We start from the raw sequence: 56,604 nt of genomic DNA, 5'->3' as shown, positions 1-56,604 counted from the left end.
GCACAGATCATCCACGGTGAGCCCGAAGTAGTCGGCGGTGGCCGCCATGATGGCCGTCGCCGTGATCTCCGGAGCCGCGTCCTCGCCGCCCGGGATCAGGTCCTTGAGGACGATCTCTGTGAGCCCCAGGTCCACGGGCTGCCGGTTGAGCGAGGCGAACGCCGTGACCCGGATCAACGCCCCTTCCAGCTCACGGATGTTGCGCGAGATGCGGGACGCGATGAACTCGAGCACCTCCGGAGGCGCGTTGAGCTGCTCCTGCACCGCCTTCTTACGAAGGATCGCGATACGGGTCTCCAGCTCGGGCGGCTGGACGTCCGTGATCAGGCCCCACTCGAACCGGTTGCGCAGCCGGTCCTCCAGGGTCACCAGCTGCTTGGGCGGCCGGTCGCTGGAGAGCACGATCTGCTTGTTCGCGTTGTGGAGCGTGTTGAAGGTGTGGAAGAACTCCTCCTGCGTCGACTCCTTGTCCGCGAGGAACTGGATGTCGTCGACAAGAAGGATGTCCATCTCGCGGTACCGCTTGCGGAAGCTGTCGCCCTTGCCGTCGCGGATGGAGTTGATGAACTCGTTGGTGAACTCCTCGGAGCTCACGTACCGCACCCGCGTGCCGGGATAGAGGCTGCGGGCGTAGTGCCCGATCGCATGCAGCAGATGCGTTTTGCCGAGTCCCGACTCCCCGTAGATGAACAGGGGGTTGTACGCCTTCGCGGGCGCCTCGGCGACGGCCACGGCGGCCGCGTGCGCGAACCGGTTCGACGCACCGATGACGAAAGTGTCGAAGAGGTACTTGGGGTTGAGGCGCGCGGTGGGCTCACCCGGGCCGGTCGCGGGAGCGGGCTGCGCGGCCAGCGGGCCGGGGGCGCCGCCCCTGGGGTCGACGTGACCGCCCGGACCGTTGGCGGACTGGGACAGCTCGTGCCGCTCACGGCGGTCGGTGTGCTCCCGCGGAGGCTGCCGCCCTTGCGGCTCCTGCCGCGGAGCTTGGCGCTGCTGGTCGTACGGGGAGCGCTCCTGGTCGTACGAGGGACGCTCTTGGTCGTACGAAGGGCGGTCGCGCTCGTAGGGCGAGTGGTCCTGCTGCGGCGCGGTCCGGTAGTCGCGCTGCGGCGGCTGCGCGGGTGTGGCGTACGGGTCGCGCTCAGGGAAGCCGAGCCGCTGCTGCTGCCAGCCGTAGTCGTCCTGGGGCTCCTGCTGGGGCCAGGCACCGGGCGCGGGCCGCTGGTAGTCCGGGTAGGCGGGACGGGCGGTCGGCAGCGAGTCGTTCCGCGCACCGCCGCTCTGCTCGTCCGCCGGGCGGTGGCCGTAGCTCTCGTACGGCTCGTGGTTCTCGTACGCGTCCCGGCGCTGGCCGGAGGCGGGGGGCAGCTCTGGCTCCTCGTAGCGCTGCGGGGGCTGCGGCGCGGGCTGCTGCTGTACGGGGGGCGCCGGAGGGGCCGGCTCGCCGACCGAGTCGTCGACGGTGATGGCGATGCGGATCGGCCGGCCACACTCACGGCTCAGGGTCTCGCTGACCACCGGGGCGAGGCGTCCTTCGAGGACACCCTTGGCGAATTCGTTCGGCACGGCGAGCAGGGCGGTGTCCGCGACAAGCGCCAGCGGCTGGCACCTTTTGATCCAGTGCTCGTCCTTCGCCTCGACACCCTGTCCGCGTCCCTCGCCGAGCAGCTGTTCCAGAACTCGTGGCCACACTGCGGCAAGATCGGCAGGTACGTCAGCCACAGGGCACGCTCTCTCACGGGGTCCCACGAAGGTGTGGTTCCTGGGACGGAAATCGGGATGGGCAGGGGGAAGGGAACGAATCGGAGTTCAGCCACGGTAGTCAGGGCAACGGGTGCGGTTCAAGTTGTTGTCCACAGGCTGTGCACAGTGTCTCGCCCTGACGGCCGGTTTGACCGGATGGCGTAGCCCCGCGTACCGTAACCAGGTCGAGTTGTCGATGGCTGCTGCCGCCTGCCTCCGATGGGCAAGATCACTTTCCGTGATCGTTTAGCGGTGCACTCGGGCGTATTGCGAGCTACTCGTGGGCGCACGGTGACAGCCAGGCGATGTCCCGCCATCTACGAATCATTTCTGGAGCCCCCGAGTGAGCAAGCGCACCTTCCAGCCGAACAACCGTCGTCGCGCCAAGACCCACGGCTTCCGGCTGCGCATGCGTACCCGTGCCGGCCGCGCGATTCTCGCGTCCCGCCGTGGCAAGGGTCGCGCCCGCCTGTCCGCCTGATCGCAGTCAGGTCATGCCGTCGTGCTGCCTACCGAGCATCGGCTGAGGCGGCGCGAGGACTTCGCGACCGCGGTTCGCCGAGGACGCCGGGCCGGACGCCCGCTCCTCGTCGTCCACCTAAGCAGCGGTGCAACGGACCCGCACGTATCGGGGGAGAGCGTTCCCCCGACGCGTGCGGGTTTCGTCGTGAGCAAGGCTGTGGGCGGGGCGGTCGTACGCAACACCGTGAAGCGCAGGCTTCGACACCTGATGCGTGACCGATTGGCCTTGGTGCCCCCCGGTAGCCTGGTAGTCGTACGCGCGTTGCCCGGTGCGGGCGACGCCGACCACGCACAGCTGGCCCGAGACCTGGACGCCGCCTTGTCGCGGCTACTGGGAGGGGGCGCGCGATGAAGTACCCGCTGCTGGCGCTGATCAAGCTGTACCAGTGGACGATCAGTCCACTTCTCGGCCCGGTGTGCAAGTACTACCCGTCGTGTTCCCGCTACGGCTACCTGGCCATCGACCGGCACGGTGCGATCAAGGGAACAGCGCTCACTGCCTGGCGGATCCTCCGGTGCAATCCGTGGTCCCTGGGCGGTGTCGACCATGTTCCGCCGCGCAAGCGCCCGCGGTGGCACGAGATGCTGCGTGCCGCCTGGCGCGAACGCAAGGGCGGGACCTCCGCCGCTGGCGTGCCGTCCGGGAACCTTCCCTCGGCTCCCCCGAGCCCGGCCGCCGAGACCGAGACCCCGTCCCATGCTCAAGGAGCCTGATTAGTGGACACGATTGCCAGTCTCTTCAGCTTCATCACGAAGCCCGTCTCATGGATCATCGTCCAGTTCCACTCGCTGTACGGGAAGGTCTTCGGTCCTGACACGGGCTGGGCCTGGGGCCTGTCCATCGTGTCCCTGGTGATCTTGATCCGGATCTGTCTGATCCCGCTCTTCGTGAAGCAGATCAAGGCGACTCGGGCGATGCAGACGCTGCAGCCCGAGATGAAGAAGATCCAGGAGCGCTACAAGAGCGACAAGCAGCGCCAGTCCGAAGAGATGATGAAGCTGTACAAGGAGTCGGGCACCAACCCGCTCTCCTCGTGCCTTCCCATCCTGGCGCAGTCCCCGTTCTTCTTCGCCCTGTACCACGTGCTCAATGGCATCGCCACGGGCAAGGAGATCGGCTTCATCGACGGCCCGCTCCTGGAGAGCGCGCGGAAGGCGCACATCTTCGGCGCCCCGCTGGCCGCGAAGTTCATGGACAGCCCGTCCAAGGTCGAGGCGCTCGGTGCTTCCCTGACGGACGTTCGCGTGGTCACCGCGATCATGATCGTCCTGATGTCGTTCTCGCAGTTCTACACGCAGCGCCAGCTGATGACGAAGAACGTGGACACGACGGTCAAGACGCCGTTCATGCAGCAGCAGAAGATGCTGATGTACGTCTTCCCGGTCATGTTCGCCGTCTTCGGCATCAACTTCCCGGTCGGTGTCCTCGTCTACTGGCTGACCACCAACGTGTGGACCATGGGCCAGCAGATGTACGTCATCCACCAGAACCCGACCCCGGGCTCCAAGGCCCAGGCCGCGTTCCTGGAGCGTCTGCAGAAGCACGTCACGCACTCCAAGAAGACGCGTAACCGCCGCGAGACCAACGTCGTCAAGGCGATCGTCGCGAAGGGCCGCGACCGCAACGAGTTCGAGCGGAAGTTCATCAACGGCCTGAGCAAGGCGGGTCTTGTCGCCCAGGCCGACGGCACCGTGATCGTCAGCGACTCCACGGTCGCCACCGAGAACGAGGACGGCACGCCGACCACGGGCGGCGGAGCTCCGAAGCGGCAGCAGCCGAAGCGACAGAGCAAGTCGCAGCGGCAGTCCGCCACGACGCAGGGGGCGGCCAAGAGCGACGCCGCTGCCAAGCCGGCCGACGACTCCGGCTCGGACACGTCCACCAAGGCATCCCTGGAGAAGGAGCCTCAGGACGCAGCAGCCAAGGACGCCCCCGCCAAGGCCCAGCCGAAGGGCGGCTCCAAGCCCGGCTCCGGCACCCGCAGCAAAGCCAAGTCCGGACAGCGCAAGGGCCAGCAGCGGCCCAAGCACCCGTCCTCCAAGAAGTAGAAGGAGTCCATCCCGTGACGGAAGGCACCACCACCTCCGCCGCAGCTGAGGCTGGCGACACCCTCACCCGCCTCGAGCAGGAGGGCGAGATCGCGGCGGACTACCTCGAGGGTCTGCTGGACATCGCCGATCTCGACGGCGACATCGACATGGACGTCGAGGCGGACCGGGCCGCAGTCTCGATCATCAGCGACTCGGGCAGCCGTGATCTGCAGAAGCTGGTCGGTCGTGACGGCGAGGTCCTGGAGGCGCTCCAGGAGCTGACGCGGCTCGCGGTGCACCGTGAGACCGGTGACCGCAGCCGCCTGATGCTCGACATCGCGGGCTACCGCGCCAAGAAGCGCCAGGAGCTCTCCGAGCTGGGTGCCAAGGCCGCGGCTGAGGTGAAGAGCTCTGGCGAGCCGGTGAAGCTCAAGCCGATGACGCCCTTCGAGCGCAAGGTCGTGCACGACGCGGTCAAGACCGCCGGGCTGCGCAGCGAGTCCGAGGGCGAAGAGCCGCAGCGCTTCGTCGTCGTACTGCCCGCCTGATTCGGTACGTAGTTCTTCCGGCCCCGTCTGTTCGCAGACGGGGCCGGTCTTTGTCAGCCTGATAGTCAGCGACCCTGTGCGGTAGCGCGGTACGGAAGGACGACCCCTGTGTCGGAGGCAGCGGAGCTCCCCCCAGCGCCTGAAGAGGCCAGGACAGTATTCGGCGAGCGCTTCCCGGACGCCGTCCGGTACGCGGAGCTGCTGGCCGACGCGGGAGTGCAGCGTGGGCTGATCGGCCCCCGCGAGGTGCCTCGGCTCTGGGAGCGGCACCTCCTGAACTGTGCCGTGCTGTCCGAGGTCGTGCCGCAGGGCGTCACGGTGTGCGATGTCGGCTCGGGCGCCGGCCTTCCGGGTATCCCCCTGGCGCTCGTCCGCCCGGACCTGAAGATCACGCTGCTGGAACCACTGCTGCGGCGCACGAACTTCCTCACCGAGGTGGTCGAGCTCCTCGGTCTCGACCATGTGACGGTCGTGCGTGGCCGCGCTGAAGAGGTCCTGGGCAAGCTACCGCCCGTCCATGTGGTCACCGCACGTGCTGTAGCCCCGCTCGACCGTCTCGCGGCGTGGGGCGTTCCTCTCCTCCGTCCGTACGGAGAGATGCTGGCGCTCAAGGGCGACACGGCCGAGGAAGAGGTCAAGGCCGCCAGCGCTGCCCTGAGCAAGCTCGGTTCCGTGAACACTTCGGTGCTGCACGTCGGCGAGGGCATCGTGGACCCGTTGTCCACGGTGGTCCGGGTCGAGGTCGGGGAGAGCCCGGGCGGTGTGCGGTTCGCGGCCAAGCGGGCCAAGGCAGCCAGGACGGGCCGGACTCGACGTCGCCGCTGATCGTCCGACGTCAGGAATCCATACTCCACACAAGCAGGCAAACGTACGCATACCGGAGTGTCGCCGGGGTGCGGCGCGAACGACTATGCATCGTGTTTCACGTGAAACGTCGCTCACTGCTGCATGGCATCATCAGTCGCGGCCGCGCTGCTGAACCTCGCGACCGCAGACCACTCGGTTCCCTCGACAAGGGAACGGAGTTGTCCACAGAGGTGGATTCGTCCACAGAAGACCGGGCCTCGCTGGTTCACGACCCCGAAAGCATGGGAGGCTCTGTTCATTGCGAGCCTGAAGTCGAGGAGAGTGAATCCTTGCGGTCCGACGCCAACATCGCGGGACCGATGACCGATCCGGTCCCCGGTCCCCGTACCGAGTCGGCGGGGGAGGATGTTTCACGTGAAACACCGACCCCGATGGACGACACCCCCATCGGTCGAGCCGCCCAACTGGCGGTGGAAGCTCTCGGCCGCGCGGGCGAGGGCCTGCCGCGACCCGAGCAGACCCGAGTCATGGTGGTGGCCAACCAGAAGGGTGGAGTGGGCAAGACGACGACGACCGTCAACCTTGCCGCATCCCTCGCCCTGCACGGTGCGCGTGTCCTGGTGATTGACCTCGACCCACAGGGCAATGCCTCCACGGCACTGGGGATCGACCACCACGCCGAAGTCCCCTCCATCTACGACGTGTTGGTGGAGAGCAAGCCACTCGCCGAAGTTGTCCAGCCGGTTCCGGATGTCGAAGGTCTCTTCTGCGCCCCCGCCACGATCGATCTCGCCGGTGCGGAGATCGAGCTCGTGTCGCTTGTGGCGCGTGAGAGCCGACTGCAGCGGGCGATCCAGGCGTATGAGCAGCCGCTGGATTACATCCTCATCGACTGCCCGCCGTCCCTCGGCCTGCTGACGGTCAACGCGTTGGTCGCCGGAGCCGAGGTCCTGATCCCCATTCAGTGCGAGTACTACGCACTCGAGGGACTGGGTCAGCTTCTTCGTAATGTCGACCTGGTGCGGGGGCACTTGAACCCCAGCCTGCATGTGTCGACGATCCTGCTCACCATGTACGACGGCCGGACCCGGCTCGCTTCCCAGGTCGCCGACGAGGTGCGCAACCACTTCGGCGAGGAGGTGCTGCGGACGAGCATCCCGCGCTCGGTCCGTATCTCCGAGGCTCCGAGCTATGGACAGACAGTCCTGACTTACGATCCCGGTTCGAGCGGTGCCCTCTCGTACTTTGAGGCCGCCCGCGAGATTGCGCTGCGCGGGGTGGGCATCCGTTATGACGTGCAGCACGCCCACACGGGCGCTCAGAACGACCAGCAGAGCATGACGGAGGGGATGCAGTGAGCGAGCGACGGAGAGGGCTGGGGCGTGGCCTCGGCGCCTTGATCCCTGCGGCCCCGACGGGTGAGAAGTCGGCCGCTCCCGCAGCTGGCGGAGCCTCGACCTCGCCGACCGCGGTGCCGGTACTCACCGCGGAGCGTGGCGTCGCGGCGGCCAAGGTGGCATCCCTGCCGCAGAGTCCCGTTCCCCCGGAGACGGAGGAGCCGACGAGCGCGCCGGTGGAGGAGCTGGAGCGTCCGGCCGGGGCTCATTTCGCGGAGCTTCCGCTCGACTTCATCAAGCCCAACCCGAGGCAGCCGCGTGAGGTCTTCGACGAGGACGCCCTCGCCGAACTGGTCACGTCCATCAAGGAAGTCGGGCTTCTCCAGCCGGTCGTCGTACGGCAGCTGGGTCCCTCGCGCTACGAGCTCATCATGGGCGAGCGGCGCTGGCGTGCCTGCCGCGAGGCCGGGCTTGAGCGCATCCCCGCGATCGTCCGGGCCACGGATGACGAGAAGCTTCTCCTGGACGCGCTCCTGGAGAACCTGCACCGGGCGCAGCTGAACCCGTTGGAAGAGGCGGCCGCCTACGACCAGCTGCTCAAGGACTTCAACTGCACGCACGATCAGCTGGCGGACCGGATCGGGCGTTCCCGCCCGCAGGTGTCCAACACGCTGCGGCTGCTGAAGCTCTCTCCGGCCGTGCAGCGGAGGGTTGCTGCCGGGGTGCTGTCCGCGGGACACGCGCGAGCGCTCCTTGCCGTGGAGGACTCGGAGGAGCAGGACCGCCTGGCCCACCGGATCGTGGCCGAAGGGCTCTCGGTGCGGGCTGTCGAAGAGATCGTGACCCTCATGGGTTCGCGTCCCCAGAGCACCCCGAAGGCGAAGGGGCCGCGCGCCGGTACCAGGGTCTCGCCGGCGCTCACCAGTCTGGCGACACGGCTCTCCGACCGCTTCGAGACCCGGGTGAAAGTAGACCTGGGGCAGAAGAAGGGCAAGATCGTCGTCGACTTTGCGTCGCTGGAGGACCTGGAGCGCATCCTCGCCACGCTGGCCCCGGGTGAGGGTCCGGTCCTGAGGAGCGGGCTCGACGAGGACGCCCCCGACGAGTCGGCCGAGGACTGAGGGATCGGGGCGCTCTGAGGGGCGTCCGGCCGTCCTGTGAGAGCGAGCCGTGTCCGGTGTGTACCGGAACACGGCTCGCTCTTTGCTTTCTTACGGTATCGATGCAATCGCATCGTGGATACGATGCGTTCGGGTATGGCGCATCCACCCGACGGCACCTCATGGGGAGGCAGGGGCCATGCGATCGGTGAGCCGCACCGGACTGATGACCGCGGGCCTTGGGCTGGGCGCGGTCGGAGGCTTCGTCGGCAGCTTGCTCAAAGAACGGAGCGCTCTGACAGCCGCTCGCGACGCGGCCGGCGAAGGAAGTGAGGATCCGCCTTCATGGGGCGTCGGCTCGTACCGCTCACGCTGGACAACCTTCCGGACCTTCCCAAGCGCTGCCGTGCGTGCGTCTTCTGGGAGTTGGACCCGGTCAGTGGCCAGGCTGCGGTAAAGGCGGGTACCCCAGAGCTGGAGAAGGAGGCGTGGATCTCCGCTGTCCTGCTCGAGTGGGGGTCCTGCGGCAGGGTCGTGTACGTCGACGATGTGCCGGTGGGTTTCGTGCTCTACGCGCCGCCGGCGTATGTCCCGCGTTCCACTGCCTTCCCCACGAGTCCTGTGTCCCCCGACGCCGTTCAGCTCATGACTGCATGGATCATGCCGGGGTACCAGGGGCAAGGGCTCGGCCGGGTCATGGTTCAGACGGTGGCGAAGGATCTTCTGCGGCGAGGCTTCAAGGCGATCGAGGCATTCGGGGACGCTAGGTGGGAGAAGCCAGCCTGTGTGCTTCCCGCCGACCATCTGCTGGCCGTGGGATTCAAGACGGTAAGGCCGCATCCCGCGTATCCGAGACTGCGGCTGGAGTTGCGTACGACGCTCTCCTGGAAGGAAGACGTCGAGTTGGCGATCGACCGGCTGCTGGGTGCCGTTCAGAAGGAACCGGCACTGCGACCGCTGTGAACGACGAATGGGCCAACCCACGGGGGGTTGGCCCATTCGTGTTTCACGTGAAACAGCGCCGCGGATCAGTCAGCGATGAAGTCCGCCAGGTCCTTCTCGATCGCGGCCTTCGGCTTGGCCCCGACGATCGTCTTGGCGACTTCGCCACCCTGGTACACGTTCAGTGTCGGGATGGACATGACGCCGTACTTGGCAGCCGTGCCGGGGTTCTCGTCAATGTTGAGCTTGACGACCTCGATCTTGTCGCCGTGCTCCTTGGCGATGGCCTCGAGGGACGGAGCGATCTGGCGGCACGGGCCGCACCAGGCGGCCCAGAAGTCCACCAGTACGGGCTTGTCGCTCTTGAGGACGTCCGCCTCGAAGGAAGCGTCGGTCACGTTCTTCAGGTCGGCCACGACGGGCTCCTAACTGGGTTGTGCGGTGGGGAGGATGATCGGTTGTCAGACAGTGGCTGCCGTGGTCTCGCTGTCCGCGAGGGCGGCGAGGAAGCGCTCGGCGTCGAGGGCAGCGGCACAACCGGTACCGGCCGCCGTGATGGCCTGGCGGTAGGTGTGGTCGACCACGTCACCGGCGCCGAAGACGCCCGTCAGGTTCGTACGGGTCGAGGGGACCTCAACCTTCAGGTAGCCCTCGTCATCCAGATCGAGCTGGCCCTTGAAGAGCTCCGTGCGCGGGTCGTGGCCGATCGCGATGAAGAGGCCCGTCACCGGCAGCTCCGAGGTTTCACCCGTCTTGAGGTTCCGCAGCGTCAGCCCGGAGAGCTTCTGGTCGCCCTTGATCTCGGCGACCTCGCTGTCCCAGATGAACTTGATCTTGGGGTCGGCGAAGGCGCGCTCCTGCATCGCCTTGGAGGCGCGGAGGCTGTCGCGACGGTGGACGATCGTGACGGACTTGGCGAAGCGCGAGAGGAAGGTGGCCTCCTCCATCGCGGTGTCGCCACCACCGATCACGGCGATGTCCTGGTCCTTGAAGAAGAAGCCGTCGCACGTCGCACACCAGGAGACGCCGCGTCCGGAGAGCGCGTCCTCGTTCGGCAGGCCGAGCTTGCGGTGCTGCGAGCCGGTGGTGACGATCACGGCCTTGGCACGGTGCACGGTGCCCGCGGTGTCCGTGACGGTCTTGACCTCGCCGCTGAGGTCGACGGCGATGACGTCGTCCGGCACCAGCTCGGCGCCGAAGCGCTCGGCCTGGGCACGCATGTTGTCCATGAGCTCGGGGCCCATGATCCCGTCCTGGAAGCCCGGGAAGTTCTCCACATCGGTGGTGTTCATCAGCGCACCACCGGCGGTGACGGCGCCCTCGAACACCAGCGGCTTGAGCGACGCGCGCGCGGTGTAGAGCGCCGCCGTGTAGCCGGCGGGCCCGGAGCCGATGATGATCACGTTACGGACGTCGGTCACGGCTTGATTCCTCGTCTCTGGCGACTGCTGCGTACTGCTGGCGGGTGCCCTTCTCAGGACTCTCACCCCACCCAACGGATCCTACGGGGCGTGCATTCCCGACGGGTCCGAGCGTACGGAAGCGTGTCAGTCAGCCAGAAACTCCAAGCCTTCGCAGGGTCAGCTACGGGAGTAGGAGCGCGTCAGCAGAACCGTGCCCTGTGAGGTGCCCGACGAGGACTTGTCAGCGCAAGCGCCATCGATGACATAGGCCGAGACCTTGCTGCTGTCCGTGGCGTGGTCGACCACGACCAGGTAGGCGGTCTTCCCCTCGTATGTTCCCCGCTCGGCGGCGAGTGGTGTCTTGCCATCGAGACTGCGGTTGATGCAGTCGGGGATGGTGACGGTGGGCTCCCGCTCCGGCGGGTTCGAGTCCGGTGTGCGCGGGCTGGAGCGGACGTCGAAGGACTTCTTCGGGGCGCCGCCCTTGGTCAGTAGATCGTGGACCTGGCCCTGCAGCCTGCCCGTGGAGTACGCGTGCGGATCTGCTGCCTGCGTCTCGGTCTGTGAATCCTTCGAGCCGTCCTCACCCATGTTCTGCATCAACAGAGTGCCGAGCCCGATGGCGGCCGCTGCCACGACAGCGCCCAGCACGGTGATGCGGCGACGCCCGGCACGGCCGCTCCGGCGCTCCCGACGCCGTCCCGGTCCTGTGGCGGCACGAGGATGCCCAGCGGGTCGGTCGGCGGCGGACCCGCCAGCAGTGGCTGCGGGAATCGCTGTTTCACGTGAAACATGCGCGACGGGTGCGGGCGCGGATGCAGGGACGTCGGGTGCTTCCTCCGGCTCCGCCGACGGCCCGCGCTTTCCTGACGTGGCCTCTGCCAGGTCAGAAGCATTGACTGTGGAAGCATCGAGCAGCGCTTCGGCGGCGAGGGCCGCGTCGATGCGTTCAGTGACATCAGTGGGCATGCGCGACGGCCCGGGCAGGGTGCCGAGCATCCCGCGAATCTCTTCCAGGGAGTCGTAGACATCCGTGCACAGCGCGCAGTCGTCCAGGTGCCGACGGATGTCGATGCTGCGGGACGGTGGGAGCAGGCCCTCGGTGAGTTCGGAGATCTCGGCGACGTCCGGGTGCCCGGCCGAGTCAGTCGTCGTCACGCTCGCCCACCTCCGCCCTTCACTGAAGCCGCATCACTTGGTCCTGAACCCCGGGGGTTCGCTGCCGGTGGGACGGATGTCCCCTGGGTCCGGTTCCTTCCTGGGCCGGGATTTCTTCCCCCTTCCGTGTCCCCGCTGTCGTCTCCGCGTGCCGGAGGTTCCGTACGCAGATGCGTGAGCAGGGGGAGGAGTCTGGCTCTGCCCCGGGCGCAGCGGCTCTTCACCGTTCCCGTCGGGACATCGAGTACGCGGGCTGCCTCGGCCACGGGGTAGCCCTGCATGTCCACCAGGACGAGAGCGGCTCGCTGGTCGGGGGGCAGGGTGCCGAGCGCTTCGAGGAGCTCGCGGTGGAGGTCGTTGCGTTCGGCGGGAGCGGCAGCCGACTCATGGGGTTCCAGGAGCTGTTCGAGCCGCTCGGTGTCGTCGACGGGTGAGGTCTTCCGGGAGGCCGCCTTGCGGGCCCGGTCGAGACAGGCGTTCACCGTGATGCGGTGCAGCCACGTTGTGACGGCCGACTGGCCGCGGAAGGTGTGTGCGGCGCGGTAGGCGGAGACCAGGGCGTCCTGGACCGCGTCAGCGGCCTCCTCGCGGTCTCCCAGGGTGCGCAGGGCGACGGCCCACAGTCGGTCGCGGTGGCGTCGGACGATCTCGCTGAAGGCGTCCTTGTCGCCGCCGACATGGCGGGCCAGGAGGTCCTGGTCGCTCATGTCGCCGTGCGTGGTGTTCTCCACCGTGGAACCCCCCTCCCCCATGAGTCCCGCCCTGTGTCTCAGCTCGTGAACTTCACATCGGTGATGGCCTGCTTGTAGCCAGCACCCCAGTACCCATCAGTTCCGGACTTAGGTACGTCTGTCATCCACAAGAGCACGTACCGCGTCTTCACCGGGGAGCCCGCCTTGACCTTCGAGGTCTTGGTCGAGGTGTTGCCGGTGCCGATCTTCTTCATGGACTCGATGGACTGGGACGGCGACAGGGAGTCGACGGCGTACAGCGAGACCGAGGTGTGGTTGCCGCCGTAGCGCAGCCCTATCGACGCGGCCGAGACTTCCTTTTCCGAGCCGAGGTCGTAGACGATACCGACGCCCGGCTTGTACGGGGCCAGCCTTGGTCCGTCGTTGAAGGTCTTGGTTCGCCAGTACGTCGAGCTGTCACCGTCGTACGTCTTCTGGACGCTGTCCGCGTCCTGTGCGCCACCCTTGACCACGAACTCTTGGGCGTTCTCGATGGTGAGCGGCTTGCTGGGCTTCGGCAGGTTCTTGTCGCCGTCGGAGTTCTGGGTCGTGCCGGAGTCACCGGAATTCCCCCGGTCCATGAGGGCGTCAGCCAGCTGCCAGCTGCCCAGCCCGAGCGCAGCGATGAGCAGCGCCGACACGGCCCACTTGAGCGCCTTGCCGGTACGGCTCTGCAGCGGCGGCGGGGGAGCCTGCACGGGCTGGGTCGCGCCCGGTCCGGCCGCGGGGCGGCCGTAGGTGCCCTGCTGGTATGTGGTGCGCTGGTACTCGGGCGGCGCCGTGAACGCGGGCTCCGGCGGGCGGATGCGCGGCATCTCACCGATCGCCTTCACCAGCTCCTCGGGCGTGGTGCACGGAGGCTCCTGGCGGGAGGCGGTCGCACCATCGTTGGCGAGTGCCCGCATGGCGAGCTCCGAGAGACCGCGGTGGACGCCAGCGCGTACCTGGTCGGGGGCGATGAGGCCCACGCCCTTGGGCAGCCCGGACATGCCGTATGCGTCGTCCTCGTACGGCCAGCGCTGGGTCAGCGCCGCGTACAGGAGCGCGCCGATCGCCTCCGTGTCGGTGCGCTGCGGGGTGTCGGAGCTGATGCCGCGCAGCGCGGCATTCACAGCGAGGCCGCGGATGCGGTACTGCCCGGACGAGGTGCGCAGCACGGCGCTCGGCGTCAGTCGCAGATGGGCCAGGCCCTCACGGTGCGCGGCCGCCATGGCCTGGGCTACCTGGCTCGTCAGCTGGTAGGCGTCGTGGGCTTCGAGGGGGCCGGCGGCAAGGAGCGCCGTGAGCTCGGTGGCGTCCGGCAGCCACTCGTGGACCACATAGACGAGATCGTTCTCCTCGACCGCGTCCAGGACCTGCACGAAGCGCGGGTCGCCGAGAAGCGCCGAGGAACGGGCCGCCGCCAGGACGGAGCGGGCCCGTGGATGGTCGGCGGGCAGCAGGTGCACGCCGACGGCCCGGCGGAGCTTCTCGTCCACCGCACGCCAACTGCTGAAACCGTCCAGACGGGTGACGCACTCCTCGAGCCGATAGCGTCTGGCGAGTTTGTGGCCGCTGTGCAGCTCGGGAGGCTTGGCCGCCTTGGGACTCGTCGGCTCGTCCGTCTCTGCTGCTTCTTCGTCTACTGCCGTGTCCCGCTCCCGGGTCTGGGCCACCCCGTCGGCCGTGGCCTGCTCCGCCTTTGCGGTCAGCGGCTCGTCGCCGCTGTTGTCTGCCACGTCGACGGCAGCCGTGCTCCGTTCCGCCACCGTCGTTCCTGCCTCCCCATCCGTTGCGCTTCGTCAGACGCCAAAGCCAATTGTGCCCACAGTCCGGCGCTATGCACGACACGCGGTGGCCGACGATGGTTGTGCGAACCCCGTGAAGTCAGCGGCCGAGGCGCCCGCGGACCATGCCGACCATGGAGTTGAGCTCCGCGATGCGCATCTTCCGGGCGGCGACGAAGAAGACTCCGCCGAGGACCACTCCGCCGACGACCAGCGCCGCGAGCGAGCTGATGGCCCCGCTGCCCAGAGCCCTGAGGATCGCGAAGCCGACGGCGCCGCCGGCGAGGGCCGCCGGGACCGAGGCGCCGATCAGCCGGGTGTACGTACGAGCCACCTGCGCGCCGTCCAGGTCGCCGCCCAGCCGCTTGCGCAGCCGCTGCCAGGCCACACCGACCCCGACCGCGTAGGCGAGGCCGTAGGAGGCGCCCATGCCGACGACAGCCCAGCGGGCGGGCAGGACGAGGAAGCAGAGCGCCGACGCCGCCGCGTTGACGAGCGCGACGATGACCGTGTTGTAGAAGGGCGTCCGCGTGTCCTCGTAGGCGTAGAAGCCCCTCAGGACGACGTACTGCACGGAGTACGGAATCAGGCCGAGGCCGAAGGCCATCAGCGTGTAGCCGATGTTCTGCGCGCCCGAACCGGATCCGGAGTACAGCAGGGTCGCCATCGGCACGCCGAGGGCAAGGAAGGCGAAGGCGCAGGGCACGATCGCCACGGCCGAGGTGCGCAGGCCGTGGGAGAGGTCGTCGCGGACTGCGGCGGGGTCACCGTCGTTGGCGGAGCGGGAGATGCGGGGCAGGATCGCGGTCATCACCGAGACCGTGATGATGGCCTGGGGCATCTGCCAGAGCAGCAGCGCGTAGTTGTACGCGGTGATGCCGGTGCCCGCGTGGCCCTCGTGGGCCGCCGTTGTACCGGCGCTGGTGGCGAGCTGGGTGACGACGACCATGCCGAGCTGGTTGGCGAGGACGAAGAAGAAGGTCCACTTTGCGAGCCGGGCCGCCTTGCCGAGGCCGTGGCCGCGCCAGTCGAACCGGAGCCGCAGCTTGAATCCCGCCTCGCGCAGGTACGGCAGCATCGCCAGGGCTTGCACGATCAGGCCGAGCAGCGTGCCGAGGCCCAGCAGGCGTACGCCGTCCGGCGTGATGTTGGACGGCGTGACGCCGGAGTCGGTGAAGCCGCCGAAGGCCCAGATGAAGGCGCCGAAGGTGGCGATGACCACGACGTTGTTGAGGACCGGGGTCCACATCATCGCGCCGAAGTGGCCGCGGGCGTTGAGGATCTGTCCGAGTACGACGTGAACGCCCATGAAGAACATGGTCGGGATGCAGAAGCGCGTGAAGGTGACCGTGACGTCCATGCGGATGGGGTCGTCCGCGATCGTCGGCGACATCATGCGGACGAAGAGCGGCGCCGCGACCACACAGATGACGGTCACGCCCGCCATCAGGACCATCACCAGGGTGAGCAGTCGGTTGGCGTAGCCCTCGCCGCCGTCGTCGTCGTTCTTCATGGAGCGCACGAGCTGCGGGATGAAGACGGCGTTCAAGGCACCGCCGCCGACGAGGACGTAGATCATCGTCGGCAGCGTGTTGGCCACCTGGTACGAGTCGTTGAGCAGGCCGACGCCGATCGCGGCGGCCATGACCAGCGTCCGCAAGAAGCCGGTGAGGCGGGAGACGATGGTGCCGGCCGCCATCACGGCGCTCGACTTCAGCAGGCTCGAGGCGCGGCCGCCTGACTTCTTGGGCGCGGCCGCGGGGGCGGGAGCCGGAGGAGTCGGGGCACCGGGGGGCTCGGCCGGCGAGTAGCCCTCTTGGGGCTGCTGGTAGCCGTTGTTCTGCGGGTAGCCCTCGCCCTGGGGATAGCCGCCCTGTTGGGCCGGGTAGCCGACGCCCTGCTGAGCCGGGTAGCCCTGGGCCGGGTAGCCGGTCGGCTGGCTCCGGTAGCCGCCGGGCTGCTGGTCCCGGAAGAGGTGCGCGAAGGCGTCCGGCTCCTGACGGTCCTCCCCGGCCTGTGTCACGAGGTCGTCCACGCCGACGAACTGCGTCGTGCGGGCGTCGTCGCCGTACGGGAGGTGCCGGGTCGGCCCCTCCGGCTCGGGCGGCGGGGTCTGCGCCCACACCCGGGGGTCGGGGGCGTGCTGCGGCGAGGGCGGCTGGGAGTAGAGAGGCTGTTGCTGCTGATACGTCCCCGGGGGCGGCGGGGGGTGCGCGGCGCGGTCGTAGAGCGCCTCGGTCACCGGGTCCTGCGCGGAGAGGTCCTGCGCCCGGTAGGGATCCTGGGCGTAGGCGTCCTGGAGGTAGGCGTCCGGTGCGGGCTGCTGTGGAACCTGGCCGTTCTCATGGGGGCCGGGAGGCGGGCCCCCGGCCGAGGCAGAGCCGCCCGCGCCCTGGCCGCGGTCACCGTCGTACGGCGCGTTCATGGTTACCCCACCTCATCGTCCCCGGGCCCACGGGCCACGACTTCGCTCAACGGTCCACTCTCTCACCCGTGTCGGACGGGTCGGTGCTTTCCGGAGCGGTGTCCGGCGTCGGGTCACTCGGCTGCTCGGGGTCGTCTTCCCCGGAGGCGGTCCCCGATTCCCCGTCGGGGCCCTCGTCGGCGCCCTGTTCGGCGCGTTCCCGGGCTGCGCGCTTGCGCTGGGTGTACATGCGGAATCCGGCGAGGACGAGCAGCAGGATGCCGCCGGCGATGACCAGCATCACCGTCAGGGTGATCTCGGTGACGTTGACGTCGAACCGGACCGGGTCACCGTACGGCTGCCCGTCTTCCGTGTAGAGCTGGGCGAACACGGGGACCGGACCGTTGGCGTTGGCGGTCGTGGTGAACTTCACCGACTGGCTGTGCCCGCCGGAGATCTTGACCTGCTGCTCCTGGTACGGGCCGTCACCGATCTTGAGGCGGGTCGGGTTCGTCGACGTCAGGCGCAGGACCAGGTGGTCGACGTTCTGCACCAGGTTGTTCTGGACCGTGACCGGGATGGTCGCGCTGCGCCCGGAGAGCTGGGCGTCGGACTTCTTGATCAGCGACACCTGCTCGGTGAGCTTGCCGAGGTAGCTCTCGACGCTCGTGCCGTAGTCCTCCGCCGCGCCGGGGTGCCCCCGCCAGGACGTGGCCATCTCACGGTCTATGGCCCGCCCGAAGGGGGTCACGACGCGGTCGGGCTCGCTGAGGATCACCTTGAAGCGATCGAGCTTGTCCTGGGTGTTCTGGATGGTCTCGAACGCCTTGCGCGGCAGCTCCTGCTTGCGCAGCGACTGCGGGTAGGCCGCCGTCGAGGGCACCTGCGTGGTGGCGCCGGGGTCCGGCTTCGCCTTGGCCGCCGCGGTCAGGTCCTGGGGCTCCGACCAGCCGCCGTCGTCGAGCGCGGCGACGGCCTTCGCCATGGCCTGGGCCTGGCTCGCGGTGGGCATCCGCTGCGGGGCGACGACGATGCTGCGCTGCTTCTCCGGGTCCTGAAGCGTGATCATCTGGCTCTGGGCCACGAACTCCTGGACGGCGAGAGTGGAGTCCTCCGCGTCCGTCATATCGCCCTGGAAGGCCGTGGAGAGCCTCGCATCGGCGACCACCGCCGTCGTCCCGCCACCGATGGGACGGGCCGCGGTGGGCGTGTACAGCAGGCCGCCGGTCTCCCGCAGGCTGTCACTGCGGGAGATCACGGTGTGGGCGCCGGCCGAGGTGGCCACGTCGACGATCGAGGGGTCGATCGCGCCGTCCGCGGGCCAGGCGAAGTCGGAGCTCGGCTTGACGTGGAGGATCGTCTCCACCGCGTCGGCCCCGACGTCGGTGGCTCCCTTCAGGTGGCCGAGGGACCCGGTGACCGCCTTGCCGTTGTGTGCGAGGGAGGCGATGTCGGGGTCCGCGTAGGGCAGCGCGACGACCTTCTTGTCCTGGACGGTCTGCTCCAGCTCATTGAGCCAGCGATTCGCGTCCGCCTGGTGCTTTCCCGCGGTGAGGGTCTTCCCGTCCTCGCTCTGCACGCGGTAGCTGTCCGTCATGGCGTCGACGGCGGCCAGCAGGTCCGGATCGATGACCCACGTGACGTCGAGGTCGCGGCCCAGGGAGAGCATCTGCTCGAGGCGTCCGCCGGGGGCGAGTTCCTTGCCGAGGTCGTCGTCCTTGAAGACCGGCGTCTGCTCCTCGTCCGAGCCGGTCTCCGCCGTGAGGTGGATCCGGGAGATCAGCGGCCACAGATACGTCGTCTTGGTCTTCGTCTCGGAGGGCTCGGACTGCCACGGCAGGAAGGTCCGCTCGATTCCGAGCACCTGCGAGTACGGCTGGGCGGCCGTCTGGCCCGTGAGTGCGACGCCGAGCTGGTAGACGCCGTCGGTGCCGAGATCGAGGTCCTTGACCGGGACGGAGATCTTGAAGTCATGGGGCACGCCGGGCGCCAGCTTGGCGAACTTCTGGACGTACTTGCCGCCGATCTCCGTGCCGTCGGCGCCCGGAAGATAGCCCGTGCGCTTGGCGGCGCTGTCGATCTGGCTACGGCTGTTCAGAGTCGGTCCCACGCGCAGGCCGACCTGGGCCTCTGTGACCGTTTGCTTGCCGTCGTTGGTGACGGTGCCGGAGACGGTGACGGAGTCGCCGTCCACGGGGGCGGAGGGCGTGAGCTTGTTCAGGGAGACGTCGACCGTCTTGGAGCCGGTGGCGTCGGCCTTCGCGGTGGGCACCTCGGCGTGCGCGGGGGAAGTGGCCGGGAGCTGGAGCAGTCCGGCCAGCAGGGGGGCGCCTGCCAGCAGTGCCGCCGTGCGCCGCAGCCAGCGGCGGGCAGGTGCGGGACTCGTCCCCGGGTTGTCTGCCGCCTCGGCCACGCGTTCGCCCGTCCCTCATCGTCGTCAGTGGTCGTCGGTTGTGCGTCCACGCATGGTAACGATGCGCGCTGTGGCGAAGTGCCGCGGACTGCTCCACATGATCGGACGACCTGGTCGGGGCGGGACGGCGGCCTCGGGGAGCGCCCAGGGAATCCGGTCGGCCGTGGGGGTTCGGGGCACGTACCCTTTTCTGTTGTGCCGAACGCCAATGACGTCCCTGAGGACAACCCCACTGAACTGAGCCAGGTGCAACGCCGTGCGGTCAGCGAACTGCTGCGCGTTTCCCCCGCCGCGGACGACCTGGCCCGCCGCTTCCAGGAGGCCGGGTTCTCCCTTGCTCTGGTCGGCGGCTCGGTCCGGGACGCGCTCCTTGGCCGGCTCGGCAACGACCTGGACTTCACGACGGACGCGCGTCCCGACGACGTGCTGAAGATCGTGCGGCCGTGGGCGGATGCGGTGTGGGAGGTCGGGATCGCCTTCGGCACGGTCGGCTGCCAGAAGGACGCCCGCGTCGGAGATACCCAGCAGCGCTTCGACATCGAGGTCACGACGTACCGCTCCGAGGCGTACGACCGTTCCTCGCGCAAGCCGGAGGTGTCCTATGGCAACTCCATCGAGGAAGACCTCGTCCGCCGTGACTTCACCGTGAACGCGATGGCGGTGGCGCTCCCGGAGAAGGAGTTCATCGACCCGCACGGGGGACTCGAAGACCTGGCACAGCGCATCCTGCGCACCCCCGGTACTCCCGAGGAGTCCTTCTCCGACGACCCGCTGCGGATGATGCGTGCGGCACGCTTCGCCGCTCAGCTGGACTTCGAGGTCGCCCCGGAGGTCGTCGCCGCGATGAAGGCGATGGCCGAGCGCATCAAGATCGTCTCGGCGGAACGGGTGCGGGACGAGCTGAACAAGCTGATCCTCTCCGCTCACCCGCGTAAGGGCCTGGCCCTGCTGGTCGACACCGGGCTCGCGGAGTACGTCCTGCCCGAGCTCCCTGCTCTGCGCCTGGAGCGTGACGAGCACCACCGGCACAAGGACGTCTACGACCACACGCTGATCGTCCTGGAGCAGGCGATGGCCCTGGAGACGGACGGCCCCGACCTGACCCTGCGTCTTGCCGCCCTGCTTCACGACATCGGCAAGCCCAGGACGCGTCGCTTCGAGCAGGACGGTCGGGTCTCGTTCCACCACCACGAGGTGGTGGGCGCGAAGATGACGAAGAAGCGCATGACGGCGCTCAAGTACTCCAACGAGCTGGTGAAGGACGTCTCGCGCCTCGTCGAGCTCCACCTGCGCTTCCACGGCTACGGCACAGGTGAGTGGACGGACTCGGCCGTACGCCGCTACGTCCGCGATGCGGGCCCGCTGCTGTCCCGCCTCCACAAGCTCACACGCTCCGACTGCACGACCCGCAACAAGCGCAAGGCCAATGCGCTGTCGCGGGCCTACGACGGCCTGGAGGAGCGCATCGCCCGGCTCCAGGAGCAAGAGGAGCTCGACTCGATCCGGCCGGACCTCGACGGCAACGAGATCATGCAGGTCCTGGACGTGGGGCCGGGCCCTGTGATCGGCAAGGCGTACAAGTTCCTGCTGGAACTGCGGCTGGAGAACGGGCCGATGGAGCGGGATGCGGCGGTGGCTGCGCTCAAGGGGTGGTGGGCGGAGCAGTCGGAGGGCTGACGCTGGCGGGGGGGGGGGGGGGTGGGGGTGGTGAAAAACACCGCCCACCCACTCGGGCGGGGGGGGGGGGTGGGGTTGTTGTTGGGGGTGGGGGGTTTTTTTAACAGTTAAACAACGCCCCCTCCGCGATTGGAACGCCTACTGCTTGTAGTCCTTGAGGCAGAGCACGAAGTCCGTTCCCTTACCCGACTGCGTGTAGGCGTACTGGAAGTCCTTGGCCTCAGCCTTGCACTTACTGTCGGCCAGGAGGCCCGTGTAGGTGCCTTCGATCTTGGCGAGCACCTTGTACTGCGCCTTGGAGTCGTCGCAACCGACAACCTCGAGGTCGGGGTGGCTGTCGTCAGAGCTGCCCCGGTGCATGCAGTCGCCGACCGCCGCTGTCTCCGCATCGTCCCGGCTGGCCAGCCAGCCGACTCCGAGCGCTATGAGGCCGAGCACGACGGCTCCGGCGCGGAGGTAGGTCTTGAAGGGGCGGCGGGGCCGCGCCGGAGCCGGCGGCGGTACCGGACCCCCCTGGTTGAACTGCTGATACGGCTGCTGCGGCATGCCCGGCTGGCCCTGCTGCGGGGGGTACGGAGCGGTGGGAGCCTGCTGGCCGTACGGGGCGCCGCCCTGCGGCTGACCGTATGGGGCGCCCTGCGGCTGGCCGTAGGGGTTCTGGCCCTGGGGCGGGTACGGGTTCTGGCCGTGGGGCGGCGGAGTGGTCACTTTGGGGGTCCCCCTAGAACGAGAGCGCGATGGCGCGGATACGACGCCCCGTAAGCTATCTGGCCCCTATGGCAACTCTGAACCCAGAGGGTTCTCTGTGGCACTGATGTAACACTTACTGTGCGCTGAATCGGGTCATAAGCGCAGCAACTGCCGCGTAGATCAAGGCAACTGAGATCGCGAGCGGAACCGATCGGCCGTCAGGCGGCAGCATCAGCGCGGCCACCGCGGCCGCGGCGACGAATGCGACGTTGAAGAGCACGTCGTAGAGGGAGAAGATCCGGCCGCGGAAGCCGTCGTCCACCGAGGACTGCATCACCGTGTCCGTGGCGATCTTCGCGCCTTGCGTCGTCAGGCCGAGCACGAAGGCGGCGATGAGTATGGGGATGGGGGCGAAGGACAGGCTGAGGGCGGGTTCGAGGACCGCTGCCGTGCCCGCGCATCCGGCAATCCAGCCCGCGGGACCGAGCCGGTCCACCGCCGCGGGCGTCACCACCGCCGCGACGAAGAACCCCGCCGCCGAGACCACCGCGGCGAGCCCGAGGAGCGCGAGACCATCGGTCTCCGTCGAACTCCACGCGTACCGGCAGAGCATCAGCACCATGACCAGAAGCGCGCCGTAGCAGAAGCGCATGAGCGTCATCGCGGTGAGAGAGCGGGCTGCCGCGGGGCGTTCCCAGAGGTGCCGGACACCCTCGCGCAGACCCTGTGCCGTGCTGGCCAGAGCCGTTCCGAGGCGTGACTGCACCAACTCCGGGTCGGGACCGAGCAGTTCCCGCGTCAGGGTCAGTGACGAGAGGGCCGAGCAGAGGTAGAGGACGGCCCCGAGGAGGACCACCGCCGCGTCCGAGTCCGCCACCAGCAGGCGCACGGCGAAGGCGAGTACACCGCCCATGGTGGCCGCGAGCGTCCCGGCCGTCGGAGAGAGGGAGTTGGCGATGACGAGGCGCTCGGTGTCGACCACGCGGGGCAGCGCGGCCGAAAGCCCCGCCAGGACAAAGCGGTTGACGGCCGTGACGCACAGCGCGGAGGCGTAGAAGAGCCAGTCCGGTGCCGAGCTCAGCATCAGCAAGGCGGTCAGCGAGGCCAGCGCGGCCCGCAGCAGATTCCCGTACAGGAAAACCTGTCGCCGCTGCCAGCGGTCCAGCAGCACGCCCGCGAAGGGACCGACGAGGGAGTACGGCAGGAGGAGCACGGCCATCGCGGAGGCGATGGCCGTGGCGGAGGTCTGCTTCTCCGGTGAGAAGACGACGTAGGTGGCGAGCGCGACCTGATAGACGCCGTCCGCGCCCTGGGACAGCAGGCGTATGGCGAGCAGGCGTCGAAACGCCTGGAAGCGCAGGAGTACGCGCAGGTCACGTACGACAGCCATGGGCACAGCCTCACATACGAGGAGGGCCCCGGCGCGTACGACGTGTACGCTCCGGGGCCCTCGACAGACCGGGAGAAGGAGCTGTGCTGCCCCTCTGGGTCTGGTTAGCGCTCGACCTCGCCCTTGATGAACTTCTCGACGTTCTCGAACGCCTCGTCGTCGAAGTACTGCACCGGCGGGGACTTCATGAAGTACGAGGACGCGGAGAGGATCGGGCCGCCGATGCCGCGGTCCTTGGCGATCTTCGCGGCGCGCAGGGCGTCGATGATGACACCGGCCGAGTTCGGGGAGTCCCAGACCTCGAGCTTGTACTCCAGGTTCAGCGGGACCTCACCGAAGGCACGGCCCTCGAGGCGGACGTAGGCCCACTTGCGGTCGTCGAGCCACGCGACGTAGTCGGACGGGCCGATGTGGACGTTCTTCTCGCCCAGGTCGCGGTCCGGGATCTGCGAGGTGACGGCCTGCGTCTTCGAGATCTTCTTGGACTCGAGGCGGTCGCGCTCGAGCATGTTCTTGAAGTCCATGTTGCCGCCGACGTTGAGCTGCATGGTGCGCTCAAGACGGACACCGCGGTCCTCGAACAGCTTGGCCATCACACGGTGCGTGATGGTGGCGCCGACCTGCGACTTGATGTCGTCACCGACGATCGGCACGCCGGCCTCGGTGAACTTGTCGGCCCACTCCTTGGTGCCGGCGATGAACACCGGGAGGGCGTTCACGAAGGCGACCTTGGCGTCGATGGCGCACTGCGCGTAGTACTTCGCGGCGTCCTCGGAACCGACGGGCAGGTAGCAGACGAGGACGTCGACCTGCTTGTCCTTGAGGATCTGGACGACGTCGACCGGGGCCTCGGCGGACTCCTCGATGGTCTCGCGGTAGTACTTGCCCAGGCCGTCGAGGGTGTGGCCACGCTGGACCTGGACGCCGCTGTTGGGCACGTCGCAGATCTTGATGGTGTTGTTCTCGCTGGCACCGATGGCGTCCGCGAGGTCGAGGCCGACCTTCTTCGCGTCGACGTCGAACGCGGCGACGAACTCGACGTCACCGACGTGGTAGTCGCCGAACTGGACGTGCATGAGGCCCGGGACCTTGGTGTCCGGGTCGGCATCCTTGTAGAACTCGACGCCCTGGACCAGCGAGGCGGCGCAGTTGCCCACGCCGACGATGGCTACGCGAACCGAACCCATTCCGGTTGCTCCCTGTGTGATCTCGGTATTCCGGATGTGACCCCGCGGATCGCGGAGGTCACGTGGCGGTGTCATCGGACGGATCCGGCGGCGAGGTGCTGCCTCGCCGCCGGGGCAGGCCGCCCGACTCCCCAGATGTGCTGTCCTGCTGAGCGGAGCCGTCCGGCGTCGACCGTTGCTGGTCGCGTCCGGCGCGCTCGCTCTCGATGAGCTCGTTCAGCCAGCGCACTTCGCGCTCCACGGACTCCATGCCGTGCCGCTGCAGCTCAAGCGTGTAATCGTCGAGGCGCTCCCGGGTGCGGGCCAGTGAGGCCCGCATCTTCTCCAGGCGCTCCTCCAGACGGCTGCGCCGCCCTTCGAGCACGCGCATGCGTACGTCTCGCGAAGTTTGGCCGAAAAAGGCGAAGCGGGCGGCGAAGTGCTCGTCCTCGTACGCATCGGGGCCGGTCTGCGAGAGCAGGTCCTCGAAGTGTTCCTTACCTTCTGCTGTCAATCGGTAGACGATCTTGGCGCGACGCCCTGAGAGTGGTGCGGCCAGGGCCTCGTCGGATCCCGTGCCCGGCTCCTCGATCAACCAGCCGTTGGCGACCAGCGTCTTGAGGCAGGGGTACAGGGTCCCGTAACTGAAGGCACGGAAGACTCCGAGCGATGTATTGAGTCGTTTACGCAGCTCATAGCCGTGCATCGGGGACTCGCGCAGCAGACCGAGTACGGCGAACTCGAGGATGCCGGAGCGCCTGCTCATCGCCGCCCCCTTTCTGTCGCGAACCGTTGGCGCGGACTTTATGCCGAGCTGATGTATCGACTCGATACATCGTGACGATAGAACGGCCATCCGGCTGGGGCAAGAGGGGGGACGGTGAACGGCGTCACATCACCGATTCGTAGGAAGTAACTTGCCTGATTTGGGGTGAACTTCGGGGCTACGAGGGTTTTGACGGTGCGTAGTCTGTGCGCCATGCAAACCGCCGGGAACCAAGTGACGTATGGGAGCGTCGTCGTCCCCGGTGTGGTGCGGGTGGGTGCCGGAATGGGCGCATCCGCACGTCGGGGGGACCGGAAACCAGCCGCCGTTTCCAGGCGCGGATGCCCGCGCCTGCCCGAGGAGTAATCGTTCGATGAGCGAGCACCGTCGCAAACCGCCGCAGCCGCAGGGCGGCGGACGTGCCGCGGCCCGACGCGGCGCTTCCGGCGCACCGTCCGGCCGTCGCGCAGCACCGCGGGGCGCCACAGGATCGCCCTCTTCCTCGTATGGTTCCGGTCCTTCCGAGGGCGGGGAACGACCGTACGGTGGCCGGGCCGAGGCGCGGCGCGCAGCGCAGCGCAGTGGTTCGGCCGCCGGCAGCGGGCACCGCAGAGCCCCCGACGGGGGCGGGCGCGGTGGCGGCGGAGGGCGACGCGGCGGTGGACCCGGTGGCCCCGGAGGTCCGGGGCGCGGCCGGGGACGTGGCTTCGAGCCGCCCCGCAAGAAGCGCTTCATCGACTACCCGCGGGCGGGCAGGCACGGGGTGCGGCGCTGGATCCCTTCGTGGCGCCTGATCTCCGGCCTCTTCATCGCGTTCGTCGGCAGTCTGATGGCCGTCGCGGGCATCGCGTACGCGCTGGTGGAGGTCCCGAAGGTCGACGACGCCGCCCTGGCCCAGAACAACGTCTACTACTGGGCCGACGGCAAGGTGATGGTCGCGACCGGCGGCGAGACCAACCGTCAGATCATCCCGTACGAGGACATCCCCAAGGAGATGCGGTACGCCGTCATGTCCGCGGAGAACAAGTCCTTCGAGAAGGACAAGGGCATCGACCCGATGGGCATCACCCGTGCCCTGGTCAATATGGCCAAGGGCGGGGAGACCCAAGGTGGTTCGACCATCACTCAGCAGTACGTGAAGAACGCGCGGCTCGGTGACCAGTCGCAGACGTTCAGCCGGAAGTTCAAGGAACTCTTCATCTCCATAAAGGTGGGCCGCCAGGAGAAGAAGGAAACGATCATGGCGGGGTACCTCAACACCGCCTACTACGGCCGGGGCGCTTACGGCATCCAGGCCGCCGCGCGCACGTACTTCAACAAGAACGCCAAGGACCTGGACCCGAGCCAGTGCGCTCTCCTGGCGACGGTGCTCAAGGGCGCCACTTACTACGACCCCGCGGGCTCCCCCGAGGTCGACCCCGCCGCCTCGCAGGATGCCAACCGGGCTCGGGCTGAGAAGCGGTGGAAGTGGATCCTCGACGAGGAGGTCAAGGACGGTCGCATGACCGCCGGGACGCGGGCCAAGTACACCAAGTTCCCCAAGACGCAGAACCCGCGCTCGAACGCTCAGCTGGGCGGTCAGACCGGCTATCTGGTTGGCCTGGCCAAGGCGTACGTGCTCAACAACACCAACATCACTGAGAACCAGCTGCAGCTGGGCGGCTACGAGATCCACACGACCTTCGACAGAAACAAGGTCAAGGAGCTCGAGGACGCGGTGAAGAAGGTACGCAAGGCCAAGATCAACAAGGACAAGCGTCCGGACAAGGACTCCCACGTCCAGTTCGGCGGTGCGTCGGTGAACCCGAAGAGCGGCGCGATCGAGGCGATCTACGGCGGTGAGGACGCGACCAAGCACTTCACCAACAACGCCGACCAGACCGGTGCCCAGGTCGGTTCGACCTTCAAGCCGTTCGTCCTGGCGGCTGCCTTCAAGGATGGTGTTCGCGATCCGGACGGGCCGGAGGTTCAGGGCCCAGGTGAGCGCAAGATCGTCAATCCGAAGAGCTTGTACAGCGGCAAGAACAAACTCAAGATCCAGCAGTACAACGGCCAGGTCTGGCAGGACAAGGAAGGCAAGGAGTGGCTGCAGAAGAATGACGGCGGCGCCTCCTACAACCGGCCGACCTACCAGATCGACCTTCGTGAGGCCATGCGCGAGTCGGTGAACTCCGCCTATGTCCAGCTCGGTATGGACGTCGGGCTCGACAAGGTGAAGCAGGCCGCCATGGACGCGGGGCTCCGCGACGACAACTCGATGGCCAGCGCCAACTACCCCTCCTTCTCGCTCGGTACGTCGTCACCGAGTGCGATCCGCATGGCGGGTGCGTACTCCACGTTCGCGGCGAAGGGGAAGCAGAACGACCCGTTCTCGGTGAAGAGCATCGATCACGAGAGCGAGACGGTCTACCGGCATGACGTGAAGCCCAAGCAGGCATTCGACGAGGACGTCGCCAGCAACGTGACCGACGTGCTGAAGACCGTCGTCGAGAAGGGCACCGGCACCAAGGCCCAGCTTGCCGGGCGTGACGTGGCGGGCAAGACCGGTACGACCGACGGCAACAAGTCCGCCTGGTTCGTCGGCTACACCCCGCAGCTGTCGACCGCGATCAGCATGTACCGGCTCGACGACAACGAGGGCAACAAGAAGCGCCAGTTCCTCGAGATGTACGGCACGGGCGGCGAAGAGAAGATCCACGGTGCCTCGTTCCCCTCGGAGATCTGGCACGACTACATGGAGAAGGCGATGAAGGGCCAGCGCGCCGAGCGCTTCCCGACGCCGGAACCGATCGGTCAGGTCGTCGGCGAGACCCCGCCGCCGACGCCGACCCCGACACCGACCGAGGAACCGTCGGAGACCCCCTCGGCGACCCCCTCGGACAGCGGCAAGCCCTCGGAATCGCCGTCCGAATCCCCCGACCCCACAGAGTCCTGTGAGTGGGATGACTGGGAGTGCAACAACGACGGCGGTACGTCCGATGGCGGTGTCGACACCGGTGGAGGCACCGGCGGTCAGTCGCCACCGAGCACGGACAATCCGACGGGTGGGGGCACCGGAGGCAGTAACGGCAATGGCAATGGCGGAGGCTTCCTAGGAGGCTCGGACGGCGGCTGATCCAGTGGCCGCTCCGGTGTCTGGCTCCTAGGAGTCAGCCGACGAGCACGGCGCGTGTTTCACGTGAAACGAGGGCCGCTGCACCTACCGGGTGCGGCGGCCCTCGACGTGTTCCCAGGTGCGTACGGCAGGATGTGCGGCATGCCCAGTGCAGAGATGACGCCCACGAGCGAGCACCAGCCCCCGAGCGTGCGGGAGCGGGAGCCGGTCCGGCCGACCAAGGAGGACGAGGTCGCCGCGGCCGGCAGTGAGCTGATCGGCGGGCCCGTCGGCCGAAGAGTGCTGTTCACCGCGTCCTGGTGGGGCCCCGTACGCGTCATCGTGCTGGTCGCCCTGGGGATGTTCGCCCTCGGGATGGTGCAGAAGTTCCCCTGCTACAACGGCGGCTGGTTCTTCGGGGCCAGCTCGCAGTACACGCACGCCTGCTACTCCGACATCCCGCACCTTTATCAGGGGCGCGGCTTCGCCGACGGTCTCGTGCCGTACTTCGACAAGCTGCCCGGCGACATGGAGTACCTCGAGTACCCGGTGCTCACCGGGGTGTTCATGGAGGTGGCGTCCTGGCTGACTCCCGGCAACGGCTCCATCCAGCACCAGGAGAAGTGGTACTGGATGGTCAACGCGGGGATGCTGATGGCCTGCACAGCGGTCATCGCCGTCTGCATCGCCCGCACGCACCGGCGTCGCCCCTGGGACGGCCTGCTCGTCGCGCTCGCGCCCGCCTTCGCGCTGACGGCCACCATCAACTGGGACCTCTTCGCCGTCGCGCTCACGGCCGCCGCGATGCTGATGTGGTCACGTGGGCGGAGCCTCGCCTTCGGTGTGCTGCTCGGGCTCGCCACGGCCGCCAAGCTCTATCCGGCACTGCTCCTCGGGCCGCTGCTCATCCTTTGTTGGCGCGCCGGCAAGTGGCGAGAATTCGGCACGGCCGTGGGTGCGACGGTGGGTGCCTGGCTCGTGGTGAACCTGCCGGTGATGGTCATGCACGACTCGACGGGCTTCCACATCCGCGAGGGCTGGGCGAAGTTCTACACCTTCAGCCAGGAGCGGGGCGTCGACTTCGGGTCGATCTGGCTGATCCTCTCCCAGCGCATGGACAGCCCGCTGACCACCGACACCGTCAACACCCTTGCCACGGCCCTGATGCTGCTGGCGTGCCTGGGCGTCGGTGCGCTCGGCCTCACGGCCCCACGACGCCCGCGCTTCGCGCAGCTCGCGTTCCTCGTCGTCGCGGCCTTCATCCTCACCAACAAGGTCTACTCACCGCAGTACGTGCTGTGGCTGATCCCCCTGGCCGCCCTGGCCCGGCCGCGCTGGCGGGACTTCCTGATCTGGCAGGCGTGCGAGGTGGCGTACTTCCTCGGCATCTGGATGTACCTCGCGTACACGACGAGCGGAGACGCCCACAAGGGGCTGCCGACGGAGGGCTACCAACTCGCCATCGCCGTCCACCTGTTGGGGACGCTCTACCTGTGTGTCGTGGTCGTACGCGACATTCTGATGCCGGAGCGGGACGTGGTGCGGCGGGCCGGGGACGACGACCCCTCGGGCGGGGTCCTGGACGGCGCGGAAGACGTCTTCGTTCTCGGAGCGGCGGCCCATCCCCCGCGGCATGCGGCACACATGGCCGAAGGCACGTATGTGAAGTGGGGGACGACGGCGGACGACGCTTCCTCCTGAATGCACACGCTGAAGGGGCGGACACGATGCCGTGTCCGCCCCTTCAGCGTTGCGCCCTTCAGAGTTGCGGTCAGCGGTCGACGATTCGGTCGAACTGCGTCGTGGTGTGGCGCAGGTGGGCGACGAGTTCCTCGCCCACCTTGGGCTCCGGCGCGTCCGCGGGGACGAAGAGGATGGAGACCTGCATGTGCGGCGGCTCCGCGAACCAGCGCTGCTTGCCCGCCCAGACGAACGGCGAGAGGTTGCGGTTGACGGTCGCGAGCCCCGCACGGGCCACGCCCTTGGCGCGCGGCATCATGCCGTGCAGCGCCTTCGGGGCCTCCAGGCCCACCCCGTGCGACGTGCCGCCCGCGACGACGACCAGGTAGCCGTCCGAGGCGACCTTCTGCTGGCGGTAGCCGAAGCGGTCACCCTTGGCGACGCGCGTGACGTCGAGCACCGCTCCGCGGTACTCCGTCGCCTCGTGGTCGCCCAGCCACAGCTGTGTGCCGATGCGCGCCCGGAAGCGGGTCTGCGGGAACTGCTGCTGGAGGCGGGCGAGTTCGGCGGCCTTGAGGTGGCTGACGAACATCGTGTGCAGCGGGAGCCGGGCCGCGCGCAGACGGTCCATCCAGCCGATGACCTCCTCGACGGCGTCCGAGCCGTCGGTGCGGTCCAGGGGGAGGTGGATCGCGAAGCCCTCGAGGCGGACGTCCTCGATGGCCGCGTGCAGCTGCGGCAGGTCCTGCTCGCTCACGCCATGGCGCTTCATCGAGGACATGACCTCGATGACCACGCGGGCCCCGACGAGGCCGTGCACGCCGTCGAGCGAGGACACGGAACGGATGACCCGGTCCGGCAGCGGCACCGGCTCCTCGCCCCGCCTGAACGGCGTCAGGACCAGCAGGTCGCCCCCGAAGAAGTCCTTGATCCGCGCTGCTTCGTACGTCGTGCCGACGGCGAGGATCTCGGAGCCGAAGCGCGTGGCTTCCTCCGCGAGCCGCTCATGCCCGAAGCCGTAGCCGTTGCCCTTGCAGACCGGGACCAGGCCCGGGAACTGCTCCAGCACGTGCTTGTGATGCGCCCGCCAGCGCGCGGTGTCGACGGAGAGCGTGAGCGCCATGGCCGGTCCGGAACCTTTCGTGTGGCTGCGGTGTGTCTGAGGTCAGAGGTACGGAAGAAAAGTGTGCCGGTTCAGCGGCGCGACATGTAGATGTCGAGGGCCTTGTGCAGCAGCTTGTTGAGCGGGAAATCCCACTCGCCGATGTACTCGGCGGCCTCGCCGCCGGTGCCGACCTTGAACTGGATCAGGCCGAAGAGGTGGTCCGTCTCGTCCAGGGAGTCGGAGATGCCGCGCAGGTCATAGACGGTGGCACCCATCGCGTACGCGTCGCGCAGCATCCGCCACTGCATCGCGTTCGAGGGCCGGACCTCGCGCCCGATGTTGTCCGAGGCGCCGTAGGAGTACCAGACGTGGCCGCCGACGACGAGCATCGTCGCGGCCGACAGGTTCACGCCGTTGTGCCGTGCGAAGTACAGCCGCATGCGGTTGGGGTCCTCGGAGTTGAGGGCCTGCCACATCTGCTGGAAGTAACCGAGCGGGCGCGGGCGGAACTTGTCGCGCACCGCCGTGATCTCGTAGAGGCGCTGCCACTCGGCGAGGTCCTGGTAGCCACCCTGGACGACCTCGACACCGGCCTTCTCGGCCTTCTTGATGTTACGGCGCCACAGCTGGTTGAAGCCCTTCTGGACCTCCTCCAGGGAGCGGTTGGCCAGCGGCACCTGGAAGACGAAGCGGGGCTGGACGTCACCGAAGCCGGCGCCGCCGTCCTCGCCCTGCTGCCAGCCCATGCGGCGCAGCCGGTCCGCAACCTCGAAGGCACGCGGCTCGATGTGCGTCGCCTCGGTGTCGCGCAGCCGCTTCACGTCGGGGTTCTGGATGCCTGCCTTGATCGCCGGAGCGTCCCAGCGGCGGATCACGACGGGCGGGCCCATCTTCACGGAGAAGGCGCCCTGCTTCTTGAGGTGGGCGAGCATCGGCTGCAGCCACTCGTCCAGATTCGGGGCGTACCAGTTGATGACCGGGCCCTCGGGCAGGTATGCGAGGTACCGCTTGACCTTGGGCAGCTGGCGGTAGAGGACCAGGCCCACACCGACCAGCTGGCCGGTCCGGTCGTCGAACCAGCCCAGGCTCTCCGAACGCCACTCGCTCTTCACATCAGCCCATGCCGGGACCTGGCAATGACTCGCCGACGGCAGGCTCTGGATGTAATCCAGATGCAGCTTCCGGTCGATGGTCCTCAGGGTCAGGCTCATGCGGGGCGCTCCTCGGCAGGTCTGTCCCCATGGGTACAGGGGCTCCGGCTCTCGCGCCGAAGCCTACTGCGCCCCGCCCGCGCCCCGTCTGGGCGTATGGAACCTGGGACCCCGGTCAGGAGCGGGACCGGGGTGCCGGAGGGGGTTCAGCCGACGATTCCGCCGAAGAGACCGCCGTGCGCCATGCTCAGGAAGAACCCGACGGCCGAGGCGCCGAGACCGAGGATCATGCCGAAGCGCTCGCGGGTCGTCACCGAGATGAACTGGCCGTACGCGCCCGTGAAGATCCCCACGAGGCCGGTCCAGGAACTGATGAGGTGGAGGTTGTGGAACATCGCCGTGACGAACGCGATGGCGCCGAGCACCAGGGTCACGCCGAGGAGCGTGTCCTGGAGGGGATGGGGTTTCCCGTCCGTGGCGAAGAGAGACGTGGCGGTGTTGGTGGGGCGCATTGTCTGTGCCATGGGAGGCACCTCCTGCGGAAGGCGGCGCATCGTAGCGCCATAGACACCCGATGTGTACAGATTCTGCCCGCCCGCCGCCGGATTTCAACCGGAAGCCTCGGTGCGGGTACTCTGTACCGTCTGCACCGGTGTCTGCCCAGGCCACGACGGCAGTCCTTCTCTGAAGGGCCTGATTGTCAGTGGCGGCCGATACCGTTGCGTACGCATAACAACCCTCCTGCCACGGAACGACCGTGGCCGCTGAGTCCAAAGGAGGTGGGTTCCACATGCGTCACTACGAGGTGATGGTCATCCTCGACCCCGATCTCGAGGAGCGTGCTGTCTCCCCGCTGATCGAGAACTTCCTCTCCGTCGTCCGTGAGGGCAACGGAAAGGTGGAGAAGGTCGACACCTGGGGCCGTCGTCGTCTCTCGTACGAGATCAAGAAGAAGCCCGAGGGCATCTACTCGGTCATCGACCTGCAGGCCGAGCCTGCGGTCGTCAAGGAGCTCGACCGCCAGATGAACCTGAACGAGTCGGTCCTCCGGACCAAGGTCCTCCGTCCCGAGACCCACTGAGCTTCCTAGCTCAGCGGCACTCGGGTTTCGAGTAGCAGCAAGCAGCCAGCAGCAAACCCGCCGAGAGGTTCACCCATGGCAGGCGAGACCGTCATCACGGTCGTCGGCAATCTTGTCGACGACCCCGAGCTGCGCTTCACCCCGTCCGGTGCGGCGGTCGCGAAGTTCCGTGTCGCGTCCACTCCCCGCACTTTCGACCGGCAGACCAATGAGTGGAAGGACGGCGAGAGCCTGTTCCTGACCTGCTCGGTCTGGCGTCAGGCGGCGGAGAACGTCGCAGAGTCGCTTCAGCGAGGCATGCGCGTCATCGTGCAGGGCCGACTGAAGCAGCGGTCTTACGAGGACCGTGAGGGCATCAAGCGCACGGTCTACGAGCTGGACGTCGAGGAAGTCGGCGCCAGCTTGAAGAACGCGACGGCCAAGGTCACCAAGACCTCGGGCCGTGGCGGCCAGGGTGGTTACGGCGGCGGTGGCGGCGGCCAGCAGGGCGGCGGCTGGGGCGGTGGCTCCGGCGGCGGTCAGCAGCAGGGTGGCGGCGGTGCTCCCGCCGACGACCCCTGGGCGACCGGTGCGCCTGCCGGCGGCGGTCAGCAGCAGGGCGGCGGCGGTGGCTGGGGTGGAAACTCCGGCGGTTCCGGCGGCGGCTACTCGGACGAGCCCCCCTTCTAAGCCTTCGGGCCGAGGGTGGGCCGTACCCACACTTCTTGATCACACAGGAGAAACACCATGGCGAAGCCGCCTGTGCGCAAGCCGAAGAAGAAGGTCTGCGCTTTCTGCAAGGACAAGGTCACGTACGTGGACTACAAGGACACGAACATGCTGCGGAAGTTCATTTCCGACCGCGGCAAGATCCGTGCCCGCCGCGTGACCGGCAACTGCACGCAGCACCAGCGTGACGTCGCCACGGCCGTGAAGAACAGCCGTGAGATGGCGCTGCTGCCCTACACGTCCACCGCGCGATAAGGGAAGGGTGACCGACTCATGAAGATCATCCTCACCCACGAGGTCACCGGCCTCGGCGCCGCCGGCGAGGTCGTAGACGTCAAGGACGGCTACGCCCGCAACTACCTGATCCCGCGGAACTTCGCGATCCGCTGGACCAAGGGTGGCGAGAAGGACGTCGAGCAGATCCGTCGTGCTCGCAAGATCCACGAGATCCAGACGATCGAGCAGGCCAACGAGATCAAGGCTCAGCTCGAGGCCGTCAAGGTCCGTCTGGCTGTCCGCTCCGGCGACGCCGGTCGTCTCTTCGGTTCCGTCACCCCGGCCGACGTCGCTTCGGCGATCGAGGCTGCCGGTGGCCCGAAGGTCGACAAGCGTCGTGTCGAGCTCGGCGCGCCGATCAAGACGCTGGGCGCCCACGCGACGTCCGTGCGTCTGCACCCCGAGGTTGCCGCGAAGGTCAACGTCGAGGTCGTCTCCGCCTAAGCACTGCGCTTGGTAGGACTGAGTAAAGGGGCCGCACCCACTGGGTGCGGCCCCTTTGCCATGTCGTCGACGTGCTGCAGTGTCGTCGTTTCACGTGAAACAGCGTCGCCACTGCCTCAGCGCGTGGCCCCGGTGACGATCCACCGCCCGGAGCGGGCCCGCAGCCAGAGTGTCAGCATGCGCACCGTCATCATCAGCATCATGGCTCCCCATACGCCCGTCAGTCCCCAGCCCAGCGTGGGGACCAGCAGTGCCACGGGAGCGTAGGCGGCCAAGGTCGCCAGCATCGCCCAAGCGAGATAGGGCCCGTCGCCCGCACCCATGAGGACGCCGTCGAGGACGAACACGACGCCACAGATCGGCTGGGAGAGGGCCACCACGACGAGGGCGGGCAGGGCTGCGTCCTGGACGGAGGGGTCACTCGAGAAGAGCGGGATGAACAGCGGTCGCGTGACGACCACCAGTGCTCCCAGGATGACCCCGGAGGCGACACCCCACTGCACCATCCGACGACAGGCGTCACGGGCTCCCTGTGGGTCGTCGGCGCCGAGATAGCGGCCGATGATCGCCTGCCCCGCGATGGCGATGGCGTCGAGGGCGAACGAGAGCAGGCTCCACAGCGACAGGATGATCTGGTGGGCCGCGATATCGGCGTCGCCGAGACGGGCGGCCACGGCGGTCGCGATCATCAGGATGGCCCGCAGCGACAGCGTCCGTACGAGCAGGGGCGCTCCGGCCTGGGCACACGCCTTGATGCCGACGAGATCAGGGCGGAGCGAGGCGCCATGGCGCCGGGCACCGCGCACGACCACGAAGAGATAGACCGCGGCCATCGCGTACTGCGCGATGACGGTGCCCCAGGCGGAGCCGGCGATGCCGAGTCCGGCGCCGTAGACGAGCCCGGCGTTGAGGGCACCGTTCGCCACGAAGCCGCCGACCGCCACATAGAGCGGGGTACGGGTGTCCTGGAGGCCGCGCAGGACACCGGTGGACGCCAGGACGACGAGCATCGCCGGGATGCCGAGGACGGAGATGCGCAGATACGTGCTCGCGTACGGAGCGGCGGTGTCGGAGGCGCCGAAGAGCCCGATGAGTGAGGGGGCCGTCGGCAGCGTGACGGCGATGACGGCGATGCCCAGGAGAAGCGCGAGCCAGATGCCGTCCATGCCCTGACGGATGGCGGCCCTGAGGTCCTGGGCGCCCACACGGCGGGCGACGGCGGCTGTCGTGGCGTAGGCAAGGAAGACGAAGATGCTGACCGCAGTCGTCAGGAGCGCCGAGGCGACGCCGAGTCCGGCGAGCTGTGCCGTGCCCAGGTGACCGACAATGGCACTGTCGGCCATCACGAAGAGGGGTTCGGCGACGAGTGCGCCGAAGGCGGGGACGGCCAGCGCGAGGATCTCTCGGTCGTGCTGCCGCCGGGCGGCCTTGGTCGCCACGGGGGCCTGTGTCATGGGCATCAATCTAATCTTCCACAGGTAAGAGATGCAACTGCTATAGGACCCTTACGGAGACAGCTGTCGGGTGCTCGACGGGACGGGGTTCGCCAAGATCTTGGGCCGACTGGGGAAGTTTTTCTTCTGCACAGCCGGTGGATGGGAAAGTGCCAGGTCAGAGTGGGTTTGCTGTGAGGGCTGAGGGCTTGTTCACAGGGCTGTCCACCGCGCCGTGCACAGGTTTCGCCGAGTTCTCCACAGCATCGCGCCCGTCATCCACACCGCCTGTGGATAACCAGATTGGCTGACGGTGCCCCCGGGCCTACCGTGGTCCGGCGCCCGCCTCCTTCTCCGTCCTCGGAAACCGCGTAAAACCGACGCGTCAGAACCGGAGTTGGGCTTCCTGTTTTGTCAGTGTCGTGCCGTAAGAAAGAGGGGCACGGCGAGGTCCGCTCGGCGGACGGGAGGAGGTGGCCCGGTGAGTATTTCCGAGCCATTGGACGACCCCTGGGCCGACAGCGGTCCGGGTGACCGTCTGCCCGTCTCCCGCCAGCGCCGCGAGGGCGGCCGTGGCCGCGACGAGCAGCACGAGCGGGGCCGTGAGGGTGGCGGCTGGGACGGCGGCGGCGCCTCCTTCGAGCGCGTACCGCCGCAGGACCTCGACGCCGAGCAGTCCGTGCTCGGCGGCATGCTGCTCTCCAAGGACGCCATCGCCGACGTCGTCGAGGTGCTCAAGGGCCACGACTTCTACCGCCCGGCCCACGAGACGGTCTACACGGCGATCCTCGATCTGTACGCGAAGGGGGAGCCGGCCGACCCGATCACCGTCGCCGCCGAGCTCACCAAGCGCGGTGAGATCACCAAGGTCGGCGGCGCCCCGTATCTGCACACCCTGGTCGGCTCGGTCCCGACGGCGGCGAACGCCGAGTACTACGCGGAGATCGTGCACGAGCGCGCGGTCCTGCGCCGTCTCGTCGAGGCCGGTACCCGCATCACGCAGATGGGATACGCGGCCGACGGCGACGTCGACGAGATCGTCAACAGCGCCCAGGCCGAGATCTACGCGGTCACCGAGCAGCGCACCAGCGAGGACTATCTGCCGCTCGGCGACATCATGGAAGGCGCGCTCGACGAGATCGAGGCGATCGGCTCGCGCAGCGGCGAGATGACCGGTGTGCCCACGGGCTTCACCGACTTCGACTCCCTCACGAACGGTCTGCACCCGGGCCAGATGATCGTCATCGCGGCCCGTCCCGCCATGGGTAAGTCGACGCTGGCGCTCGACTTCGCGCGCGCCGCCTCCATCAAGCACAACCTGCCCAGCGTCATCTTCTCCCTGGAAATGGGGCGCAACGAGATCGCGATGCGCCTGCTCTCCGCCGAGGCGCGGGTGGCGCTGCACCACATGCGCTCCGGCACGATGACGGACGAGGACTGGACCCGGCTCGCGCGCCGGATGCCCGAGGTCTCGGCGGCGCCGCTCTACATCGACGACTCCCCGAACCTGTCGATGATGGAGATCCGCGCGAAGTGCCGCCGCCTCAAGCAGCGCAACGACATCAAGCTTGTGATCATCGACTATCTGCAGCTGATGCAGTCCGGTGGTTCGAAGCGGTCCGAGAGCCGACAGCAGGAAGTCTCGGACATGTCGCGAAACCTCAAGCTGCTCGCCAAGGAGCTCGAGGTCCCGGTCATCGCGCTCTCGCAGCTGAACCGTGGCCCCGAGCAGCGCACGGACAAGAAGCCCCAGGTCTCCGACCTGCGTGAATCCGGCTCCATCGAGCAGGACGCGGACATGGTGATCCTGCTGCACCGCGAGGACGCGTACGAGAAGGAGTCCCCGCGCGCGGGCGAGGCGGACATCATCGTGGGCAAGCACCGTAACGGCCCGACCGCGACGATCACCGTCGCCTTCCAGGGCCACTACTCGCGCTTCGTGGACATGGCACAGACCTGATGACGGGGATCTGACCGTGGAGGCCGGGCGCCTCAGTGGCCCAACTGGGCCGCCTTGGTGTCGCGTCGGGTGAAGACCTCCTCGCGGCGCTCCGCCATCTGTCGCAGCGCGTCCTTGCGATCGCGCTTGGACAGCCGGTCGAGATAGACACGCCCGTGGAGATGGTCGGTCTCGTGCTGCAGGCAGCGCGCGAAGTAGCCCGTCCCTTCGATGACGACGGGATTGCCGTCCTTGTCGGAGCCGCGGACGACGGCGCGATCGGTGCGGGGGACCTCCATGGTGGCGCCGGGCACGGAGAGGCAGCCCTCGCCTTCGTCCACGAGGCGGCGGTCGCCCGGATCGGGCAGTTCGAGCACCGGGTTGATGATGTGGCCCACGTGCCGGATGCCGTGGTCGTCCGGGCAGTCATAGACGAACAGCCGCAGGTCGACGTCCACCTGGTTGGCGGCGAGGCCCGCGCCGTCGGCCACGTACATCGTCAGGAACATATCGTCGATCAACGCCGAGAGTTCCGGGGTGCCGAACTCGACAACCTCCTGGCACGGGCGGCTCAGGATCTCCTCGCCCACCACAGTGACCCGCCGCACCGCACCCCTTCCGGCCTCTGGCGGCAGAGCGGGATACGCGTCGACGGGCCGGCCCTGCACACGGACGCGCCGGTCCATGGGGCGGGGTTGATCGTGGTGAACGGACAAGGCTGTCTCCCCCCTTCGGGCAAGCGAGAGCCGCTTGCCAAGTGCTTTGCAAAGTAGCAGACTTTGCAAAGTGACTGAAGACGATCTCCACCCGCAGGCCCCCTTGGCCCAAGGCGCCGGTGACGAACTGCGTGAGCACGAGGTCCGCACGGCCCTGCTGGACCTGCTGGCCGAGGTCGGCACGGTCACGGCGACCGAAGCGGCCGTCCGGCTGGGCTACAGCTCGGGGCTCTGCTCGTTCCATCTGCGGCAACTCGCACGCCACGGATACATCGAGGAGGCCCCTCACCAGGGGGGCCGCGCACGCCCGTGGCGCCTGACGACGCACGAGTCCAGTGAAGTGGCCTCGGCGGAGGGGCAGTTCGGCGATCTGGCACGCGGACTCGAGGACGAGAGCTGGCAGCGTTGGCTGAGCCGGAGGAATGAGGCTCCGGCCGAGTGGCGCCATGACGAGGCGTTCAGCGCGGTCGCCTATCTGACGCCCGAGGAGATGAGCCGGGTCGCGGAGACCGTCCGCAGGGCGCTCGCCCCCTACCAGGACCGTGAACAGCGCCCCCTGGCCCGGCCTGACGGCGCCCGGCCGGTGGCTCTCATCACCCGCCTCTTCCCGTTGCTGCCCGAGGTGGCCGACGAGCCGGATCAGATCTGACGCGGGTCTGAAGCAGGTCTGACAAAAGCGGTCGACGAAGAGCATCGCTCAGGGTGGACTGGTGCCATGACATCTCGTGAAGAGCTGCTGCCCACCACCCGCCGAGCCCTCCTGCATCGGGTCGCCACCGCCCAGTCCCAGGGGCGTGCCCCCTCGCTGGTCGCTTCGGTCATCAGAGACGGGGAGTTGGTGTGGACCGGGGCGCGCACCTCTGTGGACGGGCACGCTCCGGACGAGAATGTCCAGTACCGCATCGGTTCGATCACCAAGACCTTCACCGCCGTCCTCGTGATGCGACTGCGGGACGAGGGTCTGCTCGATCTCTCGGACCCGCTGGAGAAGCATCTGCCGGGTACGGGTGCCGGTGACGTCACCATCGTCGAACTCCTCGCGCACACCAGCGGTCTGGCGGCCGAGTCTCCGGGCCCCTGGTGGGAGCGGAGCTCCGCTGCGCTGCGTCCCGAGCTCTCGGATGTGTTGGGTGAGGAGCCGTTCAAGCACCCCGTCGGCCGGCTCCATCACTACTCCAACCCCGGCTATACGCTGCTCGGTTCGCTGGTGGAGAAGCTGCGTGGTGTCCCGTGGGAGGAGGCGCTCCGCCGCGAGGTGTTGGAGCCACTCGGCCTGGACCGCACGAGTGCGCAGCCGCAGGACCCGCACGCCGGGGGCTGGGCCGTGCACCCCTGGGCGGACGTGATGATGCCCGAGCAGGTCGAGGACGTGGGTCTCATGGCCCCGGCCGGCCAGCTCTGGTCCACGACGGCGGACCTGGGGCGCTTCGCGGCCTTCCTGCTCGCAGGGGACGACCGGGTGCTCAGCGCTGAGTCGGTGCGGGAGATGCGGACGCCGTCGGCGCCGTTGGCGGCGGAGAACTGGGACGCGACCTATGGCCTGGGGACGCAGCTGCTGCGGGTCGGAGGACGCACCCTCTTCGGTCACTTGGGATCGCTGCCCGGCTACCTGGCGGGCCTCCTGGTGAGCGAGGAGGAGGGGCTCGCGGCCGTCGCCCTGGTCAACTGCACCTCCGGGCCCGCCATCGGTGCCCTGACCGCGGAGCTGGTGCTCATGGTGGCCGAGGCCGAGCCGCGCATCCCCGAGCCGTGGCGCCCGGCGACCGAAGTCGACTCCTCCGTCATGGAGTTGGTCGGCTCCTGGTACTTCGGTACACAGGTGGTCGTGCTGCGCTCGACGGGGCAGGGCGCGGTGGTGCTGGGGCCGCTCGCGGGCGGCGGAGGGCGCCAGGCGCGGTTCCGGGCGAACGGGGACGGTACGTGGACGGGCCTGGACGGCTACTACGCGGGGGAGCAGTTGCGCGCGGTACGGAGGGCGGACGGGTCGGTGAGCCATCTCGACCTGGGGTCGTTCGTCTTCACGCGTGAGCCCTACGAGGCAGGGGCACCGGTGCCGGGCGGGGTGGACCCGGAGGGGTGGCGAGGGCTGCCGTAGTCCGTCGCGCAGGTGGGATGGTGGGGCTGTTTCACGTGAAACAGCCCCACCAGTGCTGTCAGAGCTGGAGTTTGAAGCCCACGTGCGATGCCGTGAAACCGAGCCGCTCGTAGAAGCGGTGAGCGTCGACGCGGGTGGCGTCGGAGGTCAGCTGCACCAACTGGCAACCCTGGCGCCGGGATTCATCGACGGCCCACTCGATGAACCGGGTGCCGAGCCCGCTGCCCCGTTCGTCCGCGTGCACGCGCACGCCCTCGATGATCGAGCGGGTGGCGCCCTTCCGGGACAGGCCCGGGATGATCGTGAGCTGGAGCGTGCCGACGACGCGTCCCTCGCGCACGGCGACGACCAGGTGCTGATGTGGGTCACCGGCCAGACGTTCGTACGCGGTGCGGTACGGCGTCAGGTCGTCCGGGGATTCCCGTTCGGCGCCGAGCGGATCGTCGGCGAGCATCGCGACGATGGCGGGCAGGTCCTCCGCTGCCGCCGGGCGTATCTCAAGATCTCCCATGGCGGCAGCCTAAGCGGAGGACCGCACCTCAGACAGTCGCTCGTACGGTTTCGACGGCCCGGACCAGGGGTGCCAGTTCGGGGTTCTGTGCCGCTTCGTCGAGGGCTTCGCGCAGGGCGGTCTCGTTGGTGGGGCGGGCCTCTTCCAGGAGCTTGAGCCCGGCTTCGGAGACGTTGGTGTAGATGCCGCGGCGGTCGGTGGGGCACAGATAGCGCGAGAGCAGCCCGCGGTCCTCGAGACGGGTGACCAGGCGCGTGGTGGCGCTCTGACTCAGCACCACGGCGTCGGCGACCTGCTTCATCTGCAGATGGCCGCCCTCTCCGTCGTGCTGGCGGCTGAGGACGTCGAGCAGCGAGTACTCGCGCACGCTCAGGTCGTGCCTGGCTTGCAGGGCGCGCTCGATGTGTGCCTCGATCCTGCCGTGGAGCAGGGAGAGCGCGCACCAGCCCTGTGCGAGGGCGGTGAGTGCCGGGTCTGTCGCTGTCATGGCTCTTCTTCCTCCGTCCCGGAGCGTGTGCCCCCAAGGGTAGTCGATGGCTGCAATATCCGGCGCTTGCAATTAGCGCGCGTCTGCAATTATTGTGAAGTCACGTAAAGCGCACCTGCAACCGTCTGGAAGGTAGATCCCATGCCTCTCGCGCTTCTGGCCCTCGCGATCGGGGCCTTCGGAATCGGAACCACAGAGTTCGTGATCATGGGGCTCCTGCCCGAGGTCGCGGGTGACTTCGGTGTCTCCATCCCGACAGCCGGCTTCCTGGTGACCGGCTATGCCCTCGGGGTCGTGCTGGGCGCGCCCCTCATGACCGTCCTCGGCACCAAGATCCCCCGCAAGCGGATGCTCATGCTGCTGCTGGGGCTCTTCATCGCGGGCAACCTGCTCTCCGCCGTGGCCCCGGTCTTCGGTGTGATGCTGGCCGGCCGCGTCGTCGCCTCACTCGCCCACGGTGCCTTCTTCGGCATCGGCTCGGTCGTCGCGGCCGAACTCGTCGCGCCGGAGAAGAAGGCCGGAGCGATCGCCATGATGTTCACCGGTCTGACTGTGGCCAATGTGGTCGGAGTGCCCCTCGGTACCTTCGTCGGGCAGACCCTCGGCTGGCGCATGACCTTCGCCATCGTCGCCGTGCTCGGCGTCATCGGCCTCGTGGGCATCGCCAAGCTCGTCCCCGACCTGCCCCAGCCCGAGGGTGTGCGGCTGCGGCACGAGCTGGCGGCGTTCCGGAACGTCCAGGTGCTGCTCGCCATGGCGATGACCGTCCTCGGCTTCGGCGGGGTCTTCGCCGCCATCACCTACCTGGCGCCGATGATGACGGACGTCGCGGGCTACGCGGACTCCTCCGTGACCTGGCTGCTCGTCCTGTTCGGGCTCGGCATGGTCGCCGGGAACCTGATCGGCGGGAAGCTCGCGGACCGCGCGCTGATGCCCCTTCTGTACGTCTCGCTGGGCGGCCTGGCCCTCGTGCTCGCCCTCTTCACGCTCACCGCGCACAACAAGATTGCCGCTGCCGTGACGGTCATGCTGATCGGTGCGCTGGGCTTCGCGACGGTGCCCCCGCTGCAGAAGCGAGTGCTCGACCAGGCGTCCGGTGCACCCACGCTGGCCTCGGCCGTGAACATCGGCGCCTTCAACCTCGGCAACGCGCTCTCGGCATGGCTCGGCGGCCTCGTCATCGCCGCGGGCCTCGGCTACACCGCGCCGAACTGGGTCGGTGCCGTCCTCGCGGGCTCGGCTCTCGTCCTCGCGGTTGTGGCGGCCGGTTTGGAGCGCCGCTCCGCCTCCGGGCCCAGCCTGGTCGTCTCCGGTGCGGCAGCCGTCGAGCAGCCGCAGCCCGTACACCACTGACGTCCACCACGCGCCGCGCGGACATCGCACAAAGCACGCCCTCAAGTACCCCTCATCATCGGGTACTTGAGGGCGTGCCTCGGTGTGGTGTGGGGCTCCCTCAGCCCGCGGCCACCGTCAGCGGTGCGAAGCGGCGGGTCCAGTCGCCGGGCAGTCCCGAGATGCCGCACGTCATCACGGCATTGAAGGACACGGGCGCGAGGCCGCGCTCCTTCACCCAGGCGAGGAGCTCCTCATGGCGTACGTCGATGTCGGTGCGCAGCGGCCGGTCGGAGCGGGTGCCGAGCGAGGCGATGAGCGACTTCGCCGTCTCCGTGTCACGGGCGATCAGCGGGCCGACGACATGGGTCTCCATATTCGGCCAGGCGCTCGCGTAGCCGACGATCTCGCCGTCCAGCTCCGCGACCCGGAACAGGTCGGAGAAGGCCGGGAGGCGCGTGAGCATGTGTGTGCGGTCGAGGCCGAAGACCTCTGTGTCGAGCCGCAGGATCGCGGGCAGGTCCTCGGCCGTGGCGGGCCGGGTGGGCACCTGGGGCTCCTGGCCGCCGGGGGTGAACCGGCCGCGGACCATCTCGGCGCGGCCGGTCGTCTTGAAGCCGAGCTGCTCATAGAGGGGTTGGCCGTAGGGCGTCGCGTGCAGGGTGAGCGGCGTCGTGCCGGCCTCCTCGATCACGTGGCGCATCAGCCGGAGGCCGACACCTTGGCGGGCGTGCCGCTCGGCGACCAGGACCATGCCGATGGCCGCGAGACCGGGCTGCTCCGGAAGGCCGTACTCGGTCACTACGCAGGCGGCGACGAGACCGCCTTCCGGGTCGTCGATGCCGTAGCCGGTGCCCGCGGACAGCAGCAGGCTCCACTTGTGGTCCTCACGGGGCCAGCCCCGATTCTCGGACAAGTCGGCGCAGGCGGAGACGCCTTGGGGAGTCAGACGGCGGATGGGGAGTGCGGAGAGGGAAGGTGTCGACACGCGGGTCAGGCTGTCTGACGCATGTCCCTTGCGTCCACCTGTTTGTGGAGAGAGGCCCGCTGCTTTCGGCCACGACGGGTCAGTCCCCAGGGCTTGAGCACGGAGATCGCGGTCATGAAGAGGTAGGCGCTCAAGGAGACGCACGGGCCGATGGCGAGCTTCCACGTTCCTTCCAACGGCTGCCCTGCGATGGCTTGTTCTGCCGATTCGTTGATGCCGGGGAGCAGGAGGAAGATCGACAGACCGGTGGTGACGAGGGTCAGCCAGAATTTTGCGTAGACCCAGCGGTGCCGGGCCAGGCCCCAGGGAGTGCCCAGTGAGAGAACCAGCCCGCTCACCAAGGTGAGCAGCGCGACCGGCACGATGAGCCAGTCCGCGAACAGCTTCATCGAGCGGTACGAAGCCTCCGCGGCGTCCGGGGATCCGGTGGTTGCCGCGGTGACGGCGAGTGCGAGCAGGCCCAGGGTGATACCGGCCCAGCTGACAGAGACGGCTACATGAACGACCAGGATGGCCCGACGGGCGGGGCGATGAAGTTTCACGTGAAACACGATGCCGAGCGCGTGCGGTGAGGGCGTCTGACAGCGGGAGTAACCGCGGGTACTAGCCTCGGCGTACATGGCTCGCCTTCACCTCTTCGACCTCGACGGAACACTGCTGCATGGCACGGCCGCCCCGGTCGAGATCTCTCGCCAACTCGGCCTGGAGGCCGAGATCGTGGAGCTTGAGCGGCTGTTCGTGACGCGTCGCGTCGACTCGCTGGAGTACGCGGTCCGGGTGCGTGCCTTGTGGGCGGAGCTCACGGAGGCGCAGGTGGTGGCCGCGTTCGAGGGCGCGCCCTGGCTGTCCGGAATTCCCGAAACCTGGGCCGAGATCAGAGAGAGGGGCGATTACGCCGCTGTTGTCTCGCTCTCGCCGTCATTCTTCGTTGAGCGGCTCCTCGATTGGGGTGTTCACGCCGCATATGGGTCGCGTTTTCCGGCTGTGCCGTTCACTGAGGCGGTAAATCCGGAGGGCATTCTCACCCCGGCGGCCAAGGTGAAGATCATGGACCGGCTCTGTGAAGAGTTCGGCGTGCGGCGCGGGGGCTGCGTCGCCTATGGAGACTCGGTCTCGGACCTGGATCTGTTCGGCGCGGTGCCGGTGTCCGTCGCGGTCAATGCGGACGAACGCCTCGTAAGTCTGGCCACGCACTCTTATGTGGGGAGGGATCTCCGCAAGGCTTACAAATTGGTGCGGGGGTCCGTTAATTGCGGCAATTGACCGGTGTCGCGTGCTGAATTCCGTATGAAGGACAGGGGGACTTGTGTGTCGAGAGGCTGCCGGTATGGTCGAGTCCGGTTCACGCCCAGTGGGCGTCTGCGCACCTCGCGAGGCATGAGCGCAGGTCAATGCAGCCTAACGGGGCAAAGAGATCGAAGACCCGGACTTCTCGTTATCCGGCCGACGCGACACGAGTGGATGGGATGCTGCGGTGAGATGACTGCGTCCAATGTCACATTCTGGGCTACTTGTCCGTAGGGTCCGGGAATCCGGGGTTCAATGTGGCCACATTGGCTGCCGAGGCAGAGCGGGGAAAACAAGCCTTCCGCTGGGGAAGTGCGCAGACCGACTGAGAGATGTTCGAGGCGAGGCACACGATGGACGCTCCGACCACCAAGTCGGCCGACAACGAGGCTTCCGGCGGGGGTGACAGCGGCGGAGGCGGCTGGTTCACCCCGCGCAAGCCGCCGGTGCGTACGGACGCGGCGGAGCCCGAGGCACCCGAGGGACGCCGCGCCACACCCATACGTCCGCTCGGCAGGCCCGGTACTGCCCGCACGGAGGCAGGCGACGCCGCCCCGGTGGAGAGCGACGAGCCGGTGGCGACGGAGGCCGTAGCGGAAGAGGCTCGAATATCGACCGCCGCGCCGGAACCCGATGCTCCCTCCGGCCCCGAGCCGACCGAGCCCACCACCCCGCGGCCCGCGCCTGAGTCCGTCACCTCCGAGCCTGCGTCCACCGCGCCCGTCGCCTCCGCGCCCGTACGGGACGATGCCTCCCCCGACGCGGTCCTGGTGCAGCGCACCATGGCCGAGGTGGGCCCCGTCGCCGACAAGGTGACCTCGTACTTCTACGCCCTGCTCTTCACCCGGCACCCCGAACTCAGATCGCTGTTCCCCGCCGCGATGGACACCCAGCGGGACCGGCTGCTCAAGGCGCTGCTGACGGCGGCCGAGCACATCGACAACACCGACGTACTTGTCTCATATCTGGAGAACCTCGGCCGGGGGCACCGCAAGTACGGCACCCGGCCCGAGCACTACCCGGCTGTCGGTGAGTGCCTGATCGGCTCCCTGAGCCGGTACGCGAGTGCGATCTGGGACGAGGAGACCGAGGCCGCCTGGGTGCGGACCTACACGACGATCTCCCAGATCATGATCGACTCGGCGGCCGAAGATGAGCTGCGAGCCCCCGCGTGGTGGTACGCGGAGGTTGTCTCGCACGACCTCAGGACGCCCGACATCGCGGTCGTCACGGTCCGCACCGACCAGCCGTATCCCTTCCTCGCGGGTCAGTACACCAGCCTGGAGACGCCGTGGTGGCCGCGTATCTGGCGGCACTACTCGTTCGCCTCCGCACCCCGCCCGGACGGGCTGCTCTCCTTCCACGTGAAGGCGGTTCCGGCGGGCTGGGTCTCCAACGCCCTGGTGCACCGCGCCCGCCCCGGCGACGTGCTGAGGCTCGGCCCGCCCGCCGGCTCCATGACCGTCGACCACACCACCGACAGCGGGCTGCTCTGCCTCGGCGGCGGCACCGGCATCGCGCCCATCAAGGCGCTCGTCGAGGACGTCGCCGAGCACGGCAGGAGGCGCCCGGTCGAGGTCTTCTACGGTGCACGCACGGACCACGACCTGTACGACATCGACACGATGCTGCGACTCCAGCAGACCCACCCCTGGCTGGCTGTCCGCCCGGTCGTGGACCAGCAGGCCCAACTGCCCGACGCCGTGCGGGAGTACGGCCCCTGGAATGAGTACGACGCGTATCTCTCGGGCCCGCCCGGCATGATCCGCAGCGGTGTGGACGCCCTACGGGACATCGGGATACCGGCCGGGCGGATCCGCCATGACTCGGTCGAAGAGCTGGTGACCGCAGGCGACTAGGGCCCGCCCGGCAGGTCTTGCCGCGATCGGGCCCTAGCCCAGGTCGGGGGCGTGCATCGCGCGGACGCCCTCGATGTTGCCGTCCAGATAGTGCCGCAGCGACAGCGGCACGAGGTGGACCGAGGCGATCCCCACCCGGGTGAAGGGCACCCGTACGATCTCGTACTCCCCGCAGGGCTCTTCGACTTCGGGGCCGTGCCGCTGTCCCGTGTCCATGGACGCGAGGCGGCAGACGAAGAAGTGCTGGACCTTCACGCCGGTGGCGCCGCCGTCCTCGCCGATGTGCTCCACGGTGTCCACGAAGCAGGGCACGACATCGGTGATCTTCGCGCCGAGCTCCTCGTCCACTTCGCGATGGAGCGCGTCGACGACGGTGGCGTCCTCGGGCTCCACGCCGCCGCCAGGCGTGACCCAGTACGGGTCGACGCCGGGCTTGGTCCGCTTGATCAGGATGAAGTCGTCACCGTCCAGCAGGACGGCGCGTGCGGTGCGCTTGACCACGGGTCGGACGGTCATGGGAGAAATGTGGCCCGGTCCGTTCCACGTGAAACATCCCGGTCCGGCAATCGCCGGGTCATGCCCAGTCGACGGCGGCGCGCAGCAGCCACTCGTGGGCCCGTGCGATGTGCGGCATCGCGAGGGTGCCGGTGCGCGTCGCAAGGAAGTAGGTGCGCAGCGGTGGCACCGCGGGGTCGAGGAGGGCAACGATCTCCCCGCGTTCCAGGGCGGGTGCGCACAGATAGCGGGGCAGGACGGCGAGCCCGGCTCCCTTGGCCGTACAGGCGAGGACGGCCCGCAGGTCGGGCACGATGACGGATCCGGATGCGGCGGGCCGGGAGTCGAAGACCGCGGCCCAGTAGCGGGCGACGAACGGCAGGGATTCGTGCACCTCGACCACCGGGAGGTTCTCCAGGACAAGGGCCCCCTTGCGGCGCAGCTTGCCCGGTCCGATGCGGGCGGCCCAGCGCTCCCCCGCGACCAGGACGTGCTCCTCGTCGCAGAGCGGGGTCGCGGTGAGCAGGGCGCCTCGGGGGCGGGCCGTGGAGATGGCCAGGTCGTGGTGTCCGGCGGCGAGCCCTTCCAGGACCTCGTCGGCGTTCCCGAACGAGGCGCGGAGTGTGAGGCTCTGGCTGTCGTGGCGGTCCGGGGCGGTGAGCGCGGGCAGGGCGCGTTCCGCGATGAACTCGGGAGGCCCGGCGAGGTGCAGCGTGCGGACCGACGACTCCTCGTCGAGGCCGGTCTCGGCGATCTCCACCAGGGCGTCCAGGTGGGGTGCTGCCTTGTGCGCCAGCTCGTCCCCGATGCTCGTCGGCGTCACCCCGCGCGCCTGGCGGAGGAAGAGCGGACGCCCCAACTGCCGCTCCAGGGTGCGGATCTGGGAGGTCACGGCGGGCTGCGACAGGCCGAGCAGGGCGGCGGCGCGGGTGAAGGAGCCGGCCCGGTGCACGGTTACGAACGTGCGCAGCAGGGCCAGATCCATGTCGACGCCCTCCCCTTCCAGGGCCTCTGCCCTGTCGGATGCGCGCCCAACTATAAATATGTCGATAGGTTTCTGTCGCTACCGTGATTGGACACTGACACAGAGTCAACTAGCCTTGTTCGCGCGGTTCTTCGCGCGCAGAACCGAAGACGTCCCGAGCCACGAGGGGGGAGGCTCGGGACGTCCGTTGTACGTAGCCCGGTACTAGGCGCGATCCACCGGACCGGCCCAGGTCAGCAGCGGAAACCGGTCAGTCGGCGGACTCGTCGAGCGCGCGCAGCACATCGGCCACCAGGTCCTCCGCGTCCTCGGCGCCCGCGGAGAGGCGGATGAAGCCCTCCGGGACCGCGTCGCCGCCCCACCGGCCCCGGCGCTCGGCCGTCGACCGGACGCCGCCGAAGCTCGTCGCGTCGTCCACGAGGTGCAGCGCGTCGAGGAAACGCTCGGCACGCGCGCGCGTGGGCAGCGTGAACGAGACCACGCAGCCGAAGCGGCGCATCTGCCGGGCCGCGGTCTTGTGCGAGGGGTCGTCGGTCAGCCCGGGATAGCGGAGCCCGGTCACCTCGGGCCGGGCGCGCAGGGCCTCGGCGACGGCCAGGGCATTGACGTTCTGCCGGTCGGCGCGCAGCTGGAGCGTGGCGAGCGAGCGGTGGGCGAGCCACGCCTCCATGGGCCCCGGAATCGCGCCGACGATCTTGCGCCAGCGCCGTACGGACGTCGCCAGGGCGGCGTCGCGGCAGGCGACGTAGCCGAGAAGGATGTCGCCGTGCCCGGTGAGCTGCTTGGTGCCGCTGGCCACGGAGAAGTCGGCGCCGAGTTCGAGCGGGCGCTGACCGAGCGGGGTGGCCAGGGTGTTGTCGACGGCGACCAGGGCCCCACGCGCGTGGGCCGCGTCGGCGAGCCGGCGCACGTCGCAGACGTCGAGGCCGGGGTTCGAGGGTGTCTCGATCCACAGCAGCCGCGCGCCGTCGAGGACGTCGAGCTGGGCGTCGCCGCCGGTCGGGGCGGTGCGCACCTCGATCCCGTATGCGGTGAGCTGCTCGCGGACCAGGGGCAGCACCTGGTAGCCGTCGTCCGGCAGCACGGCCACGTCACCGGCGCGCAGCTGCGAGAACAGGACCGCGGAGATCGCGGCCATCCCGGAGGCGAAGACCAGTGTCTCCACGCCCGCCGCCGACCCGTCCAGGCCCGCCACCGACCCGTCCTCGCCGGACACCCGGCCCGGCGCCTCCAGCTCGCCGATGGCCCGCTCCAGGTGCGTCCAGGTCGGGTTCTCGTCCCGCCCGTACGCGTATCCGCCCGTGGGGTCGCCCGGCAGGTGGAAGTGGGCCGCGAACACGGGCCCGGGGAGCGTCGGTTCGTGCTTCACGGGGTCCGGCAGACCCGCCCGTACCGCCCTCGTGCCGTCGCCCGTCGCGCCGGCTCCCGCCGGGGTGTCCGTCATGCCGCCCGCCCTTCCACTGCGTCACGTACCGCGTCGAGCAGTCCGTCGCTCGCCGCCTCCACCATGGTGAGGCACTCCTCGAAGCCGTCGAGACCGCCGTAGTAGGGGTCCGGCACATCGAGGTCGTCGGCGGCCGCGTCCGGGTCGTACGAGCGCAGGAGCCGGACCTTCGCCGCGTCGGCCGGGGTCGGCGCGAGGTGGCGCAGGGCTCGCAGATGGCCGCCGTCCAGCGCGATCACCAGGTCGAGGCGGGCGAACCAGGAGGACTGGAACTGGCGGGCCGTGTGCTCGGTCCCATAGCCGTTCCCGGCCAGGACGGAGACGGTGCGCGGGTCCGCGCCGTCGCCCTCGTGCCAGCCTCCGGTGCCCGCGCTGTCGACCTCCACCAGGCCGTCGAGCCCGGCCTCCGCCACCCGCGCGCGGACGACGGACTCGGCCATCGGCGAGCGGCAGATGTTGCCGGTGCAGACGAAGCACACGCGATAGGGCGTCGCAGGCACGCGGCCTCAGTCCTCGTCGTCGGGCAGGACGACGTTCATCGCCCAGGACACGATCGAGATGATCAAGCCACCCAGTACGGCGGTCCAGAAGCCCTCCACATGGAAGTTGAGGTCGAACTTGCCGGCCAGCCACGAGGTGAGCAGCAGCATCAGGGCGTTGACCACCAGCGTGATCAGGCCGAGGGTCAGGATGAACAGCGGGAAGGTGAGCACCTTCACGACGGGCTTGACGAGAAAGTTGACCAGGCCGAAGAGCAGGGCCACGACAAGGAGCGTGAGCACCTTCTTGCCGGTGTTGTCGCCGGTCAGCGTGATCTTGTCGAGGAGCCAAACGGCCACGGCGAGTGCCGCGGCGTTGGCGATCGTCTTGACTAGGAAATTCTTCATGTGTCTGATCGTGGCAGACGCAGGGGACGAGCGGCGGGGCTCACTGATCAGCACAAGGGGCGTACGAGGGCGATGAAGGCATTCCGACTGGACGAGCTGGAGGCGGAGCGCGCCGCCAACGACGGGGCATATCTGCAGTTCCTGCGGGAGCGGAACATGTCGGTCGGCCTGTACGCGCTCGACGCAGGGGAGACCGACCCCCAACAGCCGCACCGGCAGGACGAGGTGTACATGATCGTGAGCGGCCGCGCTTCGATCACCGTCGGCATGGAGACGACGCAGGTGGCCCGGGGCAGCGTCGTGTACGTGCCTGCCGGGGTGGCGCACAAGTTCCACCACATCACCGAGGACCTGCGGGTCCTCGTCGTCTTCTCGCCGCCCGAAGCCTGATCCCTCCCGCGCCTCTCCGCCTCTCGGCTGACGTTCTCAGGGCTTCGACCTCGGGGTTCCCTAGGGGAAAGCATCAGGGGAGGACAAGGGACCCGAGGGCCCCGCAGCGCCCTTTCCCCGCCTAGCATCGAATGCAGAAAGTCGGAGAAGCGCCCGGAAGCGACAGTGCGGAGCGCGTGGATGCAGCGATGCAGAGGAGAGAGGTAAGGACGATGGCAATGCGGGAGATCTTCGCGGGCATGCCGTGGTGGGTGAAGTGGATCGCGGTGCCGGTCATCGCCCTGGTCGTGTTCGGCGGGCTGATAGCGAGCGTCGTCGGATTCGTGATCGGCCTGCTCTTCAAGGTGCTCATCTTCGTCGCCCTGGTCGGCGGACTCATCTACGTCGTACGGAAGTTCATATCCGGCTCGTCCTCGTCGCGCAGCGATTGGTGACGTCTGGCAACGGTTCGCTCAGGCGGGGGAAGTTTCCCGGCAGCGCGCCGGGGAGCGGTGGCCAAGGGTTAGAGTCCGAAAACCGACGCGGGGCGAGCCCCGCCGGCGGGCGCACCACCCTCTCCCGTGTTTCCCGGGCACGGGCGGAAACCCCCACGCGCTTCGGGAGTGAACCTTGGCCATGGTTGACACCACGTCCGCTGCCCTTCCGGCCGGCGACGCACGGCCCCTCGACGAAGGGCAGTTGGGGGCGCCACCCGCTCCCGTGGCCCCCACCCTCATCGGCTCCGTGCAACGTGCGATGCGGCTCCTGGAAGCCGCCTCGTCGCACCAGTACGGCGCCCCCGCAAAGCAGTTGGCCCGGGAATCCGGGCTCGCCCTCCCCACGGCGTACCACCTGCTGCGCACGCTGACGCACGAGGGCTATCTCCGGCGCGAGAAGGGCGTGTTCGTGCTCGGCGAAGCGTCCGAGCAGCTGAGCAGCAGCGGAGCGCGGCACCATCGTCTCGGCATGATCGGCAAAGCCCTGGAGCACTGGCGGGACGCCATCGGTGTCCCGGTCTACTTCGCCGTCTACCGCGAGGGCGAGATCGAGGTCGTGGGCGTCGCGGACACCCCCGCCAATCCGGCCGTGGAGGAGTGGGCCGACTTCCGGGAGACCGGGCACGCCCACGCGATCGGCCAGTGCCTCCTCGGCCAACTCGGCGACGAGGAGCGCCAGGACCACCTCGACCGCTACCCCGTGCAGTCCATCACCCGGTACTCGGTCCGTGACCACCGGACCTTCCTGCGGCGGCTCGACGGCATGCGGCGGATGCAGCCGATCGTGGAGCGACAGGAGTACGCGCTCGGCACGGTCTGCGCCGCGATCCCCATCACCGCGGGAAACACGGCCGCCACGATGGCCATTTCCCTTCCGTCCAATCAAGCCGATCGACTACTCCCCGCAGCCAGGCAGTTGCAGAGTGAGATCGGAAAGCTACTAGGGACACTCGCCTTCTCTATCAGCATCTGAAAACTCACTCCTTGTGATTTGGTGTGCACGTTAAGCAAGATGCCAGCAGTGTCAGGGAGTTGGTTCCTGGCCATGTGATGGCAATGACGGGGTAGGCGATGCGTGAGTCGGTCCAGGCAGAGGTCATGATGAGCTTCCTCGTTTCCGAGGAACTGTCGTTCCGTATTCCGGTGGAGCTGCGCTACGAGACGCGTGACCCCTATGCCGTGCGCCTGACCTTCCACCTCCCCGGCGATGCCCCCGTGACCTGGGCCTTCGGCCGGGAGCTGCTGGTCGACGGGGTGGGCAGGCCGTGCGGGGACGGGGACGTGCACATCGCGCCCACCGACCCGGACCTGCTCGACGAGGTCCTGATCCGTCTGCAAGTGGGCGGTGACCAGGCGCTGTTCCGGGCCGGGATCCCGCCGCTGCTCGCCTTCCTCGACCGTACGGACAAGCTGGTGCCGCTGGGCCAGGAGCGGGCCCTTGCCGGCTTCGACACCCACCTCGACGAGGCGCTCGACCGGATCCTCGCCGAGCAGAGCGCGGGCTGACCTTGGTTCAACCGGCACCGCGGGATGGCAGATCGGTGCATTTTGCCGACGCGCCCCCCGCGAAGGCCGGGGAAGCAGCGGTCAGCGCTTGCGGCGGCGCCCCCTTCCGCCGCCGCGCCCCGGGCGGCCCCCCGCAGTCGTGGGGGCCGCCCCGGCCAGGGAGCCCGAGCGGTCGGCGGAGACCACCAGGGCCGCGAGGGCGGTGGTCACCGGCACCGAGGCGACCAGGCCGATGGAGCCGACGAGGGTGCGCACGATCTCCTCGGCGACCAGCTCGCTGTTGGCCACCGTGCCGACGCTGCTCTGTGCCACCGAGAAGAGCAGCAGCAAGGGCAGGGCCGCACCCGCGTACGCCAGGACGAGGGTGTTGACGACCGAGGCGATGTGGTCGCGGCCGATGCGGATGCCCGCGCGGTAGAGGCCGCGCCAGCCCATCGTCGGGTTGGCCTGGTGGAGTTCCCAGACGGCGGAGGTCTGGGTCACCGTCACATCGTCCAGGACGCCGAGCGAGCCGATGATGACGCCCGCGAGGAGCAGGCCGCTCATGTCGATGGACGGGTAGAGGCCGTGGATGAGGCCGGTGTTGTCGTCCGTGTTGCCGGTCAGGGCGGCCCAGCCGATGAAGACGGAGCCGAGGAGTCCGATCAACAGGAGGGAGATGAGGGTGCCGATGACCGCGACGGAGGTGCGGGCCGTGAGTCCATGGCACATATAGAGCGCGATCAGCATGATGGCGCTCGCCCCGACCACCGCGACGACCAGCGGGTTCGAGCCCTGCAGGATCGCGGGCAGGATGAAGAAGGTCAGGATCAGGAAGCTCACCGCGAGGGCGATCAGGGCCATGAGGCCCCGCATCCGGCCCACGACGACCACGGCGAGGGCGAAGATCCCGGCGAGCAGCGCCATGGGGACCTTGCGGTTCACGTCGGTGACCGAGTACTGCAGGTTCTTGGGGGCCTTCGGCTCGTAGGCGACCACCACGCCCTGGCCCTGGTGCAGCTTCCGGGGCGAGTCCGGCTGGACGATCTCCGTGAAGGTGCGGCCCTTGTCCTTGCCGCTGGTCACCTTGATCGTGGCCTTCTCGCAGGTCCCGTCCGCCCGTTGCTGAGCGGTCCGGCCCTCGGCGGTGGAGGTGTCGCCGTTGGGCGGGGTCTGCGAGGCGTTCACGTCCTTGCAGGAGACCTTCTCGACCTCGGTCACCGTCGCGGACTGCGTCTGCCGGTCGAAGCCGACACCGGTCCGCTCATGGGCGGGCGTGCCGCCGGGCCACAGCACCGCGAGGCCCACGACGACCGCCGTCGCGAAGGGGATCAGGACGGCGGCGATGACCTTGCGCAGATGGCGCGAGACCGGGGCGGCCGGACCGTGGCTGTGGGAGTGGCCGTGCCCGTGCGCGTCCTGGCCCGGTGGCCTGGTCGGCGGGCCGGACGGCGGGCCGGACGGGGGCCCCGGGGGCGGTGGCTGGGTACTGGTCACGGCCCGATCATCGCAAGAACGGTGGGGGCCCTCTGTTCAGCGCGCCCGGTATGACGCTAGCGTGGGGGCACCTTTGCAATCGCGGGAGCTCGGAGCACCGGGCTGAGAGGGCGCTGAACTCCGTACGACATCGGCACAAGCCGGTACGGAATCCGCTGCGTCGACCGCCGAACCTGTTACCGGGTAATGCCGGCGTAGGGAGTAGGTCTCATGACCACATCGGACGCACGCACGCCTGCCTCGACGCAGCAGCAGAACGACGAGGCCGGGACGTCCATCGGCTGGCACAAGGCGTACATCGAGGGCTCGCGCCCCGATCTGCGGGTGCCGGTCCGGCAGGTGCACCTCACCAACGGCAAGGCCGTGACGCTGTACGACACTTCGGGCCCGTACACCGACCCGGCCGCCGACACCGACGTGCGCAGGGGCCTCACGCCGCTGCGCGAGAACTGGATCATCGCCCGGGGCGACACCGAGGAGTACGTGGGGCGCCCGCCCCGCCCTGAGGACGACGGGATCAAGCACACCTCGCCCCGCGGTGGCCTGAAGAACCTCGACGCGGTCTTCCCCGGCCGTCCGCGCCAGCCCCGCCGGGGCCGGGACGGGAAGGCCGTGACGCAGCTCGCGTACGCCCGGCGCGGGGAGATCACTCCCGAGATGGAGTTCATCGGGATCCGCGAGAACATCGACCCCGAGGTGGTCCGCGAGGAGGTCGCCGCCGGTCGCGCGGTGATCCCCGCCAACGTCAACCACCCCGAGATCGAGCCGATGATCATCGGCAAGCGGTTCCTGGTGAAGGTGAACGCCAACATCGGCAACTCCGCGGTCACGTCCTCCATCGAGGAGGAGGTGGACAAGATGACCTGGGCCACCAAGTGGGGCGCCGACACGGTCATGGACCTCTCCACCGGCCGCAACATCCACACCACCCGCGAGTGGGTCCTGCGCAACTCCCCCGTGCCGATCGGCACCGTGCCGCTCTACCAGGCCCTGGAGAAGGTCGACGGCCGCGCCGAGGAGCTGACCTGGGAGATCTACAAGGACACGGTCATCGAGCAGGCCGAGCAGGGTGTGGACTACATGACGGTGCACGCGGGCGTGCGCCTCCCGTACGTCCCGCTCACCGCGCGCCGCAAGACCGGCATCGTCTCGCGCGGCGGCTCGATCATGGCGGCCTGGTGCCTCGCGCACCACAAGGAGAGCTTCCTCTACGAGAACTTCGAGGAGCTCTGCGAGATCCTCGCCGCGTACGACGTGACGTACTCGCTCGGTGACGGCCTGCGGCCCGGCTCGATCGCGGACGCCAACGACGAGGCGCAGTTCGCGGAGCTGCGGACGCTCGGCGAGCTCAACACCATCGCCAAGCGGCACAACGTGCAGACGATGATCGAGGGCCCGGGCCATGTCCCGATGCACAAGATCAAGGAGAACATCGACCTTCAGCAGGAGATCTGCGAGGAGGCGCCGTTCTACACGCTCGGCCCGCTCACCACGGACATCGCGCCCGCCTACGACCACATCACCTCCGGCATCGGCGCCGCGATGATCGGCTGGTGGGGCACGGCGATGCTCTGCTACGTGACGCCGAAGGAGCACCTGGGTCTGCCCAACCGCGACGACGTGAAGACCGGTGTCATCACGTACAAGATCGCCGCGCACGCCGCCGACCTCGCCAAGGGGCACCCGGGCGCGCAGGACTGGGACGACGCGCTGTCGGACGCCCGCTTCGAGTTCCGGTGGGAGGACCAGTTCAACCTGGCCCTGGACCCGGACACGGCACGGGAGTTCCACGACGAGACGCTGCCCGCCGAGCCCGCGAAGACGGCGCACTTCTGCTCGATGTGCGGGCCGAAGTTCTGCTCGATGAAGATCTCCCAGGACATTCGGCGCGAGCACGGCGGCGACCTCGCCGCGCCGACGTCGCCGACGTCCGCGGAGGAGATCGAGGCCGGGATGGAGCAGAAGTCGAAGGAGTTCGCGGCGGCCGGCAACCGCGTGTACCTGCCGATCGCGGAGTAGTGGCGCAAGGGCGTACACATGCTCCATGGGGCGCGGGCCTCGACGAGGCCCGCGCCACGTGCCCTTCTACAGAGACGCCGCGGTTAAGGGGCCAAGGTGGTGCGATATTGGGTCATCGCTGCGGGCAACACGGGGGGCCATAATGC

The 56,604-nt window shown here is 68.5% G+C and carries 54 protein-coding genes and 1 riboswitch (1 of these 55 only partly in view); of the genes, 27 read left to right on the top strand and 27 right to left on the bottom strand.

Annotated features, from left to right (window positions below):
• Positions 1-1,722, bottom strand: the 5' portion of a protein-coding gene (gene dnaA / locus ACFWYM_RS02955) for a chromosomal replication initiator protein DnaA (RefSeq protein WP_384829216.1). Its footprint begins 222 nt before the window's first position; only the first 1,722 of its 1,944 coding nucleotides appear in the window; its start codon is at positions 1,720-1,722; its stop codon lies off the left edge, out of view.
• A gap of 364 nt (positions 1,723-2,086) precedes the next feature.
• Between dnaA and rpmH the strand changes: the two genes are divergently transcribed.
• The 9 genes from rpmH (at position 2,087) to ACFWYM_RS02910 (ending at position 9,051) form a co-directional block, all read left to right on the top strand.
• Entirely contained in the window at positions 2,087-2,224 is a 138-nt protein-coding gene (gene rpmH / locus ACFWYM_RS02950) for a 50S ribosomal protein L34 (protein WP_003949374.1), read from the top strand.
• A 21-nt stretch (positions 2,225-2,245) separates the two neighbouring features.
• On the top strand, positions 2,246-2,617 hold the full coding sequence (rnpA, locus tag ACFWYM_RS02945) for a ribonuclease P protein component (protein ID WP_384829214.1): 372 nt from the start codon (positions 2,246-2,248) through the stop codon (positions 2,615-2,617).
• A complete protein-coding gene (gene yidD, locus ACFWYM_RS02940; RefSeq protein ID WP_384829212.1) occupies positions 2,614-2,979 on the top strand; it encodes a membrane protein insertion efficiency factor YidD in 366 nt (121 codons plus the stop codon). Before rnpA ends, yidD begins: the two co-directional genes overlap by 4 nt.
• 3 nt (positions 2,980-2,982) lie before the next feature.
• A complete protein-coding gene (gene yidC / locus ACFWYM_RS02935) occupies positions 2,983-4,314 on the top strand; it encodes a membrane protein insertase YidC (protein ID WP_384829210.1) in 1,332 nt (443 codons plus the stop codon).
• Positions 4,315-4,328: 14 nt separating this feature from the next.
• Complete coding sequence (locus tag ACFWYM_RS02930; RefSeq protein WP_384829208.1) at positions 4,329-4,844, top strand: protein jag; 516 nt, start codon at positions 4,329-4,331, stop codon at positions 4,842-4,844.
• Positions 4,845-4,952: 108 nt separating this feature from the next.
• On the top strand, positions 4,953-5,669 hold the full coding sequence (gene rsmG, locus ACFWYM_RS02925; protein WP_384829206.1) for a 16S rRNA (guanine(527)-N(7))-methyltransferase RsmG: 717 nt from the start codon (positions 4,953-4,955) through the stop codon (positions 5,667-5,669).
• Positions 5,670-5,932: 263 nt separating this feature from the next.
• Positions 5,933-7,009 carry a ParA family protein gene (locus ACFWYM_RS02920; protein ID WP_384829424.1) on the top strand — a complete coding sequence of 359 codons (1,077 nt, stop codon included), beginning with the start codon at positions 5,933-5,935 and terminating at the stop codon, positions 7,007-7,009.
• Positions 7,006-8,109: a ParB/RepB/Spo0J family partition protein gene (locus ACFWYM_RS02915; protein ID WP_384829204.1), complete on the top strand. Its 1,104-nt coding sequence runs from the start codon at positions 7,006-7,008 to the stop codon at positions 8,107-8,109. The genes ACFWYM_RS02920 and ACFWYM_RS02915 overlap by 4 nt, the downstream gene beginning before the upstream one ends.
• A gap of 324 nt (positions 8,110-8,433) precedes the next feature.
• Entirely contained in the window at positions 8,434-9,051 is a 618-nt protein-coding gene (locus ACFWYM_RS02910; RefSeq protein ID WP_384829202.1) for a GNAT family N-acetyltransferase, read from the top strand.
• Positions 9,052-9,116: 65 nt separating this feature from the next.
• On the opposite strand, the gene trxA is transcribed toward ACFWYM_RS02910, so the two are convergent.
• The 7 genes from trxA to ACFWYM_RS02875 form a co-directional block, all read right to left on the bottom strand.
• A complete protein-coding gene (gene trxA / locus ACFWYM_RS02905; protein ID WP_384829200.1) occupies positions 9,117-9,446 on the bottom strand; it encodes a thioredoxin in 330 nt (109 codons plus the stop codon).
• A gap of 45 nt (positions 9,447-9,491) precedes the next feature.
• Positions 9,492-10,451 (bottom strand): thioredoxin-disulfide reductase, encoded by a 960-nt coding sequence (gene trxB, locus ACFWYM_RS02900; protein WP_384829198.1) that lies wholly within the window; start codon positions 10,449-10,451, stop codon positions 9,492-9,494.
• Positions 10,452-10,610: 159 nt separating this feature from the next.
• On the bottom strand, positions 10,611-11,591 hold the full coding sequence (locus tag ACFWYM_RS02895) for a hypothetical protein (RefSeq protein WP_384829196.1): 981 nt from the start codon (positions 11,589-11,591) through the stop codon (positions 10,611-10,613).
• The gene (gene sigM, locus ACFWYM_RS02890; RefSeq protein ID WP_384829194.1) at positions 11,588-12,343 is read right to left on the bottom strand and encodes an RNA polymerase sigma factor SigM; all 756 of its coding nucleotides are present in this window, start codon (positions 12,341-12,343) and stop codon (positions 11,588-11,590) included. The genes ACFWYM_RS02895 and sigM overlap by 4 nt, the downstream gene beginning before the upstream one ends.
• Positions 12,344-12,360: 17 nt before the next feature.
• Entirely contained in the window at positions 12,361-14,070 is a 1,710-nt protein-coding gene (locus ACFWYM_RS02885) for a serine/threonine protein kinase (RefSeq protein ID WP_384829192.1), read from the bottom strand.
• Positions 14,071-14,188: 118 nt separating this feature from the next.
• Positions 14,189-16,513 carry a murein biosynthesis integral membrane protein MurJ gene (murJ, locus tag ACFWYM_RS02880; protein WP_384829191.1) on the bottom strand — a complete coding sequence of 775 codons (2,325 nt, stop codon included), beginning with the start codon at positions 16,511-16,513 and terminating at the stop codon, positions 14,189-14,191.
• Between the two features lie 46 nt (positions 16,514-16,559).
• Positions 16,560-18,905, bottom strand: a complete 2,346-nt coding sequence (locus ACFWYM_RS02875) for a DUF6049 family protein (RefSeq protein ID WP_384829188.1) — start codon at positions 18,903-18,905, stop codon at positions 16,560-16,562.
• A 195-nt stretch (positions 18,906-19,100) separates the two neighbouring features.
• Between ACFWYM_RS02875 and ACFWYM_RS02870 the strand changes: the two genes are divergently transcribed.
• Positions 19,101-20,582 (top strand): CCA tRNA nucleotidyltransferase, encoded by a 1,482-nt coding sequence (locus tag ACFWYM_RS02870; RefSeq protein ID WP_384829186.1) that lies wholly within the window; start codon positions 19,101-19,103, stop codon positions 20,580-20,582.
• A 138-nt stretch (positions 20,583-20,720) separates the two neighbouring features.
• Here ACFWYM_RS02870 and ACFWYM_RS02865 read toward each other — a convergent pair whose 3' ends face one another.
• The 4 genes from ACFWYM_RS02865 to ACFWYM_RS02850 form a co-directional block, all read right to left on the bottom strand.
• Positions 20,721-21,290 carry a hypothetical protein gene (locus tag ACFWYM_RS02865; RefSeq protein ID WP_384829184.1) on the bottom strand — a complete coding sequence of 190 codons (570 nt, stop codon included), beginning with the start codon at positions 21,288-21,290 and terminating at the stop codon, positions 20,721-20,723.
• Between the two features lie 115 nt (positions 21,291-21,405).
• Positions 21,406-22,662 (bottom strand): MFS transporter, encoded by a 1,257-nt coding sequence (locus ACFWYM_RS02860; RefSeq protein WP_384829182.1) that lies wholly within the window; start codon positions 22,660-22,662, stop codon positions 21,406-21,408.
• A gap of 104 nt (positions 22,663-22,766) precedes the next feature.
• On the bottom strand, positions 22,767-23,849 hold the full coding sequence (locus ACFWYM_RS02855; protein WP_384829180.1) for an inositol-3-phosphate synthase: 1,083 nt from the start codon (positions 23,847-23,849) through the stop codon (positions 22,767-22,769).
• A 58-nt stretch (positions 23,850-23,907) separates the two neighbouring features.
• Positions 23,908-24,594 (bottom strand): helix-turn-helix transcriptional regulator, encoded by a 687-nt coding sequence (locus tag ACFWYM_RS02850; protein WP_384829178.1) that lies wholly within the window; start codon positions 24,592-24,594, stop codon positions 23,908-23,910.
• A 373-nt stretch (positions 24,595-24,967) separates the two neighbouring features.
• On the opposite strand from ACFWYM_RS02850, the gene ACFWYM_RS02845 reads away from it, so the two are divergent.
• Together ACFWYM_RS02845 and ACFWYM_RS02840 are read left to right on the top strand one after the other, a co-directional pair.
• Positions 24,968-27,709: a transglycosylase domain-containing protein gene (locus tag ACFWYM_RS02845; RefSeq protein ID WP_384829176.1), complete on the top strand. Its 2,742-nt coding sequence runs from the start codon at positions 24,968-24,970 to the stop codon at positions 27,707-27,709.
• Positions 27,710-27,841: 132 nt separating this feature from the next.
• Positions 27,842-29,389, top strand: a complete 1,548-nt coding sequence (locus ACFWYM_RS02840; RefSeq protein WP_384829174.1) for a glycosyltransferase family 87 protein — start codon at positions 27,842-27,844, stop codon at positions 29,387-29,389.
• Positions 29,390-29,459: 70 nt separating this feature from the next.
• Here ACFWYM_RS02840 and ACFWYM_RS02835 read toward each other — a convergent pair whose 3' ends face one another.
• From ACFWYM_RS02835 to ACFWYM_RS02825, 3 genes are all read right to left on the bottom strand, one after another.
• Positions 29,460-30,491, bottom strand: a complete 1,032-nt coding sequence (locus tag ACFWYM_RS02835; RefSeq protein WP_384829172.1) for an alanine racemase — start codon at positions 30,489-30,491, stop codon at positions 29,460-29,462.
• A 71-nt stretch (positions 30,492-30,562) separates the two neighbouring features.
• Positions 30,563-31,684: a lipid II:glycine glycyltransferase FemX gene (locus tag ACFWYM_RS02830; RefSeq protein WP_384829170.1), complete on the bottom strand. Its 1,122-nt coding sequence runs from the start codon at positions 31,682-31,684 to the stop codon at positions 30,563-30,565.
• Between the two features lie 146 nt (positions 31,685-31,830).
• Entirely contained in the window at positions 31,831-32,148 is a 318-nt protein-coding gene (locus tag ACFWYM_RS02825; RefSeq protein WP_384829168.1) for a hypothetical protein, read from the bottom strand.
• Between the two features lie 266 nt (positions 32,149-32,414).
• Here ACFWYM_RS02825 and rpsF point away from each other — a divergent pair, with 266 nt between their 5' ends.
• The 4 genes from rpsF (at position 32,415) to rplI (ending at position 34,133) form a co-directional block, all read left to right on the top strand.
• Positions 32,415-32,705: a 30S ribosomal protein S6 gene (gene rpsF, locus ACFWYM_RS02820; RefSeq protein ID WP_006604399.1), complete on the top strand. Its 291-nt coding sequence runs from the start codon at positions 32,415-32,417 to the stop codon at positions 32,703-32,705.
• A 75-nt stretch (positions 32,706-32,780) separates the two neighbouring features.
• The gene (locus tag ACFWYM_RS02815) at positions 32,781-33,374 is read left to right on the top strand and encodes a single-stranded DNA-binding protein (protein WP_384829166.1); all 594 of its coding nucleotides are present in this window, start codon (positions 32,781-32,783) and stop codon (positions 33,372-33,374) included.
• 57 nt (positions 33,375-33,431) lie between these two features.
• On the top strand, positions 33,432-33,668 hold the full coding sequence (gene rpsR, locus ACFWYM_RS02810) for a 30S ribosomal protein S18 (RefSeq protein ID WP_003949403.1): 237 nt from the start codon (positions 33,432-33,434) through the stop codon (positions 33,666-33,668).
• Between the two features lie 18 nt (positions 33,669-33,686).
• Positions 33,687-34,133, top strand: a complete 447-nt coding sequence (gene rplI, locus ACFWYM_RS02805; protein ID WP_384829164.1) for a 50S ribosomal protein L9 — start codon at positions 33,687-33,689, stop codon at positions 34,131-34,133.
• Positions 34,134-34,249: 116 nt separating this feature from the next.
• On the opposite strand, the gene ACFWYM_RS02800 is transcribed toward rplI, so the two are convergent.
• Positions 34,250-35,593 carry an MATE family efflux transporter gene (locus ACFWYM_RS02800; protein WP_384829162.1) on the bottom strand — a complete coding sequence of 448 codons (1,344 nt, stop codon included), beginning with the start codon at positions 35,591-35,593 and terminating at the stop codon, positions 34,250-34,252.
• 454 nt (positions 35,594-36,047) lie between these two features.
• Between ACFWYM_RS02800 and dnaB the strand changes: the two genes are divergently transcribed.
• Positions 36,048-37,526 (top strand): replicative DNA helicase, encoded by a 1,479-nt coding sequence (gene dnaB, locus ACFWYM_RS02795; protein ID WP_384829160.1) that lies wholly within the window; start codon positions 36,048-36,050, stop codon positions 37,524-37,526.
• 32 nt (positions 37,527-37,558) lie between these two features.
• Here the strand turns inward: dnaB and def are convergent, their stop codons facing one another.
• Positions 37,559-38,191, bottom strand: a complete 633-nt coding sequence (gene def / locus ACFWYM_RS02790) for a peptide deformylase (RefSeq protein ID WP_384829158.1) — start codon at positions 38,189-38,191, stop codon at positions 37,559-37,561.
• A gap of 100 nt (positions 38,192-38,291) precedes the next feature.
• Between def and ACFWYM_RS02785 the strand changes: the two genes are divergently transcribed.
• Both ACFWYM_RS02785 and ACFWYM_RS02780 read left to right on the top strand, forming a co-directional pair.
• Positions 38,292-38,870, top strand: a complete 579-nt coding sequence (locus tag ACFWYM_RS02785) for a winged helix-turn-helix domain-containing protein (RefSeq protein ID WP_384829156.1) — start codon at positions 38,292-38,294, stop codon at positions 38,868-38,870.
• A gap of 66 nt (positions 38,871-38,936) precedes the next feature.
• On the top strand, positions 38,937-40,316 hold the full coding sequence (locus tag ACFWYM_RS02780; RefSeq protein WP_384829154.1) for a serine hydrolase domain-containing protein: 1,380 nt from the start codon (positions 38,937-38,939) through the stop codon (positions 40,314-40,316).
• Positions 40,317-40,374: 58 nt separating this feature from the next.
• Here the strand turns inward: ACFWYM_RS02780 and ACFWYM_RS02775 are convergent, their stop codons facing one another.
• Both ACFWYM_RS02775 and ACFWYM_RS02770 read right to left on the bottom strand, forming a co-directional pair.
• On the bottom strand, positions 40,375-40,827 hold the full coding sequence (locus tag ACFWYM_RS02775) for a GNAT family N-acetyltransferase (RefSeq protein ID WP_384829152.1): 453 nt from the start codon (positions 40,825-40,827) through the stop codon (positions 40,375-40,377).
• Positions 40,828-40,855: 28 nt separating this feature from the next.
• Positions 40,856-41,314 (bottom strand): MarR family winged helix-turn-helix transcriptional regulator, encoded by a 459-nt coding sequence (locus ACFWYM_RS02770; protein WP_384829150.1) that lies wholly within the window; start codon positions 41,312-41,314, stop codon positions 40,856-40,858.
• A 141-nt stretch (positions 41,315-41,455) separates the two neighbouring features.
• Between ACFWYM_RS02770 and ACFWYM_RS02765 the strand changes: the two genes are divergently transcribed.
• Entirely contained in the window at positions 41,456-42,667 is a 1,212-nt protein-coding gene (locus ACFWYM_RS02765) for an MFS transporter (RefSeq protein ID WP_384829148.1), read from the top strand.
• A gap of 100 nt (positions 42,668-42,767) precedes the next feature.
• Here ACFWYM_RS02765 and ACFWYM_RS02760 read toward each other — a convergent pair whose 3' ends face one another.
• Both ACFWYM_RS02760 and ACFWYM_RS02755 read right to left on the bottom strand, forming a co-directional pair.
• Entirely contained in the window at positions 42,768-43,634 is an 867-nt protein-coding gene (locus ACFWYM_RS02760; RefSeq protein WP_384829146.1) for a GNAT family N-acetyltransferase, read from the bottom strand.
• Between the two features lie 5 nt (positions 43,635-43,639).
• Positions 43,640-44,176 carry a DUF2269 domain-containing protein gene (locus tag ACFWYM_RS02755; protein ID WP_384829422.1) on the bottom strand — a complete coding sequence of 179 codons (537 nt, stop codon included), beginning with the start codon at positions 44,174-44,176 and terminating at the stop codon, positions 43,640-43,642.
• Between the two features lie 76 nt (positions 44,177-44,252).
• Here ACFWYM_RS02755 and ACFWYM_RS02750 point away from each other — a divergent pair, with 76 nt between their 5' ends.
• Complete coding sequence (locus tag ACFWYM_RS02750; protein WP_384829144.1) at positions 44,253-44,897, top strand: HAD family hydrolase; 645 nt, start codon at positions 44,253-44,255, stop codon at positions 44,895-44,897.
• Positions 44,898-45,274: 377 nt separating this feature from the next.
• Positions 45,275-46,780: a globin domain-containing protein gene (locus tag ACFWYM_RS02745; protein ID WP_384829142.1), complete on the top strand. Its 1,506-nt coding sequence runs from the start codon at positions 45,275-45,277 to the stop codon at positions 46,778-46,780.
• A gap of 33 nt (positions 46,781-46,813) precedes the next feature.
• Here ACFWYM_RS02745 and ACFWYM_RS02740 read toward each other — a convergent pair whose 3' ends face one another.
• The 5 genes from ACFWYM_RS02740 to ACFWYM_RS02720 form a co-directional block, all read right to left on the bottom strand.
• Positions 46,814-47,296: an NUDIX domain-containing protein gene (locus ACFWYM_RS02740; RefSeq protein ID WP_384829140.1), complete on the bottom strand. Its 483-nt coding sequence runs from the start codon at positions 47,294-47,296 to the stop codon at positions 46,814-46,816.
• Between the two features lie 58 nt (positions 47,297-47,354).
• Positions 47,355-48,260: a LysR family transcriptional regulator gene (locus ACFWYM_RS02735; RefSeq protein WP_384829138.1), complete on the bottom strand. Its 906-nt coding sequence runs from the start codon at positions 48,258-48,260 to the stop codon at positions 47,355-47,357.
• 250 nt (positions 48,261-48,510) lie between these two features.
• Positions 48,511-49,704 (bottom strand): cystathionine gamma-lyase, encoded by a 1,194-nt coding sequence (locus ACFWYM_RS02730; RefSeq protein ID WP_384829136.1) that lies wholly within the window; start codon positions 49,702-49,704, stop codon positions 48,511-48,513.
• Positions 49,701-50,204 carry a low molecular weight protein-tyrosine-phosphatase gene (locus tag ACFWYM_RS02725; RefSeq protein WP_384829134.1) on the bottom strand — a complete coding sequence of 168 codons (504 nt, stop codon included), beginning with the start codon at positions 50,202-50,204 and terminating at the stop codon, positions 49,701-49,703. Before ACFWYM_RS02725 ends, ACFWYM_RS02730 begins: the two co-directional genes overlap by 4 nt.
• Positions 50,205-50,210: 6 nt before the next feature.
• Complete coding sequence (locus ACFWYM_RS02720; RefSeq protein ID WP_384829132.1) at positions 50,211-50,591, bottom strand: phage holin family protein; 381 nt, start codon at positions 50,589-50,591, stop codon at positions 50,211-50,213.
• Positions 50,592-50,663: 72 nt separating this feature from the next.
• On the opposite strand from ACFWYM_RS02720, the gene ACFWYM_RS02715 reads away from it, so the two are divergent.
• From ACFWYM_RS02715 to ACFWYM_RS02700, 4 genes are all read left to right on the top strand, one after another.
• Positions 50,664-50,981 (top strand): cupin domain-containing protein, encoded by a 318-nt coding sequence (locus ACFWYM_RS02715; protein ID WP_384829130.1) that lies wholly within the window; start codon positions 50,664-50,666, stop codon positions 50,979-50,981.
• A 218-nt stretch (positions 50,982-51,199) separates the two neighbouring features.
• Positions 51,200-51,415 (top strand): DUF5326 family protein, encoded by a 216-nt coding sequence (locus ACFWYM_RS02710; RefSeq protein WP_384829421.1) that lies wholly within the window; start codon positions 51,200-51,202, stop codon positions 51,413-51,415.
• A 289-nt stretch (positions 51,416-51,704) separates the two neighbouring features.
• Entirely contained in the window at positions 51,705-52,430 is a 726-nt protein-coding gene (locus ACFWYM_RS02705; protein WP_384829419.1) for an IclR family transcriptional regulator, read from the top strand.
• A 98-nt stretch (positions 52,431-52,528) separates the two neighbouring features.
• Entirely contained in the window at positions 52,529-52,963 is a 435-nt protein-coding gene (locus ACFWYM_RS02700; protein WP_384829129.1) for an SsgA family sporulation/cell division regulator, read from the top strand.
• Positions 52,964-53,044: 81 nt separating this feature from the next.
• Here the strand turns inward: ACFWYM_RS02700 and ACFWYM_RS02695 are convergent, their stop codons facing one another.
• Positions 53,045-54,439 (bottom strand): YibE/F family protein, encoded by a 1,395-nt coding sequence (locus tag ACFWYM_RS02695; protein ID WP_384829127.1) that lies wholly within the window; start codon positions 54,437-54,439, stop codon positions 53,045-53,047.
• A 71-nt stretch (positions 54,440-54,510) separates the two neighbouring features.
• Positions 54,511-54,657: riboswitch (TPP riboswitch) on the top strand.
• Between ACFWYM_RS02695 and thiC the strand changes: the two genes are divergently transcribed.
• Positions 54,650-56,458, top strand: a complete 1,809-nt coding sequence (thiC, locus tag ACFWYM_RS02690) for a phosphomethylpyrimidine synthase ThiC (RefSeq protein WP_384829125.1) — start codon at positions 54,650-54,652, stop codon at positions 56,456-56,458. Its footprint overlaps the riboswitch before it by 8 nt.
• The last annotated feature ends 146 nt before the right edge of the window (positions 56,459-56,604 follow it).

The sequence above is a fragment of the Streptomyces sp. NPDC059009 genome (assembly GCF_042740175.1).
GTDB lineage: Bacteria > Actinomycetota > Actinomycetes > Streptomycetales > Streptomycetaceae > Streptomyces.
Note: the sequence above shows the minus strand (reverse complement) of the source record. Positions and strands in the feature narration are given on the sequence as shown.

Excerpts from the sequence above, each read along its gene's own strand:
- ACFWYM_RS02845 (WP_384829176.1), top strand. The coding sequence starts at position 24,968 with ATGAGCGAGCACCGTCGCAAACCGCCGCAGCCGCAGGGCGGCGGACGT.
- rpsF (WP_006604399.1), top strand. The coding sequence starts at position 32,415 with ATGCGTCACTACGAGGTGATGGTCATCCTCGACCCCGATCTCGAGGAG.
- ACFWYM_RS02770 (WP_384829150.1), bottom strand. The coding sequence starts at position 41,314 with ATGACAGCGACAGACCCGGCACTCACCGCCCTCGCACAGGGCTGGTGC.
- ACFWYM_RS02800 (WP_384829162.1), bottom strand. The coding sequence starts at position 35,593 with ATGCCCATGACACAGGCCCCCGTGGCGACCAAGGCCGCCCGGCGGCAG.
- ACFWYM_RS02860 (WP_384829182.1), bottom strand. The coding sequence starts at position 22,662 with ATGGCTGTCGTACGTGACCTGCGCGTACTCCTGCGCTTCCAGGCGTTT.
- ACFWYM_RS02825 (WP_384829168.1), bottom strand. The coding sequence starts at position 32,148 with ATGGCACAGACAATGCGCCCCACCAACACCGCCACGTCTCTCTTCGCC.
- ACFWYM_RS02745 (WP_384829142.1), top strand. The coding sequence starts at position 45,275 with ATGGACGCTCCGACCACCAAGTCGGCCGACAACGAGGCTTCCGGCGGG.
- ACFWYM_RS02920 (WP_384829424.1), top strand. The coding sequence starts at position 5,933 with ATGGGAGGCTCTGTTCATTGCGAGCCTGAAGTCGAGGAGAGTGAATCC.
- ACFWYM_RS02715 (WP_384829130.1), top strand. The coding sequence starts at position 50,664 with ATGAAGGCATTCCGACTGGACGAGCTGGAGGCGGAGCGCGCCGCCAAC.
- ACFWYM_RS02710 (WP_384829421.1), top strand. The coding sequence starts at position 51,200 with ATGCGGGAGATCTTCGCGGGCATGCCGTGGTGGGTGAAGTGGATCGCG.
- ACFWYM_RS02750 (WP_384829144.1), top strand. The coding sequence starts at position 44,253 with ATGGCTCGCCTTCACCTCTTCGACCTCGACGGAACACTGCTGCATGGC.
- ACFWYM_RS02780 (WP_384829154.1), top strand. The coding sequence starts at position 38,937 with ATGACATCTCGTGAAGAGCTGCTGCCCACCACCCGCCGAGCCCTCCTG.
- ACFWYM_RS02850 (WP_384829178.1), bottom strand. The coding sequence starts at position 24,594 with ATGAGCAGGCGCTCCGGCATCCTCGAGTTCGCCGTACTCGGTCTGCTG.
- ACFWYM_RS02700 (WP_384829129.1), top strand. The coding sequence starts at position 52,529 with ATGCGTGAGTCGGTCCAGGCAGAGGTCATGATGAGCTTCCTCGTTTCC.
- rpsR (WP_003949403.1), top strand. The coding sequence starts at position 33,432 with ATGGCGAAGCCGCCTGTGCGCAAGCCGAAGAAGAAGGTCTGCGCTTTC.
- ACFWYM_RS02840 (WP_384829174.1), top strand. The coding sequence starts at position 27,842 with ATGTGCGGCATGCCCAGTGCAGAGATGACGCCCACGAGCGAGCACCAG.
- ACFWYM_RS02775 (WP_384829152.1), bottom strand. The coding sequence starts at position 40,827 with ATGGGAGATCTTGAGATACGCCCGGCGGCAGCGGAGGACCTGCCCGCC.
- ACFWYM_RS02720 (WP_384829132.1), bottom strand. The coding sequence starts at position 50,591 with ATGAAGAATTTCCTAGTCAAGACGATCGCCAACGCCGCGGCACTCGCC.
- sigM (WP_384829194.1), bottom strand. The coding sequence starts at position 12,343 with ATGGGGGAGGGGGGTTCCACGGTGGAGAACACCACGCACGGCGACATG.
- def (WP_384829158.1), bottom strand. The coding sequence starts at position 38,191 with ATGGACCGGCGCGTCCGTGTGCAGGGCCGGCCCGTCGACGCGTATCCC.
- yidD (WP_384829212.1), top strand. The coding sequence starts at position 2,614 with ATGAAGTACCCGCTGCTGGCGCTGATCAAGCTGTACCAGTGGACGATC.
- ACFWYM_RS02765 (WP_384829148.1), top strand. The coding sequence starts at position 41,456 with ATGCCTCTCGCGCTTCTGGCCCTCGCGATCGGGGCCTTCGGAATCGGA.
- ACFWYM_RS02730 (WP_384829136.1), bottom strand. The coding sequence starts at position 49,704 with ATGACGGACACCCCGGCGGGAGCCGGCGCGACGGGCGACGGCACGAGG.
- murJ (WP_384829191.1), bottom strand. The coding sequence starts at position 16,513 with ATGAACGCGCCGTACGACGGTGACCGCGGCCAGGGCGCGGGCGGCTCT.
- ACFWYM_RS02910 (WP_384829202.1), top strand. The coding sequence starts at position 8,434 with ATGGGGCGTCGGCTCGTACCGCTCACGCTGGACAACCTTCCGGACCTT.
- rplI (WP_384829164.1), top strand. The coding sequence starts at position 33,687 with ATGAAGATCATCCTCACCCACGAGGTCACCGGCCTCGGCGCCGCCGGC.
- ACFWYM_RS02815 (WP_384829166.1), top strand. The coding sequence starts at position 32,781 with ATGGCAGGCGAGACCGTCATCACGGTCGTCGGCAATCTTGTCGACGAC.
- thiC (WP_384829125.1), top strand. The coding sequence starts at position 54,650 with ATGACCACATCGGACGCACGCACGCCTGCCTCGACGCAGCAGCAGAAC.
- ACFWYM_RS02735 (WP_384829138.1), bottom strand. The coding sequence starts at position 48,260 with ATGGATCTGGCCCTGCTGCGCACGTTCGTAACCGTGCACCGGGCCGGC.
- ACFWYM_RS02830 (WP_384829170.1), bottom strand. The coding sequence starts at position 31,684 with ATGAGCCTGACCCTGAGGACCATCGACCGGAAGCTGCATCTGGATTAC.
- ACFWYM_RS02855 (WP_384829180.1), bottom strand. The coding sequence starts at position 23,849 with ATGGGTTCGGTTCGCGTAGCCATCGTCGGCGTGGGCAACTGCGCCGCC.
- ACFWYM_RS02835 (WP_384829172.1), bottom strand. The coding sequence starts at position 30,491 with ATGGCGCTCACGCTCTCCGTCGACACCGCGCGCTGGCGGGCGCATCAC.
- ACFWYM_RS02740 (WP_384829140.1), bottom strand. The coding sequence starts at position 47,296 with ATGACCGTCCGACCCGTGGTCAAGCGCACCGCACGCGCCGTCCTGCTG.